Below are 57,671 nucleotides of genomic sequence, written 5' to 3'. Positions count from 1 at the left end.
ATCCGTCGAACGTCGTAGGCAGGCAACCAATGCAGGTGCAGAGCTAGCGGTTATACCATGCTTTTCGGCAAAGGTAGCAGTGAATTTATCCTGCACCAATTGGTGTTCGTCGTCCACTTCTCCCATATAAAATTCAACCAAAGGGAAATACGTCTCGTCTGCAAGCCCCAGTCCAAACGTGGCATAGCTGCCTGGCATACAGTTCTTCTCCCCCTCCGTGTCACCGTACCATTCAAATTCTTCAATGGCTTCCCGAGCGTACTCTTCAAGAAGTGGATGCAAGTTCGAATACGCCAGTGCACTCGCGAAGAACCGATGAGTATCCGACTTGGCGAGTCCCTTCACCAGCAAATATTGTTTTGCCTTGGATTTGAGCTTGATCTTATAGCTCTTAGGGAAGCCTTGCTTCAATAAGCGAATAATGAATGCCAGTGCCTGTTCGTAGGCAGCTGCTTCCTCCTTGCGGATAACGATTGTAATGGTAGAGAACACATCATTGGCTGTGCATTCCACCAGTTCACTTTTCAAATGAATATCTTCCTTCGCATAAGCCCCGCTGCCTTCCGTCATCATTCGAACTGCACGGTCGCTCCCCAGCTGTTTCGCCAGTTCCAGGAAGGTAAGGCCTGTCGGTTTGCTGTAGCTGGGCTCAAAACGCAGAATCATGACCGCTGCGTACAGCAGCAGATCGATAGGCTGGGCCTCTTGCTGCCCATGGTTCTTAACTTCTCCATGAGACTCATTCTGTTCCAGAACGGCGCCTGGCTTGAGTGCATATTCATTAGACCTATACTCCGATAACTGAATATCATAATACTGTGGCAAAAATTGATTCTCTGCCCAATCCTTCAATGCACGAATGATATTGCCGCGATGCTCCGCCAGGGCATCCTGACGCCCTTTATTCAATTCCTGAATGCGGTCATATTGAGCTATAATCCATGCAATATTGGGACTCGGAAACAGCTCTCGATCAAGCAAATGACGCGTCAAAAAAAAGGACTCCAGCGGTTTCGTTGGATATGTACCGTTCTCCAGCTTTTGTTCCACATAGGTATGAATGCGTTCCAGCAGCTGCTCTTTCTTCTCTTCATTGATATATTCAAATAGCGTCAATTGCAGCTTCCCTTCGGTCGTTGGAAATTTCCCGCGAAAGGTGAAACGATAGTCGATCAGTGGTGTATCTCCCAGCTCATCCAATCTTCTCTGGATCACTTCTACAAGCTGAGGCTGAATTTCGCTTCGCACCTGCTCTTCCGTAAATGAACCTGCGTTCCTTGATTTCAAGCCATCATCCAACCCGAGATCCAGGCTGTCAACCGTTGTGCGTCCAGGTCTGTAATCCAGTAAAACATCACCCAGGATCCCCATCTGCAGCGTGGTTCGCTTCACTACCTTGTCCAAGTCGCTTCGCTTCTCCTGTTCATCAAACCATTCATGAATGGCGCCTATCATCTCTTCCATGGCCTGATCATATAGTGTACTCATCTAATTTCCTGCCTTTCGTAATTAAACTCTATCGAATAACAGCTCATGTTCTATTTCTTCAGGATCGCTCCATAGATCTCGCAAGTGAAAATACGTATTGACGTTCGCATAACACCTATTATTTTACTCTCTCATGCACACCTGGAACAATAAGACTTATGCACGGTTGTTGGCTAAGAAAATAGATGATCTCTCCTTCTGCACCTGTCTTTGCATCCTGTCCTCATACCAAAAAAACACCGGAGTCAGGCGACTTTCCGCCTAAATCCGGTGTATTCACGAAACCCTCACTCTTCTTTTAATACTTTAGTACGACTCCAACCTTATAGTTGAAATAGATTGTACATATCAGCCACTGCGAGTACAGAAAACCTTCCGATTGCTGTTATCCCCAGATTCCTTTGATCCGATGAATAGAGGAAGAAATCCGGTGATAAAGGCAACCGCTTCGCTTCTCCAGGTCTTTTCTGTCCTCTCCGTTCTCATGTCAATTTGACAGTTCAATTCATACCGTAAACCGTTTACCGTATTAATTCACGGTCTTAAACCATTCGTTTACTTCGGCGGTAATATCGTCGCCACCCATCGACTTCCACTTCGTTACAAACGCATCGAATTCCTCAATGCCAACCTGCCCATAGATGATTTTGCTGAACGTATCCTTCTCCAGCTTGTCGAGCGCATCCTTCTTCATCTTCATTGTATCGGTTGGCGCACCTGTGAACTTGTTCTTAATCGCATCATCCTTATGTGCAACGACAACTTGAGCTGCAGCAAATACTTCCGGTTTGTTGGCAATGCTCGTATTTTTCTCAAAAGGTGTTTCAGGCTCCTTGCCTGTCGCGAGTTCTGCGAGCGTATCCATCATCAGGTTCGGAATCCGCGCCCCGTCATAGGTAATCGTGTATTTCAGCGGCGATACGCCATCTTTCACTTCAGCTTCGCCCACGACTTTGCCGTCCACGATGTCATAATCATATCCTTGGGCAAACCCATGCTCGAACTCGCTGCCCACCTCCGGATTGGCAAAGTTATCGAACAGATAATTCTGATAGGTGAAGAACACTTCCGGGTTAGCCATATCCTTGTTGATCAACACAACCCCGTTGCTGGCCCCGGAACCATGATGATGACTCTCACCCGTCGGGCCGGTTGGCAGAGCGATGGCTTTATAGGTGGCACCGTCCACATTTTTCTTCACGTCATCAATTGGCCAGTTAGGCATCCAGTGCGGACCCACGATGATCCCGGCCTTGCCTGCCGTAAACAGTTCAGCTGCCTTGATCTCATCATATACGCCAGCTTCCTTGGGCAGATAACCTTTGGAGAGCCAGTCTTTCATTGTAGCAAGACCTTCCTTCACTCCGGGCTGCACCGAGCCGTATTGCAGTGTTCCGTCTTCAGCCTCGTTCCATTGTCCTGGCATCGTGTTATACATGCCGAAGATCCAGCCGGATTCCGTCATCCATGTATTCAGCGCATTCTTCATGCCGACGGTCAAACCATACGTATCCTTCTTGCCATTACCATCCGGGTCCTGATTCGTAAATGCATCCATGACCGCAACCAGCTCATCGATCGTTTTCGGTTCTTCCAGTCCCAGCTTCTTCAGCCAGTCTTCCCGGATAAACATCACCGGATCGGCATAGTCGAAGATCGGAATGCCATAACGCTGGCCCTCATACATGTAAGGATACCATTCCTCCGGTGCCGATTCGGATGCCTGTTTCCACGTGTCAGATGCATATTTATCAAACAGTGCACCCGCATCAGCAAACTTGCCGGACTCAATCAATTCACGCACCAGGTTGTAGTCCCCACGGATGGAGACGATATCCGGCAGCTCCTCGTTGGCAGACAGAGACAGGCGGAGCTTCGTATAAAAGGCGTCATTAGTCACGGACACAGCCCATGGTGTGGTCAGCTCTATGCCGAGACGCTCCTTGGCCCATTTGGTATGCACATTGCTCTGTGCCGTTTCCCCGTTCTTAAACTTCGTGTCATCGTTCCAAGCCCGCAAGTAGCTCATCTGAACCGCTGGTTCGTACTTCCCGTTCTGCATCGCAAGCGGCGCAGCCGCTTCCTTCGCAGGCTCCTCTTTGGCCCCCGAACTGCATGCTGTTACAGCAACCATGGTTAATGCAAGCACTGCCGTCATCATCTTTTTATACATGAACTAACCCCTCCTCAGGTAACTTTGGATACCCTTTGTGCATCTCGCATCATCCATCCATGCTTCATGCACCTTACATGAAAAGGATAGTGCAGCCGGGGAGGCAAACATATATCACAATTTCAATGTTCATATTGATTTGTTAACCGTTCCGAAAATCCTGTGGTGTCAGGCCATAATGCTTGCGAAACACTTGAATGAAGTAAGGGGTATTGTTATAGCCCACTTCCTGGCCGACTTCATAGATCTTCATCCCGGTATGCTTCAGCAGGTGCACGGCACGTTCCATTCTGGAGCGAATAATGTAATCACTGATGCCTTCGCCAGTGGACTGCTTGTACATTTTGGACAAATACACCGGATGCAGATGCACCTCTCCCGCAATGACCTGCAGGGACAGATCTTCTCCCAGATGATGGTCAATCCAGTGCTGTACCTGCCGAATCAAGGTGGACCCGCTCTCTTGACCCGAGTCTTGGGTACGCTCTGTCCATTGCTGCATGACGTTCCGGGTCCATGCCTCCAGGCTCCGCAGCGATACACCATAACCATCCTTCAGCAGCTGCTGATATTGTTCTCCAAGCACATCGGATAACTGTTTGCCTTCCCGGTGAGCCATATAAGAGAAAGCGGCCGCCAGATAATGAAAGGCAACGTAGACATGCTCCGGAAATACACTGCCTGATAGCTCGGCAAAGATCTGATCGATCTTGCGATGTGCATCCTCCATTCTCCCGGCTTCCAGCAGCGTTGTCAGACCAGGTGGTTCATAGAGCGCAGTAAGTGATTTCAAGGAGGCTCCGTGCGAGCTGGTTGCTGCATTCAGATGCAATCCTTTCCCTGCTTCACTCTGCTTCCGCAAGGCACTTACAGCCTGGTGATATAGCTGCGGTACCTGCTGCGGAAAACGGCCTGTTTTGCTGACCGATAGCGAGATTGTTGCATTCAAATACTGCTTCACACTGTGTATCAATCGATCGCCCAGACGTCCCATCAGCAGTTCCGGTTCAGACTGTGCCTGTTTCGGACTGGCCATGAACACCAGGTCATCATACGCATCATCGGTATGGCAGAGATGGTAGCTGCTGCTGAAGATTTCTTCCACCACATTGGATATGGCGTATTTCATTAATCGAAATGCCTTGTGCGTTGGCTGTGGGTCATCATAACGGATCAGCAGCAGCTGCATTTTATCCTGGGGCAGGAAGCCGATCTCCAATTGTTTCAGCTTGCTCACGAGCTCATCTTCGGCAAACTTGCGCCCGAGCAGCACATCCTTCATTAACTCGGCCCTTTTCTCCGGCAAATGCTCCCTTACTGAATACATGGCACGCTGATGCAGCTGCTGTTTCTCTCCTTCCAACCGGATCTGCACGGAGGCCTGCTGCACAGCTTCGATCAATTCTTCATCGCGCACCGGCTTAAGCAGATAACTTACCGTTCCATGTTTAAGGGCTTGTTTTGCGTAATCAAAAGAGGCATGACCCGATAAAATAATGCATTTGGTCTGCTCCCACTTTTGCCGAATATGACTCACGAGATCCAGTCCCGACAGGCCCGGCATACGGATATCTGTAATGATGATATGAACTTGATGGGCAGCCATCTGCTGCAACGCTTCCTTGACCGAATATGCCTTATATACCTGACCGATGCCATATTCCCTCCATGCGATAGAGGAAGCGATGGATTCCACCGCTGAGTGTTCGTCATCCACGACCATTAGATTCATCATGAGATTGTTCCTCCTCCTCAAACCATCGTATTTCCACACTAAGTCCCCCGTAAGGAATCGCTGCAAAATGAAGCCCGGATGAATGCCCATATCGTGTAACCAGACGCTGGTGCACGTTCCAGGTGCCGGTACCGATCTCCTCACCCATCGGCTCGTTCACTTCCCGTTCCAACTCTTCAATCTCTTCGGATGTCAACGTAACCCCATCGTTATCCACGAACAAACTGTAGCGGTTGAAGGATTTCCCTTGGATTTGCTCTTTGGCCGACATTCCGGTCACCACGATATGGCCACTGCCTTCGCTTGGTTCAATGCCATGAATAACAGCATTCTCCACTATCGGCTGAATGAGCAGCCTTGGAATCTGCTGCTGCATCAGCTCCTGCGGTACAGCAATTTCGTAGGATAAACGATTGGTCCGCATCTGCTGTATGGATAGATAATTATCCAGCAGACGAATTTCCTCCTCTACCGTTGTCATGTCATTCTCATCCCGGGTGATGTACCGGTAGTAATCCCCCAGACTCAGCGACATCGCAATAACGGCTTCCGAATGACCGAGCTGGGTCATATTTTTAATATAGAACAGGCAGTTGTACAGGAAGTGCGGATTGATCTGTGACTGCAAATGCTTGAGTGTAGCTTCTCTTGAACGAATGCGTTCCTCGTACACCTTTTCGATCAATTCCTGAATTTGTTCCGCCATATGATTGAAGCTCTGGGTCAGGTAAGCAAATTCATCGCGTGAATGATCCACCGGAATTCGGGTCGAGAGCTGGCCTTTGCGAATCTGCTGCAGCCCCTGCATCAGGCGATAGATGGGAATCTGTACCTTGCGGTAGAGCAATAATGCCGCCCCGATGCTTAAGGCCAGCAGGAGGAGTATGGATGTAACAAACATGTTCCGGCTCTTATCCATTGGAGTGAGCAGATCATCCAGTACAACGGGATTCACATAGACGCCATGAAGCTGTTTGGAAGGAACATAACTCACCAGATACTGCTTGCCACCGGCCTCCAGCTGGTGATTCCCCTCGCTGTCGAGCCCGTTCAACGGCATATTTTCCATAATGGCCTGGACCAGATCAGGGTCAGCACTGCGATTTAATAAGGGATCATTGCCTGGCACGTACAGAAAAGGGTCTCCTCCCTGCGCCTCCTTGAAGTCGTCCAGCATGGCAACAATATTCATCGGATCAAAATTAATCTCCATCACGGTCCGAACCCCTGTCGTCGCTGGCTTGGCATTCCACTCGTAATTGTCCGTGAAAAAAAACGTGAATCCTCCCTCATCCAATTGCCACTGGCCAGGCTGGGGATACTCCAGCATGTTCTCATTGAAGACGGTTCGGCTTGCCTTGGTGGATAACACCAGTTCTGCCTGCGGAAGCAGGATTGTTATGTCGTTTTTCCAGCGGCTGGTGGACTGGTATAACGATAATTTGTCGAGAATGTCGAGATAGATGCTGTTCTTCTCATACTGGCTGGTCGTTTCCGTCATGTAACGGTAATGCAGTATGCTGGGGTCCCTCAGAAGGGTAAGCCCATAGAGCGAGAGCTGCTCAATATTTTTATCTACCTGGGAGCTGAAATAATTGAATTGGTTCAAGCTCGATTGCTGTTTCTCGTCCACGACCATGTCCACGTTCGCCTGGTTGGCATAGGTATAGAGCAGCAAGATGGGCACCAGCAGGCAGATCAGCAGAATGACCGTTTTTGCAAATACTGTGAATTTCATCGTTTCACCCTGTCTCGAGATATAATCGAACGTGTTCGAAGTCCTATTTTATATTGAAAACCCTTTCATATCTATATTGATTTTGAAAGTGTGGATGGCCTCAACAGGTTAACAAATCAACATTCGCCTTGAAATGTTGGTCTATAGCGCACCCTTTTCCATTGCTATAATTCAGTTGCTCCACTTTTTGCAAGAGGCCGAAATGCCTCACCATGCGGAGGCTGGACGATACATAAGGAGGGACACTGATGGCTATGGAACAACCATTAACAACCAACACACCGGTACGGCAGGCGATACGCAATCCACGCAAACGTACCCGCTGGAACTTCAAACGCACATGGCCGCTGCACCTGATGCTGCTGCCTGCTGTACTGCTCACATTGCTGTTCGCCTATGTACCCATGGGCGGCATTATTATTGCTTTTCAGGATTTCAAACCGTGGCTGGGATTCACGGGCTCCAAATGGGTGGGATGGGATAACTTCCGGTTCATGTTCGAGTATCCGGACAGTGTACAGGTGATCTGGAACACCGTGCTGATTGCTTCCATGAAAATTGTGGCTGGCCTGGTGGCCCCGGTGGTATTCGCCATTTTGCTGAATGAGGTACGAAACTCCACCTTCAAACGGTTCTCACAGACACTCGTGTACCTGCCCCACTTCCTGTCCTGGGTTGTACTAGGCGGTATTCTGCTCGACATGCTGTCCCCAGAGGGTGGACTAGTGAATCAGGTGCTGGCAGCTGCAGGGATTGAACCAATTTTCTTTCTCGGAGATGGTGACTGGTTTCGGGTAACGGTTGTCATCAGTGATGTATGGAAGGAATTCGGATTTGGCACGATCGTATTTCTGGCTGCGCTTGCGGGGATTAATCCGGCTCTCTATGAGGCTTCCGAGGTGGACGGGGCAACACGGCTCAAGCAGACGCTGCACATTACGCTGCCTGCCCTGGTGCCGATGATTATCGTGGTGGGAACGCTGTCCCTTGGCAATATTCTGAATGCAGGATTTGACCAGATTTTCAATCTGTACAACCCGCTCGTGTATGAGAAAGGTGACATTATCGACACGTTTGTGTACCGGATGGGTATCCTGAATGGCAAAATGAGCTTCGCAACAGCGGTCGGACTATTCAAGTCTTTTGTCGCGATGTTCCTGGTCATTACCGCCTATCGGATGGCTTACAAAATCGCCAATTACCGCATTTTCTAAGGGGTTTAGCATACTGCATTAAGGGGGAATCAAGGTGTATCACAAAACGACCGGATACCGGATATTCAATGGCTTCAACCTGTTCTTCATTGCGGCCGTTTCACTGCTGTGTGTGCTGCCGCTCGTTCATATTCTGGCGGTCTCTTTCAGCGGCAAGGCGGCAGCCTCCGCCAATCTGGTCACACTCTGGCCGATTGATTTTACCGTAGACGCCTATACCAAAACGTTTGGTAACAGCAACTTTCTCAGTGCGCTCTGGATCTCGGTTCAGCGTACCGTTCTTGGAACACTGCTCAGTATGGTGCTGGTCATTCTGACGGCATATCCATTATCAAAAGAAAGTCTTCATTTCAAAGGACGCTCTATGTATGCTTGGTTTTTCATCTTCACGATGCTGTTCAGCGGTGGGCTGATCCCGTCTTACATTTTGATTCAAAAGCTGGGGCTAATCAACACGCTGTGGGCACTGATTTTGCCAGGAGCAGTTGCGGTCTGGAACCTGATTCTGATGATGAACTTCTTCCGTAATGTTCCGAAAGAGCTGGAAGAGGCGGCTTTCATTGATGGGGCTAACCATATTACAACCTTGTTCCGGATCTATCTGCCGGTGTCCATGCCCGCGATTGCGACGATCTCGCTATTCACCATGGTGGGCCAATGGAACTCCTGGTTTGACGGGCTCATCTATATGAATGATGCTTCCAAATATCCGCTGGCTACGTTGATGCAGACCATTATCGTACAGCAGGATTTCTCCAACATGAATGTGGATGCCACGCAGCTTCAGAACATGTCTCAACGTACGGTCAATGCTGCTCAGATCTTCATTGGCGCGCTGCCGATCCTGCTCGTGTATCCGTTCCTGCAGCGTTTCTTCGTCAAGGGGATTGTGCTTGGGGCGGTAAAAGAATAGAACGAACGCGAATTATTGTCGCATCATCACATCCCGGGGCTTTTGTCTCGGGGTGTTTTTCCGTTTAGACGAATGGATTTGTTATATTCATTAATTAACTCATCCAGAATCATCGATTGACGAATGACCTCCGGATGCATTAATTCCGCATGTGAATTTGCGATCTGGTAGAGTCTTTGCCGTGCCTTTTCGATACATTCCTGAATGGTTTCCGGATTATGCACCATACTCCCGCCCCCTGTTGTCCTTCAATATCCATCACCCAAAAAAGACCATCTATTATAATATTCGGAACATGGAGGGCTGCGGATTACCCCAAAATTAAAATTTGTATATTTTTTCTTGTACAGGCTGAAATAAGTAGGTGTATTAAAGGGGCTTCCCCCAAGTAGGCATAAAAAAATGCCCCCTCTTCAGCTTGAAGAAAGGACAAGTTTTAGGACTGACGGGTGGACGCCTGGGCAGCGGCCTGCAACAAAGGCTGCATAAGGCCCGGGAATCGTGTTTCCAGATCTTCCAACCTCAATGTAAGAAAATGCTGGGTACCCTGCACCCTCACCCGAATGACGCCAGCTTCCCGCAGCGTGCGAATATGATGGGACATCGTGGACTTCACAACAGGTGCATTAAAATGACTGCAGGGCTGCTCTCCACTCTTGGCTGCTTCCGCAACAATACCAAGACGGATCGGATCACTTAAGGCATACAACACGGAAGAAAGTTCAATGTCCTCCAATTGAGGATGATGTAAAATTTTCATGATGTAGTCTCCTTTTTTCAGACTATCCATTGTATTTTAGCACAATTCCATGATATATTTCTAATGTTCGATACCAATCGAACTTTAATTTTTAATTTCGTCAATGGTTCCCCTGCTGTCAGGCACGGGATTCGCTGTATATCTCATTTTGCAAATGTTACATACCGTTTCTGAAATGTTGCGAAATTACACATTAGATCAAGGAGGTTTTCATGAATAACACCGCTACCGCATCATCCGGGGAACGAACGACCGGATTACAGGAAGGGTTAATTGTAAGTTTGCTCGGTTTCACGGTCGTTCTCGTCGTCATGAATACGATGATGTTCAACCTGGCCCTGCCCAAAATTGCAGCCGAATTCCAGCTCTCATCTGTTGCTTCTTCGTGGATTGTAACAGGTTATTCCATCGTTTTTGCCATATCGTCGATTACTTTTTCACGCCTGTCGGACTTTGTACCGATTCGGACGCTGTTTACAACCGGTCTCACTTTACTTGGTGCAGCATCGGTTCTGGGATTCTTCAGCAATCACTTCATTCTCCTGCTCTGTGCACGCCTGATTCAGGCAGCAGGCGCCGCATCCGTGCCGGGACTTGCCATCGTGCTCATCACGCGTTACGTTCCGAGTGACCGCCGGGGTAAATCCATGGCTGTGATTATGTCTGCCAGTTCCCTTGGTCTTGGACTTGGTCCTGTCATCGGCGGCAGCATTACTCAATTTCTTGGATGGCATGATCTCTTTATCGTTACGGGGTTAACGTTATTCCTGATCCCTGTGTTCTTCAAACTGCTTCCAAGTGAAATGCCGCAAAAGGGTTCGTTCGACTTGCTGGGTGCATTGCTTCTCGCGATCGGAACAACTGGCGTTCTTCTGTTCCTCACTTCACGTGAGTGGGTCACTCTTGTCGTGGGTGTCGTAGCACTTCTATTGTTCTGGTTACGGATTCGCCGTGCGGCTGATCCATTTGTTCAGCCAGCCCTGTTCAAAAACAAAAAATATATGATGCTCAGCTCGCTAGGGATCGTATCCTACATTAACAACTTTGCGACCCTGTTTCTTTTGCCGCAAATTCTGGCCCATCTGTACGCCCTGACACCAGCCCAATCCGGACTGGTTATCTTCCCTGGTGCAGTTGTCTCCATGCTGCTGTCCAACCGGATTGGCCGAATGATTGACAGACATGGCAATACACAGCTGCTTAGGTTTGCACCATGGCTGCTGCTCGCTGCCGCGGGATTGTTCGCTCTGTTTGCAGATAACAGCATCTATGCCATTATGGTCATTTATATCCTGCTGAGTGTAGGTTTCTCCGCTCTCACAACGAGCGTTTCCAACGAACTGTCCAATAACCTGACCATGGATCAGGTGGGTGCAGGCATGGGCCTGTTCCAACTTAGCCAGTTCTTCAGCGGTGCATTCAGTGTTGCCGTAACCGGCGTGGCTCTCACTGCGATGCAGCAGCTGTCCTTGTCGTCAGCCTACACGAATATTTTCTGGGGCATGACCGTGGTTGCTCTGGCATCCGTGATGTTCTCTTGGGTATACCTGTCCATGCAGTCCCGCAAAAAAGCTTCTTCCGCTTCGTCCTAAGCCAAGCTCTTAAGGAGTGACAGACTAGGTTAAGCTAGGATTCTCAATATAAAATAAGCCCCAAGGACATGGAACATGTTCTTGGGGCTTTTTGCTATTCTGATTTACTTTATATCTCCCATGATTACTATTCAAACAGATCCAAACGCAAACGCTTCAGGCTTGTATGCTTGATATACCATTGACCGTCGATCTGAACAAACGTCTCATGGTAGTGTCCAAATCCGTGGAAGGATTTGTTCTCATTGCCTTCGGGGAATGTCACCCAATCCTCCATCGGAGAAATAACCTTGGCTTCGTTCTCGGATACAAATTCAACCTCGGCGCTGTGTACGTGATGCACGGTTACAGCAACATCCACCAGGTCACGGAATACCTGCACGATGGTGTCACGGCCCGTTAATACCGGAATGGGGTTACCTTCCGTACTGAAATCAGCTACTGCATCCGGAGCAAACACATCGCCCAGTGCGTCCCACTGCTTCGTATCAATAAAGCGGCAATAGCGTGCCTTCGTGTTACGGATATTTTCGAGTGCAAGCAATTGTTCCAGTCCTGTGATGGTTGATTGGCTCATCTGTTGTCCCTCCAGAGATGTAATAGGTTTAAAAGATATGTATCTATTAATCTTCCTTATTGTACCATTGCGCTTGTATTAGGCACAACGGCATATTGCATGCTTGGCTTTCACTACGAAAAAAGTCCGAGGAGAGGCATGTTGCTCCATGCCTCTCCTCGGACTTTTGGATCTATTCGTACCTATATACAAAAGTAAAATGGTAAGCCGCACTCAGCTAGAAGCTGCTTCGCTCTTCACCCCAAAGTCACCTCTGATGCGCCTTCATTTCGGCAGCCAGCTCGGACATTTTCTTATTGCTTAGATAGTTCTCCATCTGTTCCTCGGCATGAATCATGACCTGCTGAATCAAACAGCCCTCGTTATGGTTCTGAGAGCATTCGAACAGGGAAGCCTGCCCTTCAATGGCGTGAATAATCTCCAGAAACGAAGGGTCCGGATTTTTGCGACTCAGACGATAGCCACCGTTGGCTCCGGAAGTCGATTCAATCATGCCCGCCTTAACAAGCTTGGTCAATATTTTGGACAGATAGGTTGGGGATACTTTCTGCAAATCAGCCAGTTGATGAACACTAACCAGCTGCTCCGGTTCTGTAATCACAAGGTGAAGCATGGTATGCAAGGCATAGTTGGTTGCTTTTGAATATTTCATGAGGGCACCTCATTGTATGCGGATTTAATTTATCCATAATAGACTTGATTGAGCTTGCTGTCAAACCCCAGAGGATCTGCGATTTCGCGGTTACTTGGAACCTCTATATATAGTAGTTATTAATTGTGATAAAGTCCTCGGTACTCCGTAGGTGTCATGCCTTCGTGCGCCATGAACTGGCGGTTGAAATAACTGGCGTTCGGGTATCCCGCCTCCTCGGCAATCTGTCCAATGTTGGCTGTTGGACGTTCGAGCAGCCACTGCTTCGCCATCTGCAGCCGGGAACGGGTTACGAATTCCATCGGAGTCATCTCGACAGCACTCTTGAACAATTTGCAAAAGTAATACGAGCTGACACCCGCCAGATCCGCCCAATCCTGAAGCAAAAACGGCTGACATGCCTCCTGCTGCATCTGCGGGAGCAATCCGAGAATGCGGTTCTCTGCTTGGCTTGTACGTGTATTTTTTAGTGGCACTGCATGCTGTACGAACTCGGCCAGGACCGCATACGTCAGAGTGGATAACTGAGCCGGGCGCAGCATCCGGTTCTGCTCAGCTTCGTCAAGCAAGGCCAGATGCGCTTCTTCCCAAGGGGCCTGCTGCCGCAGGGTCCACAGCAGATTGCGGTGCAGCCCCCGTTCGATCATATAGTCATGGAGACGTTCGCCATAAAAATGGACCCAGCGCACATCCCACGGATCATCCTCACTGCTGTAATAATGCTGACGCTGCTGCGGGAAATAGAGTACCGCCTGACCCGCCCGAAGCTCATGGATAATCCCGTCCACTTCCACATACCCCTTACCTGAAGCTACATAGTGAATATTGAAGTTATTAAGTGCACCGGCCTCCCGCAATACGGAATGCTCGGGGTGATCCACATAATGGCCAACGGACTCGGGATAACAAAAATATGGAATATCCTGAAGGGTTAGCAATACAGTCTGTCTCATCATGAATATTTCTCCTTGGCAAGCAATATTGTGTTAATAGATCTCAATATATTATCATTTTCATTCATCGATCTATTCCTTATAATCACAATATACATTCATCCACAGGAGGAAACAACTCATGAATTCAGATCGAAAATTACGCTGGGGCATTCTTGGTAGCGCTAGCATTGCCAAAGGTTCTGTCATTCCTGGTTTGCAGCAATCGGAGTTGAATGAAGTGGCGGCGATCGCAAGCCGGGACGAGGAAAAGGCGAAACAAACCGCTGATCAGCTTGGAATCCCCCAGGCTTACGGCAGCTATGAAGCACTGCTGGAGGACGACTCCATTGACGCTGTATATATTCCCCTTCCCAACCATCTTCACCGGGAGTGGACGATCCGCGCAGCTGAGGCGGGCAAACATATTCTGTGCGAGAAACCACTCGCATTAACCGAGCAGGAGGCACGCGAAATGGCGCAAGCCTGTGATGATGCCGGAGTACTGCTCGCCGAAGCGTTTATGTATCGGCATCATCCCCGTTACGACCAGATCAGAGATGTCATTGCCAGCGGTGAAATTGGGGAAATTCGCGGTATTCATAGTACATTTTCGTTCAACAATTCCGGTTCCGCAGGCAATGTCCGGTTCAAACGTGAATGGGGCGGCGGTGCTCTTTATGATATTGGCTGTTATTCCATCAGTGCAGCACGGCTGCTGCTTGGCCAGGAACCATCAGCGGTAACGGTCATTGGCATGTTCTCCCCTGAACACGACTATGTCGACATGATGGCCTCGGGATTACTTGAATTCAATGATCACGTCGGCGTCACGTTTGACAGCAGCATGTGGGCAGCATTCCGCAATACGCTGGAGGTGCTTGGATCGGATGGCATAATCGAGGTTCCATCCGCATTTATCAGCAATCCGGACCGCAGCTCGAACTTCTACGTTACAGCGGGCGGTGAACGCAGGGAAGTTGAGGTCCCTCAGGTCAACCACTATTCCCTGCAGGGGGATGATATGGCACGTGCCGTGCTTCAAGGTAAAAATATGCGTTTTGCTTCATCCGATGCGGTGGCCAATATGAAAGTACTTGAAGCTTGCCTTCGTTCTGCAGAGGAACGTACACGAATTACACTATAAGCGAGGATGGTGTGTACAATGGAATTCATTACAATTAATGGTGCAGGAAAACCGATTTCCCGGTTGATCAAAGGTACGGATTATTTTGTGCATGATGCTTACGAAAAAGCTGCAACGAACATGGATGCTTTTCTGGCAATTGGCGGAAATACCGTGGATACGGCTCACATCTATTGCGGCGGACAGAGTGAAGAAGTGCTCGGACGCTACATGCAAGAGCGCGGTAATCGCGATCAGGTCGTCATTCTGACAAAGGGTGCCCACCATGATATGAACGGTCCCCGTGTCAATGCCGACGCCATTCGCAGCGATCTGCTCACCAGCCTGGAACGTCTGCAGACTGATCATGTCGAATTGTATGCATTACACCGGGACGATCCAAACATTCCTGTTGGCATCATTCTTGAAGCACTGAATGAGCACATTGAGTCTGGTAAAATTGGTGCGATCGGTGCCTCCAACTGGACTTGGCAGCGTTTGGAGGAAGCCAACACGTATGCGGCTGCACATGGTCTGAAGGGCTTCACATTCAGCAGCCCGAATCTCAGCCTGGCCAAGGCGAACGAGCCGTTCTGGGCTGGCTGTGTATCAGCAGATGCAGAGACGCTGGCATGGCATGAACGGACACAGCTTCCGCTGCTGTCCTGGTCCTCGCAGGCACGCGGCTTCTTCACCGGTCGTTTCACACCTGAGGTACGTGACAATGCTGATCTGGTTCGTGTCTTCTACAGTGACGGCAATTGGGAAAGACTGCGCCGTGCCGGGGAATTGGCCGAAACGAAGAATACGACGGCCATTCAGATTGCATTAGCTTATGTATTGAATCAGTCCTTCCCAACCTGCGCATTGATCGGAGCTCAGAATCGCGATGAGCTGTTATCCTGTGACGAAGGCTCACGCCTGACTCTGACTGGTGACGAGATTGCCTGGCTTGATCTTGCGAGCGACGTCAAACCAGTTGTGTAACCGCAAGAACTGATTAAAAGCGGAAACGCTTCAAACGCAGTACAGTTTAAGAGACGGCCTCCCCACTTTCGATGCGGGAGGCCGTCTCTTTTCCTTACTAAAGTAAATAAAAAGAGGGCACCAACCAGAGAAACGCTGGAGGTACCCTCACATGAACATATATAATGACCTTGAACGGATCCGTCTTACAGTTTAACGATCTGACCTGTCTTCTCGGATTCGAAGGCTGCCAGAATGACCTGCAGGGAACGAAGACCTTCTTCACCGGAGATGCTTGGAGGCGTTTGAGTCACAATGGATTCCACAAATGCGTCAATAACGCCGCTTGGTACCTGCTTCTCATTTGTTGCCATCGCACCAACTTTGTACGTTTCAACCGTACCGTTCGTCAGCTCGACGATTACTTCGTCGCCTTCGACCGTACCGATTTTCATAACGCCATTCTCGCACCACAGAACCGTACTGTTGTCTCCTGCTCTGTATTGAGTCCAGCTGGCAACGAGTGTACCAATGGCACCACTCTTCATGCGAAGCAAGCATGTCGCATTGTCATCCACTTCCGTGCCTTCTTTGTGCAGGGTGCTGATGAACCCAGCCACTTCGGACACTTCATCGTTCAGCAAATAGCGGATGAAGTCAGACTTGTGCACGCCGAGATCACCCATGGCGCCCATAATTGCTTCTTCCTTACGGAAGAACCAGCTCTCTGCTCCGTCCACACTCCATGCTTCCGGTCCTGGATGACCAAAGGAAGTACGGAAGTTCAGCACTTTACCCAGTTTGCCGGAATCCAGAATTTCTTTTGCTTTGACGTGTGGAGGCATCAGGCGTTGGTTGTGTCCAACCATCAGATACACACCGTTTTTCTTGGCAGCTTCAATCATTTGCTCGCCTTCTTCGGTAGTAACAGCCATCGGCTTCTCAACCAGCACGTGCTTGCCTGCATTCGCAGCAGCAATGGCCATGGAGGCATGCAGATAGTTAGGTGTGCATACGCTAACAGCATCAACTGTTTCATTTGCAAGCAGTTCTTCGTAGCTGGAGTATGCTTTGCCGCCGTAAGTTTCGGCCATTTTCTCTGCACGCTCCACAATTGGATCGGCAAAAGCGACAAGCTCTACGTTTTCATTAGCAGCGTATTCTGGAATATGTCTGCGTTCAGCAATGGCTCCACAGCCGAATACAGCAACTTTAATTTTACTCATGGATTAATGTCCCCTTTGACAAATAGATTCAGCATTTGCTTCATTTAATGATTGGAATTGCTAGATTAAAATTGGTTCAGGTAGTTCTGTTTGAGCCAGTTGTAACTGTTGGCTACGCTTTCAAGTGGAGGATTCTGACATACATCCTGTTCCACGATCAGCCATTCCACGCCTGCGCTCGTTGATGCTTCAATAACTGCTGGCAGGTCAACCGAACCTTGTCCCAGTTCCAAGGTTTTCATCTGACCCTGTTCGTCTTTGCTGAAGTCCTTCAGATGGAGAAGCGGCAGACGGCCTGCATATTGATTAATATACTCGATCGGATTTTGTCCCGCAAATTGGACCCAACATACGTCCATTTCCACTTGTACAGCCTCAGGCGTCGTTTCAGCGAACATGGCATCGAAGGCATTTTTGTCGCCAACTTGGCCATGGAATTCGAAGTCATGGTTGTGATAACCAAAGATCAAACCTTGTTTCGCTGCTTCCGCACCATATTGCTGCAGTTCAGCGAACAACTTGGTCCAGCCTTCAGCATTGTCAGGGCGATCTTCAGGCATGAGGTAAGGACAGATCATATATTGAGCCCCAATCGTTTTGAGGTAATCAATTTGTTTTTGCAAATCTTCGCGCATCGCGTGCAGGGAAACGTGGCTGCTGAATCCTTTGAGGCCCAGCTCATCCAGCAATGCTTTCATCTCTTCGGCAGGAATGTCACCATAACCAGCGAATTCCACACCTTCATAACCAAGCTCTGCTACCTTGCGCAATGTGCCACGAAAATCTGCTGCAGTTTCATCACGGAGGGTGAACAATTGCAAACCAATATTAAGTTTTTTCATGAATGATACACCTCTGCTCTCAAATTTGCTTTCATTGCTCTATCTGGTATCATCCTACCGCAAAACAGGCTAGAATGAACATATACAATATCGTCAGAACATGAACTATTTGACTGATTTTTTATTCCAGTATTTTGCATCACGATGATTTCACCTATAAAAGTGCATGCAGGATACCATATTGGAGGATTGCATCTTTGGAACCGTTGAAGACTTCAGTACTGATCTGTGACTACTCTTATCACTACAAGGCATTTAACCACAACATGAAGGGCGAGCTTCAGACCTACCTGTTCCGTCTGCAAACCGAAGGCTCCTGCAAGGTATATGTGCAGGATGAAGAATTTACGATGACGAGCGGGGATTTGCTGCTGTTGAAACCAGGAGATGACTATCATCTCGTGGTCGCAGAACCGCATAAGGAAGGACGATTGTCCAGCGGGGATTATTATTTGTTCTGTGAAGGTTCCTGGATTGATCAGTGGTGGAAGCGAATTCAGCGCCCTACCGTAAACCGAATTGGACTGGATGACAAGCTGGTCAGCCTGTGGCGCAATATTTTGCTGGAGCAGCGCCGAGGACCTCTTGAAGAAAATGAGGAGTTAAAAGACGCCCTATTACGCGGACTCTGTCTGTACATCGACCGTGCGATTAGCGAAAGTCTCCAGACGGATCGAAGCGTGTCCTCCACCCTGAAGCTAAAGCGTTTCATTGAGGAACATGCTACCGTTACATTCAAACTTGAGGAGGCTGCCCGTTACGCTGGTCTTAGTCTGTCACGCGCAGTACGGCTGTTCAAGGAACACTACGGCAAAACCATGATCCAGTACGCTATTGAAATTCGCCTGAATGTCGCACTGGAACGCATGAAGTACAGTGAGATGACACTGGAGCATATCGCCGAGACGTGTGGATTCGCCAGCTATTCCTATTTCCACCGGGTATTTCGCGCTCACTTCGGAATGTCCCCTTTGGAATATTTGAAATCCCAGTCCCACCCATCTTTCGATATGGAGCATGTGTAACACATCTGAATCTCGAACCCATGACGACCTCTAAACAGGTCACGTTTATGGGTTCTTTGAACTTTTTACTACTCCAAATTTATTCATGACTCCTCTCACATAACCCTGTATAGTTAAAATCATAGTCATTTACAGATTCAACCATCATTAACGAAATTTCCATTACCCTTTATTGGAGCGATACCTATGCCTCATTCACGTAGAATACTCATTATTGAAGACGAGCAAGACATTTCACGTATTGTAAGAGACTATCTGAACAAAAACCAATATGACGCGGCAGTCGCAGCCACTGGACAAGATGGATTGCAACTGATGGACATGCTGCAGCCGGACTATATTATCCTGGATATCATGCTTCCGGATATGGATGGTATTGAGGTATGCCGTGAAATAAGACGAAGAAACAATATTCCAATCCTCATTCTAAGTGCAAGAGGAAGTGATACCGACAAGGTGCTTGGTTTGGGCTTTGGGGCAGATGATTATATGACCAAACCCTTCTCCCTGAGTGAGCTGCTTGCGCGAATCAATGCCCATTTCAGGCGGTATGACAGTCTTGCATCCGAGCGTGAGGAGGAACATCTTCTTCGTCTGTCCAACCTGGTAATCGACAAGAAAGCGTACAAGGTCACGGTAAGTGGAGATGAAGTTTCACTTTCTGCGAAGGAATTCGAACTGCTGTACTACCTGGCGAGCCACAAGAATCAGGTGTTCTCTAAGTCACAACTGCTGGACGCTGTTTGGGGATACGATGCTTACGGGGATGAAAATACGGTCACTGTATATATCCGAAGATTGAGAGAGAAAATTGAAGCTACCCCCTCCGAGCCCGTTGTTCTGAAGACAGTCTGGGGAGTCGGCTACAAATTCAACCACTAAGATAGATGGGAGACCACAATCTCGATGTCGTTACTCCAATGGTCCAAACGCTGGCTGATCGCCGTACTCATTCTGCTTATTTCTCTCCTTGGATGCAGCCTGACACTTGCTGTGGATCGGTCAGGTCATCATACAGAGGAGTCCAACTTGTCCATTCATCTGGTCCGGCTCATCATCAATCCGGTGATGCTTGCTTTGGAGCAGAATCATCATCAACTCATCAGCCCGGAGGTTCAGGAAAACGTTCGTGCCCTCGCCAAAGAGCAAGGCATCCAGTTATCCTATGTCGGCCTGGACGGTACGATCCTATTCTCTTCCGATCCATCCTCTCAAGGAGAACATATCCATCTGGCATCCGCCTTGCATTATGATCTGAACCATGCCGGACATGCCAACCATGGAGAGGATGTGGTGGACATGGCTTTCCCTGTCCTCCATGCTGCGGATGGAATTCAGATCGGAAACGCCATCTTTACCATCCCTAAAGCCATGGTTACTGTCCAGCCTTCATCCATCCTGCCTTATCTGGTTGCAGGCATATCCATCATAATCGCACTTATTCTCGGCATTCTTCTGTTAACCATGCATCGCAAAATACATAAACGATTACTGTCACCGGTACATATGCTTCAGCATCATGCTGAATCTATTCTCAAGGGACAGTATGATAAGCCAATTCATTATAAACATGCAGACGAAGTAGGCAAATTATATGCCATGTTCGATCTGATGCGCACCGAAATCAAGTATTTGAGTGAACAACGTACGAAGCAAGAACAGGCGCAGAAGGAACTCATCACCAATATTTCGCATGATATCAAAACACCCATTACCACGGTTAAAGCGTATATTGAGGCCATTATGGAAGGAATGTGCGCAGATGAGGAAACCCTGATGGAGTATATGCGAATCATGCAGACCCACACGGACAAAACCGCCCAATTGGTTGAAGATCTGCTACTTCATGCGCTGCAGGAACTGGGTCAGATATCCGTAGAGCCGCGTGAAGTTTATAGTGGTCCCACTTTCGAAGCCATGCTTGGATCATTCAGACATGCTGTGCGCATGAAAGGTCTAACATATGAAACGCCCGAATCCGTTCCGAATGTGTTAATCCGCATGGACACCACAAGGATCGAACAAGTGCTGGCCAATCTCATATCCAATGCACTGAAGCACACCCATCGCGGGGATGCCATTCGTGTTCATACAGAGCTGAGAGCCGATCAGTTCATTGTGACAATCACTGACACGGGTCCGGGAATACGGGCACAAGATATGCCTTTTGTATTTGAACGTTATTTCCGGGGGCAAGCGTCTCCTGTATCCAGACACGTGCATGAAGGTACAGGCCTTGGCTTGTCCATTTGCAAAAATATCGTTGAAGCACACGGGGGACGCATATCCTTTTCAAGCAAAGAGGGGCAAGGAACCAGCTTTCAATTTAGCCTGCCGGTCTGCTGACTCGTCCCAATCCATTCAGGCTGGCATTCAGCCTGTAAGACTTTATTCATAATTTGATAAGACTTCCTCAACATCCCCCATCTAAAATAAAACGTATACCGCTTTGGGGAGTGATTTTCTTGAGTAAAACACCGATTATTCGTGCGCATAACCTATGCAAAACATACAGCGCAGGCCCGGAACAATACCATGCCATACGCAATATTGATCTGGATATATATCAAGGGGATTTTACCGTCATCATGGGCAACTCGGGTTCGGGCAAATCCACCCTGCTCTATTTGCTGAGTGGTCTGGATCATGTAACTGCTGGTGAAGTCTATTTTCAGGAACAACGCATCGATGATTACAGCGAGCGGGAAATGTCTGATTTTCGCACTCGCCGGATTGGTTATATCTATCAAAGTATTAATCTCGTACCGGATCTCTCTATTCGAGAGAATATTGCACTGCCGGGTTACATCGCCGGAACCAAAAAGAATAAAATTCAGCTGCGGGCAGCCCAATTGATGAAATCCTTGGATATTGACAGTCTGAGCAGCCGTCTTCCCTCCCAGACTTCAGGAGGCCAGCAGCAGCGAGCCGCCATTGCACGGGCTTTGATCAATACTCCTGACGTCCTTTTCGCCGATGAACCGACTGGAAGTCTGAATGTGGAGCATGGTAAGGCTGTTCTCGACATCCTGACAGACATTCATCAAAAAGGGCAATCCGTTGTCATGGTCACTCACGATATCAAGGCAGCCTGCCGTGCCGATCGTCTGATATTAATCCGGGACGGCAAGGTTGGTGGCATTCTCGAATTCGAACCCTATAACGAGCATCAGGTTCATGACCGTGAGGACATGATATTTGCCTTTGTATCGGGGAAGGAATAACGATGGCTGTCATGTTGAAACTTAGCCTCTCCTATCTGGGCAGAAGCAAAATACAAAACTCGTTTATCGCTCTGCTCATTCTTCTATCCACGCTGCTGTTGTCTACAGCTGTCATGATTCTGGCCAACACAGGTAATCAGTTTAGAGAAATGCATACCCACACCAATGGATCTCATCAGATTTTGACTTTTGATAAAGGCCTGAATGATCCAAAGGCTGTTCACTCTTGGTGGGCTTCCCAGGAAGGCGTTGAAGTGTCTGAACTGCTAACGTACCGAACGTTATCGGGCATCTCGTTTCATGGCACGGATATCCCTAATATTTACCTTTACATGATGAATACCCCTTCAACGCCGCGGGTTGTGGATAAGCTTATATTTTCTAGTGGAACACCAGGAGCGGTTCCCGAGCCAGGTTCGGTCTGGATTCCCACTTCCATGGCCAATGCGTACGGTGTCTCGGCCGGAGATACTATCGGCTTCAAAACGGGGAGCACTACCATCAAATTGAACGTATCCGGCAGTGTAGTCGATGTCCCCTATGGGGCACCCTTCACCAATACAGCACGAGTCTGGATGAACCCTTCCGATTATTCGAAGCATGTTCAGTCTCTTCCGGGAAACGATAATTATATGCTGGGTATCCATTTCGACGATTATAGTGCCAATTCAAGTTATTGGGAACGGTACTCGCTTGAGGCAGGCAGTCCGTTTCTGGAAACCAAGATGGAGTTTGAGGGGATCTCTTCTTTCTATCTGATCATTAATCAAATCATCGGATTCATCATGATTTTCCTAGGAGTTGTCATGCTTGCCATCGCTCTGATTACGATAGGATTTACGATTTCGGATGCCATCCTGGCCAACTATAAAACGATCGGCATTCTGAAATCACTCGGTCTGACCTCGGCAAAAACCATCGGCACTTATGTCATGCAGTATTCCATGCTTTCCTGTATAGCCATCCTTCCGGGACTTGGGCTCAGTATATGGATATCCAAATTCATCATCAATATCTCCGTGTCTTCTCTTCGCGTGGGAAATCGTGACATCTCGGTCGAGGGGATAGGCTCAGCTATGCTTGTGGGCGTATTCCTGTTCGCCATGATCCTTTTGTTCGGTGTGATGTATGCCAAAAAAGCAAGGAGTATTCAGCCAGTGCAGGCCATCCGTTATGGAATGTCGGAGCTGGACAATACCCGGATGGCGCGGAAAATGAACTCTCCGCTAACCATTCTCTTCGGGTTCACGCGCCTGCCTGTAGGTGCAGTTATCGGAGTTCGCCATGTCACCAAAAACATCAAAAGTTCTATTCTAATGCTCTTGCTGACAACAACAGCCTCTTCCGTACTGGTTTTGGGATTTGTTCTGTTAACCAGTATCACCGGAATTGCTCAAACTGCTGCCCAGTGGGGTTATGACAATGCAAACATCGCCGCTGTCGTTGTTAATAAAAGTACATTTCCCGAAGAAGAATTCAAGCAATGGTTACAAGACGATCCGAGAATCAAAAATGCAGGCTGGCAAGGAAATATGACTGGTGTAATCAGCGGAGACTATTCAGCAGATGGAGAGGGGCAATCCACCAGTCTGGCTCTGAGTGTACTGGAAGGAAGCTATCAGGACCTTGGATTTGAGACACTGATGGGGAAAAATCCTGTGCAGGAGAATGAAATTGCCATTGGTGTGGGAGTAGCTGAGTCTTTAGACAAAGATCCGGGTGACTTCCTGGATCTTTATATTGAGGGAGAAAAGCGCACATTCCTCATCACAGGAATTTATCAAGCTATTGCCAATATGTCCATCTCGGGACGAATTACGATGGAGGCCATGAATACGATTCGCCCGAATTACAGTGATTTTGATGCCATATTCATTAATTTGAATGATCCGCTGGAAGCAGAACAGGTAGCAGAGGAACTAAACAATGAATTTAAAGATTCCGCTTCTGTTGTCACCCAAAAGACTTTACTTGATTCAGTCTATGCTGAAGCGGCTGACATTTTAATTTATCCCATGAGCCTGATCGGGCTGCTCTTCATCCTGGTTACATTTATTATTATTTTCAGCACCTGCCGGATTAGTATCCGCAAAGAAAGCAGAACGTATGGTATCTACAAATCGCTTGGATTAACCTCGCATCGCATTCGGCTGTCTATTGCCATGGGAATATCGCTCCTATCCGCTATGGGCGCCCTGCTGGGAATCCTGGTTGGCGTGTATATGCTGCCTGTTCTCCTTGAGATGATCCTTGCTGACTATGGTATAGTACATCTTCCTCTTATTCTAAATGGGGTTGGAATTGTTCTATTCGCTTGCATCGGCATGATTGCAGCAGCTCTCGGCTCCTGGTTCTCCTCCCGTGTCATTCAGGACACATCGCCACGTATGTTGGTAATTGAATAACTTTGACAAGGGCATGTGAAACAGCCTTCTCAGATCCTTCACGGGTTTGAAAAGGCTGTATGGCTTGTCCAGGTTACTCCTTCAGATATTACTCCGTCGATGATCCCTGATTTTTGATTTTGATTTTAATATCGTAGGTAATCGGGATTTGACTGAATGTGTTGTCCCAATCCGGTTTAACCTTTTTCCATACTTTTGGATATTTGATGCGCAGTTTCTCGCCAAACCCGCCAACATCAACCTTGTACTTATGCTGTATTTTATCTAAAGCCTGTTTTACCTGCTGTTCAGCGATTTTTTTGAACTCCTCCTCCAGTTTATGAATGTAAGCTTCGTCCCCCGATGCTTCAGGAACCGTCCAATCTTCCATGAACCATCCTTCCGATTCCACCTTGACATGAAATGAGATATCGTCCCCATGAACGGTAGGAATAATTTTGCCTTTAGTATGTTTAATTTCATATACGATCGTACTCCCGGTTCGGGCCTCATAGGTTTTTAATACACCTCCCTTTGGTCTTTCCTGAATCCACGACAATCCTTCGAGATCGACTTGGCTTAAAGTTCCAATAAGGCGTTTTGTCTTCGAGTGATAGATCCCTGCGCCTGAAAATTTATGTTCGCCTTTATATGAGATGACGTTCTGTAAGAGAAAGCTTTGGCCCGACTGCATGGTTGCATCCAGCTTGGCCAGTGACACGGCAGGCATGATTTTGTTGGACAAGTATGAATTTTCCACCAGACCTGTCAGGTAAAATGCCGGAATTTCACTAGGATCATTGGAGTACAGTGCATCTATGGCTTTTTCATCACTCACCACGACCAGGCAGCTAGGACGGATATCGTTATCCCGCAGTACAAAGTCAAGTAATTGTTCCAAGCTGTATTTCCGTGAAATTTCTTGAGAAACGACGATAACTTTCAAATGATGCCCGATAAGGGGACGATCTCTTCTAAGTGCAAACTGACGGAAAATTTCTAATAGCGAATCCCCCGTTAATTGTTCATTAAAGTAGGATTTACCCGCTGCGGGAGAGCCTTGCTGGCTATTGGGTTTCGAAGAATCCTTGGGGACAATCTGCACTGTAGCAGTTAGGTTATTCTCTTTTGGATAATGACCACCGTGGGCGTTTACATCCTTTTCGAATTCAGTTTGCTCGGGGGCATCAATCCCCAGAGCCACGTAGACGCCCAGATCCTCGATCTCTTTGCTGCTCCAACATCCGGTTTGGGTAAACAACAGACATAAGGCTGCAGAAAACCCTATTATTTTCTTCCAGGGAAAAATCATTTCTGTCTGCCTCCTTTCTTGCGGATAAAGCTCAACAGCAGCAAAAGGGATGGTAGGATTGCAAATAGATAGACAGATGCTTCTCCCACAAAATCCCCTAATGCAAATGTCTGGTTGACGTCGTTCGGAAGAGAGCCAACAAAATAAATAATGGAAACTAATATAAACATGGCTCCCAATATTTCCTTTCGTTTGAACAATTGAGCGCATCCTATGGATGCTGCATACAAGGTGACGGTAAATGTCGAAAAAATTTGCATAATCCAGATGACCAGCAGTAACGATTCAAACCGTTCAAATATCAATCCCTGAATCTCAAAACTTCTCATCAAATCGAGTGTAGGCCAGGTTCGGGTCTTCATGCCATTAATGGACAAGCTGCCCACCACCATAACAACCGTTACCAGATAGATTAATGTAGGAATTGCCGTTCCCCAGACAATTGCCTTATTTCCCTTTTCAGGGTTCTTCATATAAGCCATGACGACAAACATGATCTCATAGCCTGTATATGACAAAAGGGAAGGCTTCAACCCTTTGATAACCGGCATAAATCCTTCACCGAGCACAGGTCTCAGATTGTTAATCTCAAATACTTTGCTGCTGAGAAGGATCGCTATGACAAAGATAACAATTGTGATCGGCAAAATAATCTCGAACAACCGAACGATTGCATTCAGTCCTCCCGATATCAGGTAGATCCCGATCCACATAAAGCCCATCACAATCGCCCAAGTTGGCGTACGCTCAAGCAGATATAAATTGGTCACTTCCGCCAAAACCCTGACTTCAAATGCAGAGATAATGATGAAATATAGGATAATAGCCATACTGATTAGCATGGCTATCCACTTGCCGGTAATCTCCGGAACAAACTGAAACACGGTTTTCCCTGGAAATCTTCGGCACAGCATGATCATGATGAAACCAATGAGCATAATGATTACACCCGAGATGATAATGGAAATCCAGACATCAGGTGTATCCACGGCTTCCACCGTTGTCCGCGGCAAGGTCAGGATGCCTGCTCCCAGCATATAGTTAATGATCATTATTGCAGCCTGGGTTGTTGTTATGGGAGTGTAGGAAGGCTTCATTGGTTTCACCTCTTCCTCATCAGTATCATAGCCTTATCCTCATTTCTTGCGATCCTGATCTTCGGGTTTCATCATGTATGGGCGTTTCCTCATCATGCTGAGCGGTGCCCTGATCAGAAAGTCTTTCCAGTCCGATAATCTATAAGGAACACTTGGGCTGACATATGGAACGCCAAAGCTCTGTAATCGTGCAAGATGACTGCAGAGTAGCAGGATAAACAAAACAACGCCGTACAAGCCGAGTATAGCCGCACTAAACATGCCGATGAAACGCAGAATCCGCAGCGTAATCCCTGCACTGTAGGTTGGAATGGAGAAGGACGAAATTGCCGTAACGGCGACGACAATAACGAGAAACGGACTGACAATCCCTGCCTGTACAGCCGCATCCCCAATAATGAGACCACCGACGATTCCCATGGCAGGTCCAATCGGTTTCGGCAGACGTATGCCGGCTTCACGCAATATCTCAATGGCCGTCTCCATAATGAGGGCTTCAATAATGGAGGGAAACGGCACTCCCTTTCGCGTCTCAATAATGGTCAAAGCCAGTTTGGTCGGAATCAGACCGGGATGAAAAGAAATAAACGAAATATATAAGGCAGGCGCAAGAAGTGCAATCATCGCTGCCAGAAAACGAAGCATGCGGAGAAATGTACCTGGAATCCATCGCTCATAGTAGTCTTCAGGGGATTGCAGCAGCATGCTGAATGTTGTCGGCACAATCAATGCGAAGGGTGTACCATCCAGCAATATGGCAACACGTCCTTCAAGCAAGGCACTGATCACCCGGTCCGGTCTCTCGGTATTTTGCACTTGTTGAAAAGGACTCAGTTGATCATCCTCAATAAGCTGCTCTATATAACCGGATTCCAGCATGGCGTCCACGTCCAGCTTCTCGATGCGCTTTTTTACTTCAGCTACAATATCCGCGTTCGCAATGTCCTCAATATACGCAATTACCAAATCCTTTTTGATCCGTGTACCTACTTCATATTTCTGTAAGAACAGGCTCTGGTTACTGCCATATCGCCGGAGTACCCCCGTATTATCACTGAGACTTTCCGTAAAACCAATTCGCGGACCACGGAGCAGGGCTTCAGACAACGGCTCCTCAACGCTGCGTGTTTTTCCTTTCGCTGACCCAATCAGGAGAGCTCCAGGCATCCCTTCCATAATCAGAGCATTTTTCCCGGAGAGCACAGCCAGAGCAAGTTCCTGAAGTGATTCGGTTTCCTCTACCTGACTGACAGGCAGCAAATGATTTTTCAGATATCCCTTAAGTAGATGAGCATTATCCGGATGTAAGAAAGCATCCTGTTTCAGCTCAGGTACACCTCTCAACATAAGGGGAGTAATCAAGTGTTCGTCGACCATATTCTGGTCAACCAAACCATCAACATACATGACAGCTGCAGGCGTATCTGTACCATAGATGAAAAATTCCCGGATATGTACGTCTGCATTCTGGCCAAACGTTTCTCTTGAACTGATCAAATCTGTGGCGTAGTGTCCCGTAAGCTTGATGTTCGCATACGCGCCGGTTTCACTTCCCTGTGCCTGGTCAGCACCATTCGATGAGGAATCAACAGAGTCTTGCTTTTGCTGTGAATCGGCTTTGGTGAATGCTCCCTTTCTGATGGAAGAACTCAGCCATCGGGCTGCTTTTAATATGACAAGCGGAATAGCCACGACCAAAAAAGCCTGCAGCCATATTCCCCAACCGGGGACAAACGATAAAATTGTAGACCACATCGCCCTCACCCCAACATTTCTCTATGCTGCAAACCTGAACCTACATGTATTTCTGAGTATTCTTTCCCTGAAGGCTCACAATAATTCCCGTTTTTTTGGCATCATAAAAAGCAGGCCCCTTGTTTCGGGAACCTGCTTCGTTATTTCATTGTTTAAGTTATTTTATAGAAGAGAGTTACATCTTAAACGATCTTGGTAACATGCTGCGCCTTGGCATCAAGTAACTGAGCTGACTCCGCAATCGTTGTAAAATCTTTCAAAGCCACTTCAATCTGCTGCTGACTTTGCTGCGCATACCCTTCGACTTTTTGTGCACAGCTGGATATGTTCTTAATCTCCTTTGTTATGCCTTTCACACTATCGCGGATTTCATTAATGGAATCGGTCACCATTGCAGACAACTTTCTGACTTCCTTCGCCACAACATCGAAGCCGCGCCCGTACTCACCTGCATGTGCAGCTTCGATGGCAGCATTCAGTGCGAGCAGCTGTGTCTGCGATGCAATCTTCTGAATGGTTTTGACAACACCTTGGATCGAGCCTGCTTGCTCCTGCAAATCAGCCAAAGTAGCCCGGTTATGAGCCGAAACCTCTGAAATTTCTGTGATGCTGGACAGCAGCTCACGACTGCGTTCAATCCCAATATCCGCATGCTCGTTCATCTCATGTGACATCGTTTTCAATTCATGGACTACGGCCGAGATGTTTTTCTGACGGTTTGTAATGTTAGTGGCAATTTTAGAGACGCCCAGAATTCTCTCATTATTCTCATCGTAGACGGGCATATATGTTGCTTCAAGCCATACGGAGTTGCCACTAGCATCCTTACGCTCGATCTTGTCCTGAAAGCTTACGCCGTTAAAGATACTGTTCCAGAACAACTCATAATCCAGGCTGTTTGCGAAATCAGCAAAGCATAATTGCCGATGATGCATCCCATACATTTCATCTACACGATATCCCATCGTACGAGCAAATGTCTCATTGACATAAGTCACCCGCCGATCCAGATCAAAACGAATGATCGCCAGACTTTTTTCCATGGCCTTAATGACCAGCGCATCTGTGACAACGTCTTTTTTCTTGTCCAACTCTACTATAGGCACTTCATTTCCCCCATAATCTCATGCTTATCGCTTATTTTTTCGTAGTTTATCCCTGTGCAGAATTCAAAAATGGAAATCAGTCTTCTCCAATTTTTATGTATTCACGTGATCGTACTGAACGCTTCTACTATTGATACCCCAATTGAGGACATTTGGATCACTTATCTTTGATTTACCCAAAAAAAATTTTGCATAATCTTATTTTGGTAAACTTAATGGACTAAGCCTTATTTTATTATCAACATATCAACACGTAAATGGACAAATACGCACAAAAAAGGACCGTTTCATCCGAAACAGTCCTCACAAGGAGCACGCCCAGCACATGAACATGAATTGGCCTTCCCAGTCTCTAATCAGTCCTTCCTGCCTTAGGTGTCCACCGTTGATCCTCACTATCCTGGGGATAATCGATGCCGGCCGGGTAGGAGATCAGCTCAATCAACATGCCCCACGGTGCACGTCCATATACAAATTGATTTCCTTCCCCGCCTTCGATTGGGCCGGACAAGGTACTGGGCTCGGAGAGAAGCTCTCCTCCTGCCTCTGTGAATCGTTTCACCGCGTTCTCCATCTGATCCACATATAAGGCTACATGCTGCACACCGAAGTCTGATGCCCTGGCAGGATCATTCTGCTCGGTATTTGCAAACTGAAATAATTCAATACTGGCGCTCTCCCCGACAGATAACATTCGAATATGAGTGGCCTTGGCTCCAGGTCGAAGCCCCAGCTTCCGTTCTGCTTCGGGACCTTCCTGCGGGGGATCCTGAGGCGTAATGTTGTCATATACAAGTCTGGCGCCAAATACCTGCTGAAGAAAAACAGTCGCTTGTTCCACATCCGGCACAGTAATCCCTATATGGTCGATTCCTCTTGTTATCATACGATCTCCTCATTCCATATGTAATTCAACATGCTCGTGAGCAGCAGCAATTGCTCTTATCTATGTTTTTACACCAAATGAGGAGAAGCATAACCATGCCAGATGATTCGCAATATCCTTAATTATCCGCGAGGCAGCTTATCCGCATACTTGCTGCGCAGTTCAGCAAGCCTCTCCAGCTTGGATAACGCCAGCTCCTTCTGCAATAACCCAACAGCGAGCACCAGCTGTTCCATAAGAAGTAGTGGAGTAACCATGGAGTGGAATTCCCCCAGCTCACCGCGACTTACATAGAAAGACAATTCCGTTGCCAGTCCGTATAACAGATCCTCCCGGTCTGTCACAAGTACGGCCTTGCTGTTTACTTCCTTGGCATAATCCAGAATAACCTCTGCTTCAGGCAGCAGACGGGTAAAGCTCATCAGTAAGACCATATCCTCCTGCTGCATGTGCATCAGGGATTCCAGCAATTCATGTCCGCTTCCGGCCAGTTGAATGACCGTTAATCCAAATCTCGATAACCGGAATGACAGCAGCTCTGCCAAACCGGCTGAGGGCCCAGGCGCATAGATATATACTCTTCTGGCTTCAGCAAGAATGGAAGCGGCATGCTCCAGATCTCCCTGCTTCATATGTGATAACGTCTCCTGCAGATGGGATACCGAGGCTTCCAGCAATTGCACAGGCAGGCTGCTCGTGTCCATGCGGGAGATCGTTTTATTTAATTTGAGTGCAGGTGTCGTGTCCTCGGAGGTGCGCAGCCGGATTTTGAATGCTTTGGCATTGTCATATCCAACAGCACGCCAGAAGCGGGAAACGGTGGCTATACTTACTCCGAGCTTGTCGGCAATTTCCTGCTCCGTCATGAATAATATCTCCTCCGGGTTGCGCTCAACAAAATCGGCAATTTTCAGATGACCAGGTGATAGCTGTTCTTTTTGGGCAAATAAATTCATTCCGGATCACTCCTTTTCTCGCTCTGCCATCAGTATACCAGCTGGCCTGTGATCAAGTGGTTTATCTATGTAATAAATTTTTCATTAATTTTTATATCTGTAATAAATATTACAATCGATTTACAAATCTCTCCTTTTGCGTTAATACTCTGCCCCTAGACTGTGGCTATGATCAACCACATTCAGGGAGGTATGTATCGATGAAGAAGATGACTGAGCGTTATACGCTGACGTCTTCACAGAAAATGATGGTGTTTGTGCTTTCCATGTCACTGTACGGCTTATCCAACATGTTTACAGAGCTCATTCCCAAGCTGCAGCTTGGACCGATTGAATTGTCGGTTGAATATTTTGCTTTTATTCCACTGACGCTCTGCATCCTGTTCCATCCCATGATTGCGGCTCTCGGTGCTGCTCTTGGTGAAGTCATCTTCGGTGAACTGATGCTGGGCCAATTTGGCGGACTCGGTGAACTGGAGAAATTCATTACCTTTTCCTTCGCGATGTATGTCGCAGGCCGTATGGTCAGTGATCCCCGCAATCGCAGGCAAGTCGGCGTCGCAGCCATGACTGGGGTCATCATTCATCAATTTCTCAGTTCCATGGTCGATATCGGCAAAGTATGGATTGGCGTGGAAGAACTCGAAGCTGTTCCCGGACTTGCCGAGAGTGTTGTGCTGATTGAAGGCGTTGGATTCCTGAACGACGTATTATTCTCGGGTATCCTGTTCGCTCTGCTGCCTACGTTGTACCTTGTTCCCCTTCTCTATGGCAAAATCGAACCACTGCTCGGTATTAAACCTCGTAATCCTGGCATGAAATATGAAGGTGTCGGCTTCTTCCGTCCGAAGCTGTTCCTGATCGGTCTGCTGCTGCTCGCACTGGCTTTTGGCGCGGAATCCCTGTCCGAGATGGACATCAACTTCGCCGTGTGGGAAACGGACTATGCCGATCAATACGGCTCAGCCTCGATTTGGATCAGTATCAGTGCTGCTGCATTCATCGCGGTCGTAACACTTTGGATCATGCGAGTGAAACGAAGCAAAAGCAAAGGCATTTCAAATACGGAGAATCGCCCTTATGCCTAATATACATTCTTCCCACCCTGCTTCTTCACCCGATACTGTTATTGCCATTCATGATGTTACGTTTACCTATCCCGGTTCGGAAGAACCTGTTCTGAATGGAGCCTCACTTGAGCTCTTCCGCGGAAGCTTCACTGCGATTATCGGAGGCAACGGATGTGGCAAGTCAACGATGTGCAAATTGTTTAACGGCCTGATTCCCCAGTTCTATACGGGTGACTTTGCGGGTGAAGTCCATGTACTGGGAGTCTCAGCGGCTGGGCAAAGTGTTGCAGATCTGTCCAGAAAAATTGGATATGTCTATCAGGATTTTGATAATCAGCTGGTACGCCCAACCGTGCTTGATGAAGCTTGCTTTGCTCCACTGAATTACGGACTGGCCAACTATAAGGAGCTAGGTGAACGTGCGCTGACGATGTGCGGTCTGGACTCCATCCACAATCGGTACATCTGGGAATTGAGCGGCGGACAGAAGCACCTGCTTGCACTTGCCGGGGCACTGTCGATGGACCCTGACATACTTATCGTGGATGAACCCGTTTCCCAGCTGGATCCACAGCATGCCAGACTCATCTACGAATGCTTGTCCCGTTTGAATAAGGAGCACGGGAAGACCATTATTGTCATCGAGCATCATACCGAATTTATCGCTGACTTCTGTGCGGATGTGGTCCTGATGGACAAAGGTCGCGTTCTGTGGAATCTGCCCGTTAAAGAAGGTTTGAATCGGATTGCAGATCTGGAGCGGCTTGGTATTCAGCCTCCTGAAGTGACCCGTGCAGCCATTCAGGCTGTTCCATTATTGAAACAAAATCAGGCAACCCAACCCGAGCAGCTGCATCATCAGCTCTTTCCAATCACGGTGGAGGAAGCCGCGGTTTATTTTCATAAAAAGCACACTGCTGCGATATCCGCACTACTGGCCAATCAGGGCAGACAGCCCCATCCTGCGGAGAGCAAGGTACAGTCCTGTTCTGAAGAACATGCACATGCTGCTTCTCTGCCGATTGTTCAATTCAAGGATACACGTCTGCGATATAGAGGGCTTGGCAAAAAAGAACACGAGATTATTCGTGGTGTTAACTTTTCACTCCATGAAGGAGAACGGATTGCCCTGGTGGGCAACAACGGTGCAGGCAAGTCTTCACTACTCCGGCTCATGGCCGGCATCAGTCTGCCTCAGGAAGGCAGTGTCCGCGTGCTTGGGGATATCACCCATCGTTCATCTTTGGAACAGCTGGCTGGCCGAGTCGCTTATATTTTTCAACAATCTGCCGAGATGTTCATCGAAGACAGTGTGCGCAAAGAGGTTTCATATTTCTTGAGAACCCGCCGCATCCAGGGAGCCGATGAACAAATCGCACATGTACTCAATCGCTTTCGGCTTACCCCGTTACAGGAGCGGGATGCGCGTCTCCTTAGCGGCGGACAACAGCGACGCGTTACCCTTGCGATCGGCGCAGCCATGAAACCTTCTCTTATGCTGCTTGATGAGCCTACCGCTAACCTGGATCTGGCTACGCGAGAGGAACTGATCGGCGTATTGGATGAACTGGATCAGCATGTGCGGACAACGGTGATTGCAACGCATGATATGCAGCTGGTTACCCAATGGGCCAGTCGTGTCATCGTGCTGCATGATGGACGTGTTGAAGCAGATGGGACACCTGCGGAGGTGTTTGCCGACGAGCCGCTTCTGCGCCGCTCTGGACTTGCCCTAACTCAGATGATGGAACTATCTCATCGGTTGGGTCTATCCGAACTCTGTCCGACTCCCGAGACATTTGTGGAGAATCTTTTGAATCATTCGAATCATTCGTTTACCAAGGAGGAAGACATTGATGCAGCTTGTCCGCAACTGGTTTGACAAAATATCCATTGAACGCATTCAGCTGGAGCTAATGAATACCGTATATGGCAGCGGTCATGCAAGTCTGTCCCGAATTGATCCGCGTGTCATGCTCATCTGGTATCTCTTCTTTGCCATCGTTCCCTGGTTCGTTCATAACGGCACGGTGCTGCTCGGCATGTTTATGCTCATGGTCACCACGACCATTCTGTCCCGCGCCGCTCCCTTCATCATCATTATTCTATGTCTGGGGCTGATCGGTCAGGTGGGCTGGATGTTTATTATCTCGCTGTTCTTCGGGGGGAACCTGGAATCCGCATTTCCGTTATTACTCCTAACCCTGAAGCTGTCGATCGTATCCCTGGCAAGCATCACTGTCTTTTCGGGTATGGACCCGGAACGAATCGGGGATGGCTTGCTGGCACTCGGAATGCCCGCAGCATTCTCGTTCAGCCTATCGTATGCGTATCGCATTTTGCCCGTGTTATTTGGTGAATTCCGCAACATTATGCTGTCGTACAGATTGCGGGGTCAGGTCCCTTCCAGCCATGGCTGGTTCTACTGGCGGCTTGTTGTCTACTACATGAAACTGTTTGTTGTATCCTTTTTCCCGTTAATGCTCGCAACCGCCAAACGTTCCCGTACCACTGTGGAAGCACTCGAAACCCGTGGTTTCTCTTACGGAATGAAGAATCCGGATTCGAAACGGCTGAAGCTGGCCCACCTGAAGCTTACCCCACGCGATATCGGTTTTCTTGTCGGGTCAGCCATCTATGTTGTCCTCCTGTTCTGGCTCGGCGCACATTACGAAATTTTGTAATTCATATACTTAACCATTCATGGAATAAAAGGAGTGTCTTTACATGCGTATTGATCTTCATACTCACGGCAAATTATCCAAAAACTCTGATTTCTCTGTCGACTACTTCACTGAAATGGTCGCCGAAGCCAAGGCCAGCGGACTGGATGCCCTCGCGCTTACCGAACATTTCAACACTCGCCACTTCTACGATGTTTATGAGACGCTGGATCGCCTCTACCCCTACAACGGAGAATATTATGACGCGAACGGACTGCGCATTTTCCCAGGGATGGAAGTAGACATTCAAGAGACCGGACATATTTTGCTCATTGGTCAAAAAAAGCATATCCTTGCCGTTCGTGCCGGGCTGGAAAATTATACTGCCAAGGGGTCATTTATTCCCTTTGCCGACCTGCTGGGTCTGGCCGAAGCCTGGCCCCTGTTCAAAATTGGTGCACATCCTTTCCGGGAATCGACCCCTCTGTATGAGCTGGACCCAGGTCTGCTTGGACGTCTGGATGCCTTCGACTTGAATGCCAAAGATATGTACAAAACCGGTATCCAGACCTGCCGCAGTCAGGTTGAAACGTTCGCCCAGTCCCTGGGCAAACCGGTAACGGCCGGAAGTGATACGCACCAATGTCTGCAATACGGCAGTGTATTTAATGTATTGGACCGTCCTTGTGCCTCTGTTGCCGAACTGAAAGAGCTTATCGCTACCGGGCAGTACACCCTTGAAATTTCTCCTGATCTTCCTCTTCGCGTCAAAGCCTCGGTGATGCTGAAGAAAGTCATGAAACGTCTTGCCAAGCTGGAAGCCGCCAGCTTGCAGGGGGTTTAATCGCTTGGACTATACATTGGGTCTGCAGGAAACATTCCTGCAGACCTTTTTATCCACCGTCCCTTGAGACCATCTGCCCTCGTCCCTCTAATTCATCTAGGATTAGTGCGGCAAGCAACACTGACTGGTGTACACTTTCATAGACATTGTACGCGTTCTTGTGATTTTTTTCACTTTTAATATCATGCAAAAGGATTACCATGAGCTTATCCATTATATTACTCACCAGTAACCTACTTCAGTTAAATTTCTTGAATTCATTTATTGATCAAGTCCACCAACCAGAACAACAGGAGGTATATGAACATGAGTCATCCTTATGAAAAGCTATTCACCCCCTTCCACATCGGAAGCATGGAAGTGAAAAATCGAATAGTCATGTCTCCCATGGGGACCAACTCTGCCGGTCCCGATGGCCGAATCTCACTCGAAGAGATTGATTACTATGAAGAACGTGCCAAAGGCGGCGCAGGCATGATCATCCTAGGTGCACAATTTCTGACCGAAGATTTGGCGCAGGGTGTATTGGAAGGCATCGTTGAAAAAGATTATGTCGTGCCAATGCTTACCGATCTTGTGGATGCGGTGCAGCGTTACGGTACCCGGATTATCGCTCAGTTAAGCTGCGGAACCGGGCGTAATGCACTGCCAGATCGTTCAGGCAAGCCCCCGGTATCCGCCTCGGCCATCCCTGCGATCTATAATCCGGAGGTTCTATGTCATCCACTCACCGTGGAGGAAATTCAAACGATCATGGATCAATTTGCAGATTCAGCTGCCAGACTGAAACGGGCAGGATTCGATGGGATCGAGATTCATGCCCATGCCGGTTATCTGATAGACCAGTTCATGTCCCCCATCTGGAACAAACGCGAAGATGAATATGGAGGCAGTACCGAGAAGCGCATGCGATTTGCGGTTGAGATTGTTCAGGCGATTCGCAAGGCAGTAGGTCCTAACATGCCTATCTTGTTCCGAATCGCGCTGGATCATCGCTTTGAAGGCGGCCGTACAGTTGAGGATAGTCTGGAGATGCTTCAGATTCTGGAACGTGCCGGCGTGGATGCTATTGATATCGATGCAGGCTCCTACGAGAGAATCGATTACATTTTCCCGCCAGCCTATCTGGGTGATGCATGTATGGACTACATGTGTGCACCTGCCCGGCAAGCAGTGAATATTCCCATCCTGAATTCGGGCAGCCATACTCCCGAGAGTGCAGTACGGTTAATAGCTTCCGGCGATGCCGATTTTGTCATGTTCGGCCGTGCGCTCATCGCCGATGCCGAGCTTCCGAACAAGCTGCGCAATAATATGCGCGAAGATATCCGTCCGTGTATTCGTTGTAACGAGGAGTGCATCGGTCGCATTATTGAACGCAATACCAAGATCAGCTGTGCGGTTAATATTCAGGCAGCAAATGAGAAGCGATTTACCATCCAGCCTGCAGAGACATCGAAGAAAATTGTCGTTGTAGGTGGAGGGCCATCCGGACTTGAAGCAGCCCGTGTAGCTGCACTCAAAGGTCATGAGGTTACTTTGTATGAGAAAGAGGCAGCAATTGGCGGACAGGTAACCAGTGCGGCTACGCCGGAATTCAAAGGTCAGCTGCGTGCCTTGATTGGCTGGTATGAACGGCAGTTAAAGCAGCTTCATGTGCAATTGCGTCTGAATCATGAGGTTAAACCGGATGATCCAGCACTCCAATCGGCCGATCACATTTTCATTGGAGCAGGAGCAGTCCCTCTCATCCCGCCTATCCCAGGAATTGATAATGATCATGTCGTTGGGGCCATTGAGGCTCATTTGCAGAAGGAGCTTGTTCGCGGCGAACAGATCGTCATTACAGGTGGTGGCTTAACAGGTTGTGATCTGGGACTTGAGCTGGCCATGGAAGGCAAAAAAGTGACCATTGTGGAGATGCGTCCGGAAGCGGGACAAGATGTCATGTACATTAATCGTGCAGCTCTGATGCCCATGCTGGAAAGTCACGGGGTGACCATACTCGGAGGGCACAAAGTCCTTTCCTTTGAAGCCAATGGTTTATATGCGGAAAATGCGGAGGGTTCCAAGGTGTTTATTGAGGCAGATACGATGATTAATGCTTTTGGTATGAGAAAAAATACAACCGTAGCGGAGCAGATTCGAGCCAAGTTCGAATCCAAAACCAGCCTTATCGGCGATTGCGTCAAAATTGGTAAAGTTGGTACTGCTGTGCGCTCTGGTTTTTATGCTGCGAGCGCAGTCTAACCGTAACTCGAATAGAGCCAGACTTCGATAAATACGGAGTCTGGCTCTTACTGTTATCGTATTAGGTTATCATTCAAATGCAAAACCATAACGAAATTAAAAGCCTGGTTCAACTGCATATCTCATTCAATAGAATTTTATTCCCGATGCTTCGTGTCCAAAATTCCGTAGAAAAACAGATCCTGCGTGATCCGCGCAAGCTTGGATGGCGTTTCGTGCCCTGGCAGCAGCTTGATCAGTGTTAACCGCTCCACGATGGCCAGCAAAGCTTCGGCGAAGAATACCGTATCCAGATCATGCCTGTAATATCCGGCTTGTTGTTCTGCAATCAAATTTTGTTCCATCAGACCCGCAATTTCGGCTTTGATTCTCACCGACTCCGCGGACTGATACAGCCCGATCCGGGTCAGCGCCGGATTCTCTCCGAGATAACGGTAAATCTGCCCCAATGATTCCACGACGGCTTCCTTGAGATCGTCCCTGTTCTTCCCTGCCTCGATATGACTATCCCGGACGACCTGGATTAGTCCATTTCGAAAACCATCGATCAGCTCTGCAAAAGCTGCTTCCTTGCTCTCAAAATAAAGATAAAATGCAGGCTGCGTTACTCCTGCACGGGCAACGATGGAGCTTATTTTCGCTTGATAGAATCCATTTAACGCGAATTCCTGTGTCGCAGCTTCCAGTAGTCGCCGTCTGCTCTCTTTCCCGATAACCCCTTGTTTTCGCAATCCAGTCCTCTGCCCCCTCACTATTTACACTTGCCTGCCTCTGACGTTAGGCCTTCCTCTAATTATACATAACATCACCATGATGAGTTAATGAAGTAGAGCAAGGTATTCACTCTCCCTATGCTTACAGCGTTAAGTTTACGTTTCTGTTAGATCGACACGTTCTGAACGCTCATTTTTCTTGTATTGGGTAGGAGATTCGCCCATAGTCTTGGTGAACAGAATGGTGAAATAATTTGCATTTTGATAGCCCAAAACATGTGCGATCTCACTCACCTTCATGTCTGTCGTGGTCAGCAGGCACTTCGCTTCTCCCATTCTTCTATAGACAATGTAACGGATTGGGGAATCATCATACTTGTGCTTAAATACATGGGATAAGTAGTACGGATTCATATGAAAATGCGCAGCGATATCCTTCAGTTTCAAGTGCTGCAGGTAGTTCTCATCAAGATATTCCTTGATCCGCACAGCCAGATGATCCGAATCCTGCTTCCGTGAAACATTCGGTTGAACCAACCGCTGTACTAAGCCAAGCAGCGCACCCAGCAATCCTTCACAGATTTTCTCATAACCTGCCTGTTGATTGGACGATTCCTCATACATGAAGTCGAGCAGCTCGCCGATTCTGCCAGCGTACGCTTCCGTTTTGATATACGGAGAGGCGTTATCGGAAATGATATGTTCTCCCCTTGACCCGTCTGAATAGATATTGGCTATTCCACAATAATAAAGGCTGAGTGGACAGACCGGGGAGGTACATTGCTCATGAATGACACCCTGGTTGTAGATTAACAGATCGCCTTTTTGCACGGCATAGGGATGTTCGTTAATTTTAATAATGCCTTCCCCATCAGACACATAGACGATTTCACTGATATCCTCATGCATGTGACTTGGGAAATTCCAATTGGGATTACCGTTGACTCTGCCTATGTACAGCAATCGGGAGGATGTTTCTTTTCTTGTCTCGTTCATTGCTGTCTCCTCCTATATCCATACTTAATCACTCTATAGCTGTAATACTATACCCTGTTTGCCACAGCAAGATCTATAATTTTCCAGAAAAACAAAGCAAGATCTTTCATTGTCTTCGCCTCTCCAATTTCTTATGATGGGTCATGCAACTGCAAATTAATCACATTTCAAGGAGTCGAAATCAATTGAAAAAGCTGATTTTTTATATTATCGCCATTGCGACAGGAGCTCTTCTAAGTTTTGAGGGAGCACTGTACGGCAAACTTGGGGAACAAGTCGGCACACTGGAAGCTGATTTTTATAATTTCTTCATGGGTGCGATCATCTCACTGATTTTGTTGATTTTTTTCGGCAAAGGAAATCTCTCTGCCATCACCAAGTTTCCAAAATGGAACCTCCTTGGTGGTTTGCTCGGGGTGATCTACCTGCTGACCTTGGTCATTGGTGTTCCAATTGTGGGCGTAGGGATCTCCATGATTGCCATTGTTGTCGGACAGATGGTGACCAGCATTCTGATTGATCATTACGGATGGCTGGGGAGCAACCGCAAACCGGTTGGGAGCAAACGAATTGCCGCCTTGGTATTGATGCTGGGCGCGCTGGCGCTAACTTTATTCTAAGGAGGATCACCATGGGCATAGGTTTATTAATTGTTATCGTTACTTTGATCGGTGGAGCAGTGCTTAGTGCACAGTCCTCCATTAATGGCACCATTAGCCGTAATATCGGCCTGCTGGAGACCGTGTTTTTCACTTTTGCATCAGGTACACTGATTCTCGCCGTGCTGATTAACTTTTTTGGCAGTGGGCACCTGCTCGACTTGCTTCATGCACCCAAATTGCAGCTCTCTGCCGTGTTCATGGGCTTTGGATATCTGTTCCTATCAACTTTTGCTGTGAATACACTCGGGGTAACACCTGCCAACCTTACGGCAATCGTAGGTCAGATTGTTGCTGGTTTTATTATCGATGCAACGGGGCTGTTCGGCAGTGAGCTCATTGAGTTTTCCTGGCAGCGGGCTGTCTCTCTCGTTTTGATGCTCGCTGCACTAGCTTTGATTTTCAGTGAAAAAAATGATGAAGCTCAGGGCGTCACAGTTACAAAGTAAATGAGTAAAAAGAAGGATAGGCTCTTGTATTCCGCGATGATCAGGCCATCTTTAGATTGCCGGAACATTCCTCTTCGGGAAAACAAAGAAAGAAGAACACACTGGTATGGTTGCCAATGGTTCTTCTTTTTTTGTTGCTTTTGATGATACTCTATCGAACTCGGCGAGCACCCCCGTCCTTGATTTTATGTTAGAAATCGTGCACGGTCACACAGAGCTGAATCGCAATGCCGAACGGATCACGCACAATCCCATAACCTGGGCTAAATTCATTTTGTTCGTAAGGCACGAGCACTTTCACGTCCTCATGTTGTACAAGAGAGGTATACAGATGATCCATCGTACTTTTATCCTTGGATTGAATACATAGCGATGTACTGTTTCCGAGCTGCCAAGGTCTCTCCGGATCCATTGCCTCCTCTGCAATCATGATCTTGTTTACCCCAATCTCCAGCACCGAATGTGTAATATACTCATCTTGGCCAGCAGGGTAATCGAAGCCCGGGTTCATTTCCTTCATCTCTTTATAACTTTTCTTAAAAAGCACTTTGGCCCCCAAAACCTTCTCATAAAATGCTATGGCTGCTGCCGCATCCCCGTTCATCGACAAAAATGGGATCACTTCAAAATTCATTATCGTTTGCCTCCTTGGTTCGATTGGATTACACTTATCATCATAACAACAAAAGGTGCCAATACATGGCACCATTGAAAGGTTTCTTTATGATGAAAAAATCAGAACGCATGAACCAGATGCTGCGCTTTATCAATCAAAAACAGCAGTTTACCCTGCAGGATCTCATGCAGGAGTTTCAGATCTCCAAACGAACCGCGTTAAGAGATATCGCCTCATTGGAAGAACTCGGTGCACCCATCTATGCCGAGTACGGGAGGTACGGCGGGTATCGTCTGCTTCAACAGATGCAGCTGCCCCCCATATCGTTTAACACGGGAGAGCTTCATGCCCTTTATTTTGCCATACAGGCCCTTCGGAGTTTCTCTAACCTGCCCTTTCAGGCTACCTTCCGTTCGATTCATGAGAAATTCATAAACGCGTTATCCGATAAGCAGCGTCTGGAAATCCAGAACATACAGCATCGGGTTTCGTTCAAACATACGGAGCAAATTAAGGATAGTGAGAACCTGGAGTTTCTATTGATGTCCGCCGTACAGAATACAGTGATACAGATTGTTTATCAAAATGTTCGCACGAGCAGACATACCAAGAGCTCGTCTTCAAACGTAACCAGCTCCAATGTCCGCACCATCCAGCCCATTGCCCTCTATGCGATGAGAGGCTATTGGTATTGCCAGGCATATGACCTGCACAAGCAAGCCTACCGCGTATTCCGATGTGACCGAATATCATCACCCCAACTAACGGATATCGAGCCCTTGGATCATATCAAGGAGCTTTCGCTCCAGGATGCCCATTCGCTCTGGAAGCCATCAGAACAAGCCATCCCCTTTCAATGCCGCATCAATGATGCGGGAATGGAGCTATTTCAGCAGGAACACTTTCCATCCATGAAACTCGAAGTGTATGCGGAACAGACCTATCTTGTTGGTTCGTATGAACCTCATGAGCTTGAATTTATCATTCGTTATCTTTCGGGCTATGGCAAAACCATTCAGATCATGAAGCCAGCCAGCTTGAAGGAAGCGCTGAGACAATATTATCTGGATTTACTGGAGCATGTTTGATTTGAAGTGATCTAATGCTTTCCGAATCCATCCTCACAAGTAATATCCGTCTCAAGGATGTCGTACAGATTTTGTTTAGCGTGTTCCAGCTTCATCTGTACTTCTTCAATTTCGGATATCTTATCCTGAAGAATGCTTCTCTGTTCATTTCGTGAAAATCCAGCTTTGGAGATCATGGATTGAATATCCTGAATCGTAAAGCCAACAGCCAAGCTTTGCTTAACCACATCCAGATGCTGTACGATGCCTGAATCATATACCCGGTAGTTATTCTGGTCTCTCAGAACATGCTCATCCGTGATAATACCTATCTTTTCATAGTAACGGATCGTTGATATAGGAAGGTTTACTTGTTTTGCTACTTCACTAATTTTCAATATGGATCCCCCTCTTCGTGCTCTTGCTATAAAGTATACTTCATAGTTTACACTCCTCATAGTGAGTCGGATGAAAGCCTGAATCCAATCACGCAAATATGATCGAGGAGAGATAACGACATGGATACAACCACTGGCCAATCTAACAGAACAAATGATTTTGATAGCATCGTCCTGGAACGTCGTTCCGTTAAAGTCTACAACCCCGAGGTGAAAATCAGCCGTGAGGAATTGAGTGAGATATTGGCGAAGGCTTCCCGGGCCCCCTCTGCCATTAACATGCAACCCTGGCGTTTCCTTGTTATCGACAGTGCTGAAGGAAAAGAGAAGCTTGCTCCACTGGCCTCTTTCAACCAAACACAGGTTCTTACCTCATCAGCAGTTATTGCTGTATTTTACGATGCCGAGAACATAGCGTATATGGACGAGATTTTCAGTAAATCAGTGGAATTGGGATACATGCCGCAGGACATCAAGGAAATGCAGATGCAGCAGGCAAAGCCTTATTATGCCAACATGAGTCCATCCGAGCTGCGTGACATGAATCTCATTGACTCAGGCCTTATTAGTATGCAGCTCATGCTCGTTGCCCGTGCCCACGGATATGATACCAATCCCATGGCCGGTTATGATAAAGACCGAATTGCCGAAGTCTTTGGCCTGGACAAAGAACGTTTCCAACCCGTGATGCTGATTTCCATAGGCAAAGCTGTCAAAAATGGACATCCTTCCTATCGCCTCCCGGTTGATACGATTACCACTTGGGCATAATCAAAAGCTGTTCAGGAGTGACAGCAGGATGGCCTCCGTAAGATAGTACGTTTGTCTCTAAGCTATATTAGGAGCTTTAACTGACCTGCCAAACCTTAAAGACTTAAACAGCATGCACTGATATTCAAACAGAGAAAAACGGCTTATTGTTGGATAACAAAAAGGGTCCTATGACAGTATTGATTGCCATCAGGACCCTTTACTACATTACAATTACTTAGATTAATGTCATTAACGAATACAGATCTTTTAAACTCGGCTGATCAATGCTCACGTAGTGATTATATATGGGGCGTTTTTCTATGATTCTCAAATTGACATCTACAATTCATCATCTATCCAATTCAAAAATCTATCTCCCCATATGTGTTCATAAAAGGAAATGGTCTCTTTTGCAGACATCCATCGATTATCTAAAGTAGAGGTTGCATTACGTATCATGTAGTTTTCGTATCCCAGCCCATGAGCGAATTTAATCGTTGCATCCATACAATATTCGGTTTGCGCTCCGCAAAACTCGATACGGTTTACAGTGAATTGGTCAAGAAGGCTTTTCAGGTTTGTGTTATAAAATGAATTCGCATGTATTTTCCGCACAAAAACGTCTTGCTCTTGAACATCCAGATCGGAATGAATAGCCCATGGTTCCTCTCCAGGCACTAATTCTTCATCACCGTGCTGAACAAAAATGATAGGTTTATCTAATTCTCTATAAATAGCAATTCTCCGATTGACTCTATCGAGTAAATTCGGCAACTCATATAAATAATTCTCACCACTGTAACATACGCCATTTTGTAGATCGATCACAATCAACACATCTGCACAAGTCGCCATCATTTTACCTCTTTCATCTTGGAATATGTTTATTTAAATTGATCGGATGATGAAAAAACTTATGTTCAGTATACTGGATAACAAAAAAAGATGATATGACCAAGTCATATCATCTTTTTTACTAACTATTACATTAGTTTAGGATTTCATGAATACCATTCACTACTCTTATCCATTATCGAAACGAACGATTTACCTCTTACTCAACCGTTACGCTTTTCGCCAGGTTACGTGGTTTATCCACATCGTGACCCAGTGCCAGGGAAGCGTAGTATGCCAGCAGTTGCAATGCAACTACGGACAACGCCGGGCTGAGCAGTGGCAGTGTCTTAGGAATCGCAAACGCTTGGTCTACGGATTTCAGCAAGCTTGCTACGTGCTCTTCGTACGTAATTGCCAGTACATCCGCGCCACGTGCTTTTACTTCCTTGATGTTGCTCACTGTTTTCTCGAGTACGTTCTCTTGTGTTGCCAAGGCAATAACAGGAATACCGTCTTCGATCAATGCCAGTGTACCGTGTTTCAACTCACCTGCAGCGTATGCCTCAGAGTGGATGTAAGAGATCTCTTTCAGTTTCAACGATCCTTCTTGAGCTACCGCATAATCGAGACCGCGGCCGATGAAGAAGAGATGTTGATGTTTGGAGATTTGCTCTGCGTATCCTTTGATCGCATCCGCTTGCTCCAGCATGGACTCCACTTGCTCTGGCAATGCCTGCATTGCTGCCAGGGTATGTGCAATCTCTTCGGCTGTTTGTGTACCGCGCACTTGTGCAAGGTACAGACCAAGCAAGTTAAAAGCGATCAACTGTGATGTATATGCTTTGGTGGAAGCAACCGCGATTTCCGGTCCTGCCAGTGTTGCAATCACATCGTCTGCATCACGTGCAATGGAGCTGCCCACTACGTTAGTAATGGCCAGTACATGTGCACCATTGGATTGTGCTTCGCGCAGTGCAGCAAGCGTATCCGCAGTTTCACCAGATTGGCTTACAACGATAACGAGTGTATCTTTGCCCACGATTGGGGAACGATAGCGGTACTCGGAAGCAACATCCGTTTCAACCGGAATACGTACCAATTGCTCAATTACTGTACGTCCAACGAGACCTGCATGGTACGCAGTACCACATGCAATGATTTGAACGTTACGAATATTTTTAATTTGTTCTTCAGTCATTTTCAACTCAGGAAGCTGAACCTTTTTGCTTTCATTATCGATGCGACCCAGCATGGTATCACGGTATGCTTTTGGTTGCTCATGAATTTCTTTCAACATGAAGTGCTCGAATCCGCCTTTTTCTGCAGTTACAGCATCCCAATCGACACGAATCATTTCCCGAGAAATAAAGTTGCCTTCAATCGTCATCAATTCGACAGCATCATGTGTCAATACAGCCATTTCACCATCATTCAGAATGTACACGTTACGTGTATGTTCCAGAATTGCCGGGATGTCGGAACCAATGAAGTTCTCGCCTTCACCAATACCAATAATCAATGGACTTGCTTGACGCACAGCTACGAGTTTCTCCGGCTCATGCTCTGTCAATACACCCAGTGCGAATGCACCACGCAACAACGTGATCACTTTTTGCACTGTTTTAACGATATCACCATTGTATTCACGTGCAATCAGGTGAGAGATAACTTCAGTATCTGTCTCGGAAGTGAACGTATGACCTTGAGCGATCAGTTCATCCTTCAGTTCGAGATAGTTCTCAATGATACCGTTGTGAACCACAGAGAATTTCTGGCTTCCATCAGTGTGTGGATGGGAGTTCTCATCCGATGGTTTACCATGAGTTGCCCAACGTGTGTGTCCGATTCCGGCATTACCTACCAGTGGAGCACCATCCAGCTTGGCTTCAAGGTTCGCAAGACGACCGAGAGCTTTCGTGATTTGCAGACCTTCCGGTGTGAATACCGCGATACCTGCAGAATCATAACCACGATACTCGAGCTTTTTCAATCCTTCGACCAATACCGATTGAGTGTTCTTATTACCAATATATCCAACAATACCGCACATAGTTTAGTTCCTCCGTTTGTATATGAATACTGTGTCACGAAGAGAAACAGGCTGTCGCGGCATATCGAAAAAATGAATGATTGCCTAAATGTATCATGAATACCTGTTACCTATTCAATTATCAATGATCAGACCGGCCTCTTGCCGCTCTTCAGTCATCATAAGATGTTATGAATGCAATCATGAATGTACATCATTTTTCCGTCCGCGCACCTATTTTGCTCTTCGCGCACATTCATTTGAATTTTAGTTTACTATTGCACCTACCGGCGCGTTGTGTGGACAGTCACCCATCCATTTTCCGCAATCCGGTTTACGGCTATGGTGCATCACCGGGAGGTCCCCGCCGAACAATCCGAACACCTCCACCTCGTCAGCTTGATTGCCGTCGATCCTGATCAGTGAATCTCGAGTTCCAAGATCCATACCGCTTCAGAATCCTTCCCGCGCAACTTCAAGCTCTGGCGCTTGTGTAACTAATACCTTACGATCCTCACTTTCTGTGTCTGAATGACGACTCCACTCATTATATGCACGTCAGGTTCATTTTGCAATGGAGCAAAGTACCTGTGACCAAATCAGCATATTTACCCACAATCCCGACCGGATTATCAGACCTTAGGCCTTGCCAGTCGGGACGCGGGATTTTTGTTCTTGCTTCAAGCATATACCCTTTATTATACCATTCTATGATGGCAATCCCACAGTGGGAATGTGTACACAAAATGTATATCTAAGGTGTTAAACCAGTTCCTTTTGCACCACGTCTGCGATCTGTGATACAAACTGCTCCAGTTCACCTTTATCTGGTCCTTCCGCCATAACACGAATCAGAGATTCTGTACCAGACGCACGAACAAGAACACGTCCATTATCACCAAGCTGTTGTTCTACAGTAGCAATAGCCTGCTCGATTGCAGCATTACCTTCGTATTTGCTCTTGTCTTCCACACGGACGTTGACCAGAACCTGTGGGTACTGAGTCATTAGTGATTTCAGATCACTCAGCTTCTTGCCCGATGCCTTGAGGGTATCCACGAGTTGAATAGCTGTCAGCATGCCATCCCCGGTTGTATTGTAATCCAGGAAAATAACATGGCCGGACTGCTCACCACCCAGATTATACCCACCGCGGCGCATCTCCTCCATCACATAGCGGTCGCCCACAGCCGTTTTAGCTGTTTTCAGTGCAAGCTTCTCCGTCGCTTTATAAAATCCGATATTACTCATGACGGTGGATACCACTGTGCTGTCTTTTAGCTTGCCCGCACGATTCATCGCATCACCACAGATGCACAGGATGAAGTCTCCATCGACCTCTGCGCCCGTTTCATCAATAGCAATCAGACGATCCGCATCTCCATCAAAAGCAAGACCCAGATCCGCTTTATGTTTAAGCACTTCTTGTTTCAGATGCTCCGGGTGTGTGGAACCACATTGCTCATTGATATTCAGGCCATTGGGCTCAGCACCAATCGCAATGACTTCCGCCCCAAGCTCTGTAAACAGTTTAGGTGCCAGCTCATAAGCTGCTCCATTGGCACAATCGAGTACAATTTTAAGTCCAGAGAACGACTCGGTTACGGTTGTTTTCAGGTATTCGAGATAACTGTAACGCGATTGCTCATCTACCGTTACGGTACCCAATCCGCCGCCAACAGGACGTGGCAATTGATCCGTTTCAGCATCCATCAGTTCTTCGATCCGGTTCTCCGTCTCGTCAGACAATTTGAAACCGTCCCCGCCAAAAAACTTGATTCCGTTATCTTCTACCGGATTATGGGAAGCCGAAATCATGACTCCTGCGTCGGCTTTAAGCAAACGAGTAATATAGGCCACTCCCGGAGTGGATACAACGCCCAGACGGATGACATCTGCACCAATGGACAATAGACCTGCAACCAGCGCAGATTCCAGCATCAGTCCCGAGATCCGGGTATCCATCCCGATAACCACTTTGGGTCTCTCTACACCGCCAGCAAGCACGTAACCGCCACATCGACCGATGCTGTAAGCCAGCTCCGCCGTTAGTTCTTTATTGGCAACACCTCTTACACCGTCTGTACCAAAATATTTCCCCATGATCTAACTCCTTTTATTCGCATCATATAAGAGCATCAAATATTTATTTTATCAAATCAATCTGAACCATTACGGATTTGAGCCATTGGTGCCGCCGCTACCACTGCTGTTACCCGAGTTCCCTTTATTCGTTGCATTACCTTGCTGGGTTTGCTGCTCCTGATTATCCGTATTCGATTCTGTCGTTTCCCCTTCATCAGGCGCAGGATCCGTTTCTCCGTTCTCCACTTCTGCAGGCGAAGGCTCCGGTCCGGCATTGCCTTCATCCGTGGGCTCTTCACTTGGGGGAACCGTCGTATCCTCTGCTTTTTCACTGATCTTGACTGTAGCGCTCAATGGAGTAAAGGTACCATCCAGCTCAGCAAATCGGGGCAATTCAGCATCCAGCTTCACTTCATGTGTCCCGGCGGCAAGTCCCTGAAGATCTGCCGTCAGCTTGATATCCTCGCCGCTCAGACCTTCAAGCATACTCGGAGAACCCTTCAGTGTAAGATTTACACCGCCGCTCTTTGGCGTGACCAGTGCAGCTTCCAAACCGTTCCCCACACCCGTAAGGGTTATGGGAACATTGGGAAAGACCTTCGTTGTCTCCTCTGTCTCGTCATAAGGTGACACAGTAACCTTGATCTGAATCGAACTAGGCTCGATTTTCTCAAAACCCGGAGGCCGCGTCAAGTCCACGTTAACTGTCGATGTACCTGCCTCTTCAAATTGTGTGAGATCCAAGGTAACTTGGTCGTAGGCCTGTATACCCGCAAGCGCCTCATCCGTACCGTAAACCGAGACTTCTTTCACGTTTGGTTCCACACTGGACAGTACCAATCCCTCCGGCAGCTGTCCTGAATATTTGATTCTTAAGGGTACTGATTTATAGGGCTGATTAACCGGAATGCGAACTTCAACGGTCTGTGGCGTAATGACTGCATTCTCAAGTACTTTGCCTTCTGCATCATATGCCTGCAGTTTCACCCTTTTCTGCGTTACATCATCCTTTGCATCCTTCACACTCACACTGCCCTGTACCTTCGCTACAGCGTCCAACTGCCCTTCCGGCAGAGTCACCTTAACCGGGCCTGTTGGCTCAACGACAGGCGTCCCAAGGCTGTAACCAGCGGATGGATCTCCTTCGGGTACAATATTCACATTGAAGGATTTGGTGCCCAATTTTTCAACATTGACTGTAACCATGGAAGGCTCCATGCTAACCACCTCGACGCCAGAAGGCAGATCGGGAACAAGCGGCAGCGTATTGGAGCCATCTTTGACCTGGCTCAGGTCAACGAGTACCTTATAATCATCATTTGTAAATATGGAAGTTAACATGGAACGCTGTCCTTTGATCTCCAGCCGTACCTCATCCGTACTTAATGAAGTGAGCACGTACGAGTTGCTGTCAAGGCCATAAGGCTGAACAGGTACGGTACGCTCTACCACCTTGTTGGTTGTTCCGGTAGCAATCGTTGGCGTGGTAGGTACTTCATCCAGATGAATCATAAACCAGAGCAGCAAACTGACTGCAAGCGCAAGGACCTTGGCAAAGTTATTATTGTTGAACCATTTATCCATTACTTCGTTCCCCCCTTCCGTTTCCAGAAAGAAGTCCAGTTATTCTTTTTGTTTAGATTGGATGTTGGACGAAGCTCTTCATATAACTTGGCAATCAGCGACTCTTCCTTAATGTCACGAACGACCTGTCCATTCATCGCCAGCGATACTTGTCCAGTCTCCTCCGAGACAACCAGACAGATCGCATCGGCTACCTCCGTAATACCAATTGCGGCACGGTGCCGTGTTCCAAGTTCCTTGCTAATAAACGGATTCTCGGATAAAGGCAAATAACATGCCGCTGCAGAGATCTGTTTGCCTTGGATAATAACAGCCCCGTCGTGGAGCGGTGTATTTGGAATAAAGATATTGATCATCAGCTCCGAGCTAACCAACGATTGCATCTGAATCCCAGATTCCGTGTAATCGTTCAAACCCGTTTCCCGTTCGAAGACAACAAGCGCACCAATTTTACGACGAGACAAATAATTCACAGACTTAATAATCTCGCCAATTAACACCGTTAATTCTTCATCGCTGGCTGCTGTGGAGCGTCCAAACAATTTACCACGTCCCAGTTGCTCCAGACCACGGCGCAGTTCCGGTTGAAATATAATAAAGACGGCAACCACACCAAATGTAAACATCTGGTTCATGAGCCATTTGAGCGTATACAGGTTTAGCCACGTGCTTAGTGCCCAGATCACCACAAGGAACAGAATACCCTTAAGCAGCTGCACAGCACGTGTACCCCGTACAAGCAAAATCAGTTTGTACATAATATAGGTAACAATCAATATATCGATAACGTCCTTAATGGACTCTTTCCACGTTAAGTCAGCAAAATAGTTCATAAGCTAGCCCCCGCTATCCCCATTGATGAGTAAACCCTGATCTCATATTAACCCATTAGGATTTTATATAATCCCTGGTCTTAGCTTTTGCACATCCGACACAGACAAGCTTCCGGCCGTATAAGTTGGAGGGGAAGAGTGTTCCCCCGTACAACAATGTATAGACGAATATAACCATTTCATTCTATATCTTGCCGCTTGAAAGACGGTCTTTGGATAGATGCAAAATGCTTATCTATATGTAGTAGTATGTTCTCTTTAGTATCTAGGTTATAACGATAACGTTCAGGTTGCAAGTTACGGCAGTCACAAACTGCGCAGAAACAACACAAATACCATAAATTACAATGTCGCCAATAAAAAAAGAGTACCCCATGCAAACTGGAGGTACCCTGCTTGGTATATACCATTGAAGAATTCACCCTGTGCTAGCGGTAAGCCACTTCATTCACCATATTGGTTATTTTGTACCAGAACCAGTCCAGCGCCTGATCAATGCTTTTCACCTGACCGGAAATATGCGCCGTCGAAGCTTGATACAGTTGTCCGTCGATCACCGTCAGATTGCCATCTACATCACCATATACCTGGGCGGTACCATTCTCTATCGTAAGATCGCCCGCAATTGACTTGCCTTGAGGAACAATTACCGTGTTTCCTTCAATGACGATCTGGTCCAGATTATTCCCCTTAACGACCATTTCGTTATTCTGATCCCAGAAGCTCCAAGCGCTAAAGAGCATCACGACCAAAAAGAAGGCTGCCGCCGTCAGCGCGGGATGTCCTTTGACCCATTTGAGCCATACCTGTTGTCTCTTGGGCTGGGGCAGAGCATTCATAATACGATTGGTCAGCTCATCCGAGGCAGACGGTGAATAATGTTTCATGGCAAAGAGCAGCATTTCCGTCTGTTCCAACTCTTTAAAGCGCATGCGACACTCCGGACAGGTAACAAGGTGACCTTTCAGTTCTACCTTCTGGGCCGGGGACAACGACTCATCCAAACATTCATGCATTAAAGAGACGGCCGAGTTGCAATCCATATGAGAGCCAATCCTTTCTTAGATCACTTAGTCCATGCATCTTCAAATACCACGCATAAGACTTGCATACATTACATACGCATCCGTTTCAGATATGTTTCAAATAATTTTGCCTAAAAAAATTGAAATCGATTTACAGCTTATATTCCAGTTTTTTACGCAAAAAGTCACGGCCCCTGTGCACACGTGTTTTGATCGTTGTTACGGGCATGCCTGTGACATCACTGATTTCCTGCAGCGACAAGTCCTGTAAATATCTCAAAATCATGACGGACTTATACTTGGCCGGCAGACTGTCAATAGCCTCACGAATGAGCGTCTGTGTTTCTGACAATAGTGCTTCGCTCTCTGGTGTACGATCATCACTCGGAAGCATGGCATAACCATCGGATCCTTCCTGATCATTCAACTCGGCATCCAAAGAGTAAGATGGTTTCTTCCTCCGTAAACGGTCGATACACAAGTTGGTTGCAATCCGGTAAATCCAGGTTGAAAACTTCTGGTTCGGATCATATTTCTCCATGTTGCGAAACACACGCAAAAACGTCTCCTGTACAACGTCTTCAGCTTCATGACGATTGTTCAGCATCCGGTATGCCAAATGAAATAACTTGTCCTTGTATAGTTCTACGATTTCTGCAAAGGCCCGCTGATCACCCTTTAGGACCAGCTTAACCAGCCTGTTCTCCAAATTGTCCACCTTTATTCCCCCAGACATGCTGATGGGTCTTCCGCCTTCTGATACCCGTCCACACTTGTAATTCACCAATCAAATCGTAAATCAACTTTGGTCAAAAATCAAGACTGTGCCGGAAAATATCCACCAAAAACAGTAAAAACGGGAACTCCTACTGGAGTCCCGTTTCATCCCTCACTCAAGACTGAGGAGAGAACCGTTCATTTTATTATTTAACTTCATTAAATGTTCACTACATTAATCATTTAGGTCAGCTTTTGCATCAGCCTGTATTGCGGAGTCCTGCAGCAATACCGTTAATGGTCAGCAGCACTTCACGCAGCAACTCGGTATCATCTTCCCCACGCTCACGCATGTCTCTAAGCTCGCTAAGCAGCTGCACCTGCATATAGGACAATGGATCAACGTAAGGATTACGCAAACGAATAGATTCCTGGATTACCGGTACATCATCCAAAATTTCTGCTTCTCCGGTAATTTTCAGAATCAGCTCTTTTGTCAGCTTGAATTCAGACTCAATCTGACCATAGATACGATCACGCGCTTCCTTGTTGGAGGCCATCGCAGAATATTCTTTGGCAATTACAAGATCTGCCTTAGCAATAGCCATCTGTACCGTATCAATAAGTGTACGGAAGAATGGGAAGTTGGCATACATGTTTTTGAGAACAGCCAAATTTTCCTCTTTATTCTGATAATAGCTTTGCAATCCTGTTCCAGCTGCATACCATGCAGGGAGAAGATAGCGGCTTTGAGTCCAGGCAAATACCCATGGGATTGCTCTCAGGTCTTCAAATTTATCACTGTTTTTCCGTTTGGATGGTCTTGAACCAATGTTGAGCTCTCCGACCTCAGGCAGCGGTGTTGATTCCTTGAAGAAGTTGAAGAAGTCCGGATCACGGAAGATCAAGTCTTGATACTTCGTGAGAGATACCTCGGAAATATCCTTAATGATGCTATCCCAGTGTTGTTCAGAGACTGATTCTTGCGGCTCCATTCCGTTCAGTGCAGCCGTGAGCAATGCCGATGTCGCTTGTTCCAGACTGCGGTAAGCAATACCTTGAAGGGAATAGCGGGATGAGATGACTTCGCCCTGCTCCGTAATCTTGATTCCCCCACCAATGGTATGAGGTGGTTGTGCAAGAATACTGCGGTTAAGCGGCATGCCTCCACGTCCCAATGCACCGCCACGACCATGGAAGAACTTCAGCTTGACGCCATGCTTATTACCTACAGCGGTAATGGCGTTCATGGCTACCCTAAGCTCCCAGTTAGCCGTTACCACTCCGCCATCCTTGTTGCTGTCTGAATAACCAAGCATGATTTCATGCAGCTCATTCCGGGCAGCTACGCTTGCGCGATATACCGGAAGATTGAAGAGCTTTTGCATGATGTCAGAAGCTGCATGAAGGTCATCGATAGTTTCAAACAGCGGCACAGCCTGAAGTGTCGAAATAATCTCTCCACCCTGCCCTTTACGGAACAATCCTACTTCCTTGGCAAATACCATGACTTCCAGCAGATCACTTGCTCCCTGCGTCATACTGATCAGGTAACTTGTAATACATCCTGTACCAAACTCGCTCTGTGCACGTTTGATTGTACGGAATACATCAAGACATTCTTTTGTTCCCTCACTGTACTGGTGATATGGAGAAGTCAATGGACGTGGATCCTCGAGCAGGCGAGCCAGCAAATCAATTTTACCGTCCTCCGTCAGACGGGCATAATCTTCAACAATGTTCATCTTGGCCAAAATTTCGGCCATCGCATTCTCATGTTCCTGACTATGCTGACGTACATCCAGCGCAGCGGTGTGGAATCCGAAAAGCTCCACTTGGCGAATCATTTTGCGAACCGTCGTATCCGCTACATAATCTGCAAAATGATGGCGCAGGCTGCGGTCAATAACCATCAGATCATCGATCAATTCCTGAGCACTGTCATAACGGTCCGGCTGTCCGACTTTATTTTCATCAAGTACATTATTCATTTTGGCAATCATGTATGCCAGTTTGATCCGATAAGGTTCTTTCTCATTGCGCCAAATGTCTACTTTTTTCAAAGTGACACAGCTGCGGTCTTGCTCAATGGATTGAGCCAGTTCATCCGACACGTGGATGATGTTCGTACTGAAGCTGAGATGCCCCATGAGCTCAATCATAATCCGCTGATATTCACGCAAAGCGAGCTTGCGCTGCATTAACAGCGTCTGCCACGTTACATCTGAAGTTACCGAAGGATTTCCGTCCCGGTCTCCACCGATCCAGGAACCGAAGCGCAAATACGTCGGCACATGCCAGTCGTGGTCAGGATAAAATTTATTCAGACAGCGTTCAAGCTCCTGATATACATCCGGAAGTACGTGGAACAACGTTTCGTGAAAATAATACATCCCGTTCCGTACTTCATCGAGTACAGTCGGTTTGCGGTCGCGAAGTTCATCTGTTTGCCAGAGTGTAATAACTTCGTTCAGCAGCTTTTCCCGCAATTGTTCACGTTCACGCAACGTCAGCGTAGGATTATCAAGCAGCATGACATCTTCAGATATCCGTTTGTGGATATCCAGAATAACCCGGCGCATAGCCTCGGTTGGGTGAGCTGTCATAACCAGTTCCAGCGACAATTCGTCCAGAATCTGCTCTACTTTGGTATGAGACAATCCGCGTTCCTTCAGATCCTGTACGGCCTTCTCGATCGAACCAGGCTGTACTGCATCCCCTGCAGATCGTTCATAATCCCGTTTACGCCGAATCCGATGGTTTTGTTCAGCAATATTAACTAATTGAAAATAAATTGCAAAAGCTCGAATGACCTGGTGACGATTTTCAGAATCTAATTCCTGGATCATCGTTTTGAACTCTGTATACAGTTCAGGCAAAAATTCTGCACGCAACGATTTGCTCGTTTCCCGAATTTTCTCAACGATATCGAGAAGCTCCGTGCCCCCTTGATGGACAAGAACTTCTCCGAGTATATTGCCCAGGAACCGCACGTCTCGCCGGAGCAGGTTGTTAGATTGGCTTTTGCTGGCGGTTACCATAGTTTCAGTCATGCTTATCCTCCCATCTGATCGTTCACATTCGTACACGTAAATTTGACACCTTCATAACATCATACAATAAAATGGTACGAAAATCTTTATTTTTCTATTAGTAAAAAAGGGGATTATCCCCGATTTTCCGCACAAAAACGCACTTTATTATTCATTTTCTTAATTTGCTTCATTTAATGAGCAAAAGCTTGTCGCATGATACCTTTTTCACATGCTATATATAAACAAATATCTTATACATATTCGTTTTAATTTATAAATATACAGCAGCGTTAAATTTACTCAAACAGAAGAGTACAATATCATTTCCATGATTTTAGCAGTTCAATCTCCAGGCAAAAACATGACCGGCAAAGCAAGCTTTTGTATACTTTACCACAGTGATGTAATAAATTAAAGTATCAATTTAAAAATTATTATCATTTGCTACCTCCCCTTATGGAAACGACAAGTTAGAGGCTTTAAGCGAAGATGATTTGTGATGTAACCAAGCCAGAATTGATGCCAGATTATGTGCTTCAATGCGTTTCAATGATCAAAATAGTTTCTTTAAGCTGTTTTAAATGATTCTTCATTAAAGTTCATTCAGGTTTCCAAAGGTTTGAGGGTAAATCGAATTCATGGCTAACTAATATGAGTGGCTTTTTTATGTAGCATGAACACTTATGCCAGAGGGATATTTTAACGTAAGAACAATTACATAATTTCATTTAGTAAAAGGCAGATTAGATATAGTTCAAACAAAAAGGAGGCGACATCTGATGAAGAAAAAGGTATCTACACTTATTGCTTCTACACTTCTAGTGGCAGCATTGGCTGGTCCTGCCGCGGCGAATGGTTCTGCAACCCAAGGTATGGATCAAAACCGTGGTACACAAATGAACAGCACAAACTACAACACGGGTGACTACCGTACGAACAATGTTCGTGCAAATGCTGCAACTGACCGAGACAATGATATGGACTGGGGCTGGCTTGGTTTGCTCGGACTTCTTGGCTTAGCAGGTATGCGTAGAAAAGTTTCTGACCGTCACGAACGTTAATAGCTATCCGAAGGTCCCTAAACGCAACTAAAGTGTTTAGAAGCCCTTTAAGGCTGTCTCGTTGGATGTATTAAGTAATGCACAGAGCATAGTACAAGAAGTCAAGACCTCCTACACATGGAGGCCTTGGCTTCTTTTTACGTTTTTTTATATATTTCCCTAAACGTTGCTGTATAGAAAAAAACAGCCTCTACATCATGTAGAGACTGCTCTTAAAATCATATAAGCGGGTGATGGGAATCGAACCCACGCTATTAGCTTGGAAGGCTAAAGTTCTACCATTGAACTACACCCGCGTAATCATAAAA

At 47.1% G+C, this 57,671-nt stretch carries 49 protein-coding genes and 1 tRNA gene (1 of these 50 running past the window's edge); 20 read left to right on the top strand and 30 right to left on the bottom strand.

All coding sequences use genetic code 11. The annotated features are described in order from the left end of the window. From PIL01S_RS23950 to PIL01S_RS23935, 4 genes are all read right to left on the bottom strand, one after another. A protein-coding gene (locus PIL01S_RS23950; protein WP_127539744.1) for a DUF6138 family protein crosses the window boundary here: on the bottom strand, positions 1 to 1,488 show its 5' portion. It extends 210 nt beyond the left edge of the window; only the first 1,488 of its 1,698 coding nucleotides appear in the window; it begins with the start codon at positions 1,486 to 1,488; its stop codon lies off the left edge, out of view. A 529-nt stretch (positions 1,489 to 2,017) separates the two neighbouring features. Beyond that, positions 2,018 to 3,661: an extracellular solute-binding protein gene (locus PIL01S_RS23945; protein WP_127539740.1), complete on the bottom strand. Its 1,644-nt coding sequence runs from the start codon at positions 3,659 to 3,661 to the stop codon at positions 2,018 to 2,020. A 142-nt stretch (positions 3,662 to 3,803) separates the two neighbouring features. Further along, a complete protein-coding gene (locus PIL01S_RS23940) occupies positions 3,804 to 5,396 on the bottom strand; it encodes a response regulator transcription factor (RefSeq protein WP_164764333.1) in 1,593 nt (530 codons plus the stop codon). Beyond that, a complete protein-coding gene (locus PIL01S_RS23935) occupies positions 5,371 to 7,134 on the bottom strand; it encodes a sensor histidine kinase (protein ID WP_127539736.1) in 1,764 nt (587 codons plus the stop codon). The genes PIL01S_RS23940 and PIL01S_RS23935 overlap by 26 nt, the downstream gene beginning before the upstream one ends. Positions 7,135 to 7,382: 248 nt before the next feature. Here PIL01S_RS23935 and PIL01S_RS23930 point away from each other — a divergent pair, with 248 nt between their 5' ends. Together PIL01S_RS23930 and PIL01S_RS23925 are read left to right on the top strand one after the other, a co-directional pair. Further along, positions 7,383 to 8,348, top strand: coding sequence for an ABC transporter permease (locus tag PIL01S_RS23930; protein ID WP_095361708.1), 966 nt, complete (start codon positions 7,383 to 7,385; stop codon positions 8,346 to 8,348). Between the two features lie 34 nt (positions 8,349 to 8,382). Then, positions 8,383 to 9,261 (top strand): carbohydrate ABC transporter permease, encoded by an 879-nt coding sequence (locus PIL01S_RS23925; RefSeq protein WP_095292286.1) that lies wholly within the window; start codon positions 8,383 to 8,385, stop codon positions 9,259 to 9,261. Between the two features lie 26 nt (positions 9,262 to 9,287). Here PIL01S_RS23925 and PIL01S_RS23920 read toward each other — a convergent pair whose 3' ends face one another. Together PIL01S_RS23920 and PIL01S_RS23915 are read right to left on the bottom strand one after the other, a co-directional pair. Next, the gene (locus tag PIL01S_RS23920; RefSeq protein ID WP_127539734.1) at positions 9,288 to 9,488 is read right to left on the bottom strand and encodes an aspartyl-phosphate phosphatase Spo0E family protein; all 201 of its coding nucleotides are present in this window, start codon (positions 9,486 to 9,488) and stop codon (positions 9,288 to 9,290) included. Positions 9,489 to 9,697: 209 nt separating this feature from the next. Next, entirely contained in the window at positions 9,698 to 10,021 is a 324-nt protein-coding gene (locus PIL01S_RS23915; RefSeq protein ID WP_127539732.1) for an ArsR/SmtB family transcription factor, read from the bottom strand. Between the two features lie 212 nt (positions 10,022 to 10,233). On the opposite strand from PIL01S_RS23915, the gene PIL01S_RS23910 reads away from it, so the two are divergent. After that, positions 10,234 to 11,613, top strand: coding sequence for an MFS transporter (locus PIL01S_RS23910; protein ID WP_127539730.1), 1,380 nt, complete (start codon positions 10,234 to 10,236; stop codon positions 11,611 to 11,613). Between the two features lie 127 nt (positions 11,614 to 11,740). Here the strand turns inward: PIL01S_RS23910 and PIL01S_RS23905 are convergent, their stop codons facing one another. The 3 genes from PIL01S_RS23905 to PIL01S_RS23895 all read right to left on the bottom strand — a co-directional run bounded on the left by PIL01S_RS23905 (position 11,741) and on the right by PIL01S_RS23895 (position 13,798). After that, the gene (locus tag PIL01S_RS23905; RefSeq protein ID WP_127539728.1) at positions 11,741 to 12,190 is read right to left on the bottom strand and encodes a nuclear transport factor 2 family protein; all 450 of its coding nucleotides are present in this window, start codon (positions 12,188 to 12,190) and stop codon (positions 11,741 to 11,743) included. A 247-nt stretch (positions 12,191 to 12,437) separates the two neighbouring features. Beyond that, on the bottom strand, positions 12,438 to 12,842 hold the full coding sequence (locus tag PIL01S_RS23900; RefSeq protein ID WP_127539726.1) for an Rrf2 family transcriptional regulator: 405 nt from the start codon (positions 12,840 to 12,842) through the stop codon (positions 12,438 to 12,440). Positions 12,843 to 12,961: 119 nt separating this feature from the next. Further along, positions 12,962 to 13,798: an AraC family transcriptional regulator gene (locus PIL01S_RS23895; RefSeq protein WP_127539723.1), complete on the bottom strand. Its 837-nt coding sequence runs from the start codon at positions 13,796 to 13,798 to the stop codon at positions 12,962 to 12,964. 118 nt (positions 13,799 to 13,916) lie between these two features. Here PIL01S_RS23895 and PIL01S_RS23890 point away from each other — a divergent pair, with 118 nt between their 5' ends. Next, on the top strand, positions 13,917 to 14,921 hold the full coding sequence (locus PIL01S_RS23890; protein ID WP_127539722.1) for a Gfo/Idh/MocA family protein: 1,005 nt from the start codon (positions 13,917 to 13,919) through the stop codon (positions 14,919 to 14,921). 18 nt (positions 14,922 to 14,939) lie between these two features. Next, on the top strand, positions 14,940 to 15,887 hold the full coding sequence (locus PIL01S_RS23885; protein WP_095361701.1) for an aldo/keto reductase: 948 nt from the start codon (positions 14,940 to 14,942) through the stop codon (positions 15,885 to 15,887). Between the two features lie 185 nt (positions 15,888 to 16,072). On the opposite strand, the gene PIL01S_RS23880 is transcribed toward PIL01S_RS23885, so the two are convergent. Then, entirely contained in the window at positions 16,073 to 17,092 is a 1,020-nt protein-coding gene (locus PIL01S_RS23880; RefSeq protein ID WP_127539721.1) for a Gfo/Idh/MocA family protein, read from the bottom strand. Positions 17,093 to 17,157: 65 nt separating this feature from the next. Further along, entirely contained in the window at positions 17,158 to 17,934 is a 777-nt protein-coding gene (locus PIL01S_RS23875) for a sugar phosphate isomerase/epimerase family protein (protein ID WP_095292272.1), read from the bottom strand. 206 nt (positions 17,935 to 18,140) lie between these two features. Here PIL01S_RS23875 and PIL01S_RS23870 point away from each other — a divergent pair, with 206 nt between their 5' ends. The 5 genes from PIL01S_RS23870 to PIL01S_RS23850 all read left to right on the top strand — a co-directional run bounded on the left by PIL01S_RS23870 (position 18,141) and on the right by PIL01S_RS23850 (position 24,588). Beyond that, positions 18,141 to 18,959: an AraC family transcriptional regulator gene (locus PIL01S_RS23870; protein WP_095361747.1), complete on the top strand. Its 819-nt coding sequence runs from the start codon at positions 18,141 to 18,143 to the stop codon at positions 18,957 to 18,959. A gap of 186 nt (positions 18,960 to 19,145) precedes the next feature. Next, on the top strand, positions 19,146 to 19,841 hold the full coding sequence (locus tag PIL01S_RS23865) for a response regulator transcription factor (protein ID WP_127539720.1): 696 nt from the start codon (positions 19,146 to 19,148) through the stop codon (positions 19,839 to 19,841). A 24-nt stretch (positions 19,842 to 19,865) separates the two neighbouring features. After that, positions 19,866 to 21,305 (top strand): sensor histidine kinase, encoded by a 1,440-nt coding sequence (locus PIL01S_RS23860; protein WP_127539719.1) that lies wholly within the window; start codon positions 19,866 to 19,868, stop codon positions 21,303 to 21,305. 119 nt (positions 21,306 to 21,424) lie between these two features. Next, a complete protein-coding gene (locus PIL01S_RS23855; RefSeq protein ID WP_174818727.1) occupies positions 21,425 to 22,183 on the top strand; it encodes an ABC transporter ATP-binding protein in 759 nt (252 codons plus the stop codon). Positions 22,184 to 22,185: 2 nt separating this feature from the next. After that, positions 22,186 to 24,588, top strand: a complete 2,403-nt coding sequence (locus PIL01S_RS23850) for an ABC transporter permease (RefSeq protein WP_127539718.1) — start codon at positions 22,186 to 22,188, stop codon at positions 24,586 to 24,588. 88 nt (positions 24,589 to 24,676) lie between these two features. Here the strand turns inward: PIL01S_RS23850 and PIL01S_RS23845 are convergent, their stop codons facing one another. The 6 genes from PIL01S_RS23845 to PIL01S_RS23820 form a co-directional block, all read right to left on the bottom strand. Further along, positions 24,677 to 25,879, bottom strand: a complete 1,203-nt coding sequence (locus tag PIL01S_RS23845) for a Ger(x)C family spore germination protein (protein WP_127539717.1) — start codon at positions 25,877 to 25,879, stop codon at positions 24,677 to 24,679. Continuing rightward, positions 25,876 to 26,976, bottom strand: a complete 1,101-nt coding sequence (locus tag PIL01S_RS23840) for a GerAB/ArcD/ProY family transporter (protein WP_127539716.1) — start codon at positions 26,974 to 26,976, stop codon at positions 25,876 to 25,878. The genes PIL01S_RS23845 and PIL01S_RS23840 overlap by 4 nt, the downstream gene beginning before the upstream one ends. 39 nt (positions 26,977 to 27,015) lie before the next feature. Further along, positions 27,016 to 28,731, bottom strand: a complete 1,716-nt coding sequence (locus PIL01S_RS23835; protein WP_127539715.1) for a spore germination protein — start codon at positions 28,729 to 28,731, stop codon at positions 27,016 to 27,018. A 182-nt stretch (positions 28,732 to 28,913) separates the two neighbouring features. Continuing rightward, entirely contained in the window at positions 28,914 to 29,774 is an 861-nt protein-coding gene (locus PIL01S_RS23830; RefSeq protein ID WP_127539925.1) for a methyl-accepting chemotaxis protein, read from the bottom strand. Positions 29,775 to 30,189: 415 nt separating this feature from the next. Continuing rightward, a complete protein-coding gene (locus PIL01S_RS23825; protein WP_174818726.1) occupies positions 30,190 to 30,723 on the bottom strand; it encodes a VOC family protein in 534 nt (177 codons plus the stop codon). 122 nt (positions 30,724 to 30,845) lie between these two features. After that, positions 30,846 to 31,679, bottom strand: coding sequence for a MurR/RpiR family transcriptional regulator (locus PIL01S_RS23820; RefSeq protein ID WP_127539714.1), 834 nt, complete (start codon positions 31,677 to 31,679; stop codon positions 30,846 to 30,848). A 200-nt stretch (positions 31,680 to 31,879) separates the two neighbouring features. Between PIL01S_RS23820 and PIL01S_RS23815 the strand changes: the two genes are divergently transcribed. From PIL01S_RS23815 to PIL01S_RS23795, 5 genes are all read left to right on the top strand, one after another. Beyond that, positions 31,880 to 32,767: a cell division protein FtsQ gene (locus PIL01S_RS23815; RefSeq protein WP_127539713.1), complete on the top strand. Its 888-nt coding sequence runs from the start codon at positions 31,880 to 31,882 to the stop codon at positions 32,765 to 32,767. Then, on the top strand, positions 32,760 to 34,631 hold the full coding sequence (locus PIL01S_RS23810; protein WP_127539712.1) for an ABC transporter ATP-binding protein: 1,872 nt from the start codon (positions 32,760 to 32,762) through the stop codon (positions 34,629 to 34,631). Before PIL01S_RS23815 ends, PIL01S_RS23810 begins: the two co-directional genes overlap by 8 nt. Next, positions 34,606 to 35,433, top strand: a complete 828-nt coding sequence (locus PIL01S_RS23805) for an energy-coupling factor transporter transmembrane component T family protein (RefSeq protein WP_127539711.1) — start codon at positions 34,606 to 34,608, stop codon at positions 35,431 to 35,433. The genes PIL01S_RS23810 and PIL01S_RS23805 overlap by 26 nt, the downstream gene beginning before the upstream one ends. Positions 35,434 to 35,476: 43 nt before the next feature. Further along, entirely contained in the window at positions 35,477 to 36,256 is a 780-nt protein-coding gene (locus PIL01S_RS23800; protein WP_127539710.1) for a PHP domain-containing protein, read from the top strand. 306 nt (positions 36,257 to 36,562) lie between these two features. Further along, positions 36,563 to 38,506 carry an NAD(P)/FAD-dependent oxidoreductase gene (locus PIL01S_RS23795; RefSeq protein ID WP_127539709.1) on the top strand — a complete coding sequence of 648 codons (1,944 nt, stop codon included), beginning with the start codon at positions 36,563 to 36,565 and terminating at the stop codon, positions 38,504 to 38,506. A 137-nt stretch (positions 38,507 to 38,643) separates the two neighbouring features. Here PIL01S_RS23795 and PIL01S_RS23790 read toward each other — a convergent pair whose 3' ends face one another. Together PIL01S_RS23790 and PIL01S_RS23785 are read right to left on the bottom strand one after the other, a co-directional pair. Beyond that, positions 38,644 to 39,237, bottom strand: a complete 594-nt coding sequence (locus tag PIL01S_RS23790) for a TetR/AcrR family transcriptional regulator (RefSeq protein WP_127539708.1) — start codon at positions 39,235 to 39,237, stop codon at positions 38,644 to 38,646. A gap of 138 nt (positions 39,238 to 39,375) precedes the next feature. Then, on the bottom strand, positions 39,376 to 40,215 hold the full coding sequence (locus tag PIL01S_RS23785) for an AraC family transcriptional regulator (RefSeq protein ID WP_127539707.1): 840 nt from the start codon (positions 40,213 to 40,215) through the stop codon (positions 39,376 to 39,378). 185 nt (positions 40,216 to 40,400) lie between these two features. Between PIL01S_RS23785 and PIL01S_RS23780 the strand changes: the two genes are divergently transcribed. Both PIL01S_RS23780 and PIL01S_RS23775 read left to right on the top strand, forming a co-directional pair. Further along, positions 40,401 to 40,835 (top strand): DMT family transporter, encoded by a 435-nt coding sequence (locus PIL01S_RS23780; protein WP_227779964.1) that lies wholly within the window; start codon positions 40,401 to 40,403, stop codon positions 40,833 to 40,835. Between the two features lie 11 nt (positions 40,836 to 40,846). Continuing rightward, on the top strand, positions 40,847 to 41,323 hold the full coding sequence (locus tag PIL01S_RS23775) for a DMT family transporter (protein WP_307721004.1): 477 nt from the start codon (positions 40,847 to 40,849) through the stop codon (positions 41,321 to 41,323). 190 nt (positions 41,324 to 41,513) lie between these two features. On the opposite strand, the gene PIL01S_RS23770 is transcribed toward PIL01S_RS23775, so the two are convergent. Further along, on the bottom strand, positions 41,514 to 41,957 hold the full coding sequence (locus tag PIL01S_RS23770; protein WP_127539705.1) for a VOC family protein: 444 nt from the start codon (positions 41,955 to 41,957) through the stop codon (positions 41,514 to 41,516). 92 nt (positions 41,958 to 42,049) lie between these two features. On the opposite strand from PIL01S_RS23770, the gene PIL01S_RS23765 reads away from it, so the two are divergent. Next, positions 42,050 to 43,027 (top strand): helix-turn-helix transcriptional regulator, encoded by a 978-nt coding sequence (locus PIL01S_RS23765; protein ID WP_127539918.1) that lies wholly within the window; start codon positions 42,050 to 42,052, stop codon positions 43,025 to 43,027. A gap of 11 nt (positions 43,028 to 43,038) precedes the next feature. Here the strand turns inward: PIL01S_RS23765 and PIL01S_RS23760 are convergent, their stop codons facing one another. Further along, positions 43,039 to 43,404, bottom strand: coding sequence for a MerR family transcriptional regulator (locus PIL01S_RS23760; RefSeq protein ID WP_246058538.1), 366 nt, complete (start codon positions 43,402 to 43,404; stop codon positions 43,039 to 43,041). 120 nt (positions 43,405 to 43,524) lie between these two features. On the opposite strand from PIL01S_RS23760, the gene PIL01S_RS23755 reads away from it, so the two are divergent. Next, positions 43,525 to 44,175 (top strand): nitroreductase family protein, encoded by a 651-nt coding sequence (locus PIL01S_RS23755; RefSeq protein ID WP_127539703.1) that lies wholly within the window; start codon positions 43,525 to 43,527, stop codon positions 44,173 to 44,175. 321 nt (positions 44,176 to 44,496) lie between these two features. Here the strand turns inward: PIL01S_RS23755 and PIL01S_RS23750 are convergent, their stop codons facing one another. From PIL01S_RS23750 to ppc, 8 genes are all read right to left on the bottom strand, one after another. Beyond that, a complete protein-coding gene (locus tag PIL01S_RS23750; RefSeq protein WP_127539702.1) occupies positions 44,497 to 45,012 on the bottom strand; it encodes a cysteine hydrolase family protein in 516 nt (171 codons plus the stop codon). Between the two features lie 199 nt (positions 45,013 to 45,211). After that, positions 45,212 to 47,044 (bottom strand): glutamine--fructose-6-phosphate transaminase (isomerizing), encoded by a 1,833-nt coding sequence (gene glmS, locus PIL01S_RS23745; protein ID WP_127539701.1) that lies wholly within the window; start codon positions 47,042 to 47,044, stop codon positions 45,212 to 45,214. 741 nt (positions 47,045 to 47,785) lie between these two features. Continuing rightward, positions 47,786 to 49,126, bottom strand: coding sequence for a phosphoglucosamine mutase (glmM, locus tag PIL01S_RS23740; protein ID WP_127539700.1), 1,341 nt, complete (start codon positions 49,124 to 49,126; stop codon positions 47,786 to 47,788). A gap of 69 nt (positions 49,127 to 49,195) precedes the next feature. Then, positions 49,196 to 50,692 (bottom strand): CdaR family protein, encoded by a 1,497-nt coding sequence (locus PIL01S_RS23735; RefSeq protein WP_127539699.1) that lies wholly within the window; start codon positions 50,690 to 50,692, stop codon positions 49,196 to 49,198. Continuing rightward, a complete protein-coding gene (gene cdaA, locus PIL01S_RS23730; RefSeq protein WP_095292238.1) occupies positions 50,692 to 51,525 on the bottom strand; it encodes a diadenylate cyclase CdaA in 834 nt (277 codons plus the stop codon). The genes PIL01S_RS23735 and cdaA overlap by 1 nt, the downstream gene beginning before the upstream one ends. Positions 51,526 to 51,953: 428 nt before the next feature. Beyond that, positions 51,954 to 52,568, bottom strand: coding sequence for a zf-HC2 domain-containing protein (locus PIL01S_RS23725; RefSeq protein WP_095361676.1), 615 nt, complete (start codon positions 52,566 to 52,568; stop codon positions 51,954 to 51,956). 133 nt (positions 52,569 to 52,701) lie between these two features. Further along, positions 52,702 to 53,268 (bottom strand): RNA polymerase sigma factor SigW, encoded by a 567-nt coding sequence (sigW, locus tag PIL01S_RS23720; protein WP_017692117.1) that lies wholly within the window; start codon positions 53,266 to 53,268, stop codon positions 52,702 to 52,704. Between the two features lie 259 nt (positions 53,269 to 53,527). Continuing rightward, positions 53,528 to 56,320, bottom strand: coding sequence for a phosphoenolpyruvate carboxylase (gene ppc, locus PIL01S_RS23715; RefSeq protein WP_127539698.1), 2,793 nt, complete (start codon positions 56,318 to 56,320; stop codon positions 53,528 to 53,530). A gap of 761 nt (positions 56,321 to 57,081) precedes the next feature. Here ppc and PIL01S_RS23710 point away from each other — a divergent pair. After that, entirely contained in the window at positions 57,082 to 57,363 is a 282-nt protein-coding gene (locus PIL01S_RS23710; RefSeq protein ID WP_095361674.1) for a WGxxGxxG family protein, read from the top strand. Between the two features lie 225 nt (positions 57,364 to 57,588). Here PIL01S_RS23710 and PIL01S_RS23705 read toward each other — a convergent pair. Continuing rightward, positions 57,589 to 57,659, bottom strand: a tRNA-Gly gene (locus tag PIL01S_RS23705). Positions 57,660 to 57,671 lie beyond the last annotated feature (12 nt).

Origin of the sequence: Paenibacillus illinoisensis NBRC 15959 (assembly GCF_004000925.1) — a bacterium.
GTDB classification, from domain to species: domain Bacteria; phylum Bacillota; class Bacilli; order Paenibacillales; family Paenibacillaceae; genus Paenibacillus; species Paenibacillus illinoisensis.
Note: the sequence above shows the minus strand (reverse complement) of the source record. Positions and strands in the feature narration are given on the sequence as shown.

What these genes read in the sequence shown, in the direction of transcription:
- PIL01S_RS23945 (WP_127539740.1), bottom strand. Translation starts at nt 3,661, where the DNA reads ATGTATAAAAAGATGATGACGGCAGTGCTTGCATTAACCATGGTTGCT.
- PIL01S_RS23940 (WP_164764333.1), bottom strand. Translation starts at nt 5,396, where the DNA reads ATGATGAATCTAATGGTCGTGGATGACGAACACTCAGCGGTGGAATCC.
- PIL01S_RS23935 (WP_127539736.1), bottom strand. Translation starts at nt 7,134, where the DNA reads ATGAAATTCACAGTATTTGCAAAAACGGTCATTCTGCTGATCTGCCTG.
- PIL01S_RS23930 (WP_095361708.1), top strand. Translation starts at nt 7,383, where the DNA reads ATGGCTATGGAACAACCATTAACAACCAACACACCGGTACGGCAGGCG.
- PIL01S_RS23920 (WP_127539734.1), bottom strand. Translation starts at nt 9,488, where the DNA reads ATGGTGCATAATCCGGAAACCATTCAGGAATGTATCGAAAAGGCACGG.
- PIL01S_RS23915 (WP_127539732.1), bottom strand. Translation starts at nt 10,021, where the DNA reads ATGAAAATTTTACATCATCCTCAATTGGAGGACATTGAACTTTCTTCC.
- PIL01S_RS23910 (WP_127539730.1), top strand. Translation starts at nt 10,234, where the DNA reads ATGAATAACACCGCTACCGCATCATCCGGGGAACGAACGACCGGATTA.
- PIL01S_RS23905 (WP_127539728.1), bottom strand. Translation starts at nt 12,190, where the DNA reads ATGAGCCAATCAACCATCACAGGACTGGAACAATTGCTTGCACTCGAA.
- PIL01S_RS23900 (WP_127539726.1), bottom strand. Translation starts at nt 12,842, where the DNA reads ATGAAATATTCAAAAGCAACCAACTATGCCTTGCATACCATGCTTCAC.
- PIL01S_RS23895 (WP_127539723.1), bottom strand. Translation starts at nt 13,798, where the DNA reads ATGATGAGACAGACTGTATTGCTAACCCTTCAGGATATTCCATATTTT.
- PIL01S_RS23890 (WP_127539722.1), top strand. Translation starts at nt 13,917, where the DNA reads ATGAATTCAGATCGAAAATTACGCTGGGGCATTCTTGGTAGCGCTAGC.
- PIL01S_RS23885 (WP_095361701.1), top strand. Translation starts at nt 14,940, where the DNA reads ATGGAATTCATTACAATTAATGGTGCAGGAAAACCGATTTCCCGGTTG.
- PIL01S_RS23880 (WP_127539721.1), bottom strand. Translation starts at nt 17,092, where the DNA reads ATGAGTAAAATTAAAGTTGCTGTATTCGGCTGTGGAGCCATTGCTGAA.
- PIL01S_RS23875 (WP_095292272.1), bottom strand. Translation starts at nt 17,934, where the DNA reads ATGAAAAAACTTAATATTGGTTTGCAATTGTTCACCCTCCGTGATGAA.
- PIL01S_RS23865 (WP_127539720.1), top strand. Translation starts at nt 19,146, where the DNA reads ATGCCTCATTCACGTAGAATACTCATTATTGAAGACGAGCAAGACATT.
- PIL01S_RS23860 (WP_127539719.1), top strand. Translation starts at nt 19,866, where the DNA reads ATGTCGTTACTCCAATGGTCCAAACGCTGGCTGATCGCCGTACTCATT.
- PIL01S_RS23850 (WP_127539718.1), top strand. Translation starts at nt 22,186, where the DNA reads ATGGCTGTCATGTTGAAACTTAGCCTCTCCTATCTGGGCAGAAGCAAA.
- PIL01S_RS23845 (WP_127539717.1), bottom strand. Translation starts at nt 25,879, where the DNA reads ATGATTTTTCCCTGGAAGAAAATAATAGGGTTTTCTGCAGCCTTATGT.
- PIL01S_RS23840 (WP_127539716.1), bottom strand. Translation starts at nt 26,976, where the DNA reads ATGAAGCCTTCCTACACTCCCATAACAACAACCCAGGCTGCAATAATG.
- PIL01S_RS23835 (WP_127539715.1), bottom strand. Translation starts at nt 28,731, where the DNA reads ATGTGGTCTACAATTTTATCGTTTGTCCCCGGTTGGGGAATATGGCTG.
- PIL01S_RS23830 (WP_127539925.1), bottom strand. Translation starts at nt 29,774, where the DNA reads ATGGAAAAAAGTCTGGCGATCATTCGTTTTGATCTGGATCGGCGGGTG.
- PIL01S_RS23825 (WP_174818726.1), bottom strand. Translation starts at nt 30,723, where the DNA reads ATGATAACAAGAGGAATCGACCATATAGGGATTACTGTGCCGGATGTG.
- PIL01S_RS23820 (WP_127539714.1), bottom strand. Translation starts at nt 31,679, where the DNA reads ATGAATTTATTTGCCCAAAAAGAACAGCTATCACCTGGTCATCTGAAA.
- PIL01S_RS23815 (WP_127539713.1), top strand. Translation starts at nt 31,880, where the DNA reads ATGAAGAAGATGACTGAGCGTTATACGCTGACGTCTTCACAGAAAATG.
- PIL01S_RS23810 (WP_127539712.1), top strand. Translation starts at nt 32,760, where the DNA reads ATGCCTAATATACATTCTTCCCACCCTGCTTCTTCACCCGATACTGTT.
- PIL01S_RS23805 (WP_127539711.1), top strand. Translation starts at nt 34,606, where the DNA reads ATGCAGCTTGTCCGCAACTGGTTTGACAAAATATCCATTGAACGCATT.
- PIL01S_RS23800 (WP_127539710.1), top strand. Translation starts at nt 35,477, where the DNA reads ATGCGTATTGATCTTCATACTCACGGCAAATTATCCAAAAACTCTGAT.
- PIL01S_RS23795 (WP_127539709.1), top strand. Translation starts at nt 36,563, where the DNA reads ATGAGTCATCCTTATGAAAAGCTATTCACCCCCTTCCACATCGGAAGC.
- PIL01S_RS23785 (WP_127539707.1), bottom strand. Translation starts at nt 40,215, where the DNA reads ATGAACGAGACAAGAAAAGAAACATCCTCCCGATTGCTGTACATAGGC.
- PIL01S_RS23775 (WP_307721004.1), top strand. Translation starts at nt 40,847, where the DNA reads ATGGGCATAGGTTTATTAATTGTTATCGTTACTTTGATCGGTGGAGCA.
- PIL01S_RS23770 (WP_127539705.1), bottom strand. Translation starts at nt 41,957, where the DNA reads ATGAATTTTGAAGTGATCCCATTTTTGTCGATGAACGGGGATGCGGCA.
- PIL01S_RS23765 (WP_127539918.1), top strand. Translation starts at nt 42,050, where the DNA reads ATGAAAAAATCAGAACGCATGAACCAGATGCTGCGCTTTATCAATCAA.
- PIL01S_RS23755 (WP_127539703.1), top strand. Translation starts at nt 43,525, where the DNA reads ATGGATACAACCACTGGCCAATCTAACAGAACAAATGATTTTGATAGC.
- PIL01S_RS23750 (WP_127539702.1), bottom strand. Translation starts at nt 45,012, where the DNA reads ATGGCGACTTGTGCAGATGTGTTGATTGTGATCGATCTACAAAATGGC.
- glmS (WP_127539701.1), bottom strand. Translation starts at nt 47,044, where the DNA reads ATGTGCGGTATTGTTGGATATATTGGTAATAAGAACACTCAATCGGTA.
- glmM (WP_127539700.1), bottom strand. Translation starts at nt 49,126, where the DNA reads ATGGGGAAATATTTTGGTACAGACGGTGTAAGAGGTGTTGCCAATAAA.
- PIL01S_RS23735 (WP_127539699.1), bottom strand. Translation starts at nt 50,692, where the DNA reads ATGGATAAATGGTTCAACAATAATAACTTTGCCAAGGTCCTTGCGCTT.
- cdaA (WP_095292238.1), bottom strand. Translation starts at nt 51,525, where the DNA reads ATGAACTATTTTGCTGACTTAACGTGGAAAGAGTCCATTAAGGACGTT.
- PIL01S_RS23725 (WP_095361676.1), bottom strand. Translation starts at nt 52,568, where the DNA reads ATGGATTGCAACTCGGCCGTCTCTTTAATGCATGAATGTTTGGATGAG.
- ppc (WP_127539698.1), bottom strand. Translation starts at nt 56,320, where the DNA reads ATGACTGAAACTATGGTAACCGCCAGCAAAAGCCAATCTAACAACCTG.
- PIL01S_RS23710 (WP_095361674.1), top strand. Translation starts at nt 57,082, where the DNA reads ATGAAGAAAAAGGTATCTACACTTATTGCTTCTACACTTCTAGTGGCA.